General features: G+C 61.0%; 41 protein-coding genes and 3 pseudogenes (2 of these 44 only partly in view). 26 read left to right on the forward strand and 18 right to left on the reverse strand.

The genetic code is table 11. From position 1 onward, the window contains the following. The 11 genes and pseudogenes from tssH to JN756_RS32530 all read left to right on the forward strand — a co-directional run. Positions 1-457 carry the 3' portion of a type VI secretion system ATPase TssH gene (gene tssH, locus JN756_RS31470; RefSeq protein WP_057004026.1) on the forward strand. The gene continues 2,201 nt to the left of window position 1, outside the view, so 457 of the gene's 2,658 nt are visible here — the last part of the coding sequence; its start codon lies off the left edge, out of view; it ends in the stop codon at positions 455-457. A gap of 158 nt (positions 458-615) precedes the next feature. Next, positions 616-2,556: a type VI secretion system Vgr family protein gene (locus tag JN756_RS31475; protein ID WP_250690863.1), complete on the forward strand. Its 1,941-nt coding sequence runs from the start codon at positions 616-618 to the stop codon at positions 2,554-2,556. Positions 2,557-2,571: 15 nt separating this feature from the next. Next, positions 2,572-3,006, forward strand: a complete 435-nt coding sequence (locus tag JN756_RS31480; protein WP_057005223.1) for a DcrB-related protein — start codon at positions 2,572-2,574, stop codon at positions 3,004-3,006. 12 nt (positions 3,007-3,018) lie between these two features. Continuing rightward, the gene (locus tag JN756_RS31485; RefSeq protein ID WP_201021656.1) at positions 3,019-7,446 is read left to right on the forward strand and encodes an RHS repeat-associated core domain-containing protein; all 4,428 of its coding nucleotides are present in this window, start codon (positions 3,019-3,021) and stop codon (positions 7,444-7,446) included. 2 nt (positions 7,447-7,448) lie between these two features. Continuing rightward, positions 7,449-7,727, forward strand: coding sequence for a hypothetical protein (locus tag JN756_RS31490; RefSeq protein ID WP_057005221.1), 279 nt, complete (start codon positions 7,449-7,451; stop codon positions 7,725-7,727). Positions 7,728-7,796: 69 nt separating this feature from the next. Continuing rightward, on the forward strand, positions 7,797-12,167 hold the full coding sequence (locus JN756_RS31495) for an RHS repeat-associated core domain-containing protein (RefSeq protein ID WP_250690864.1): 4,371 nt from the start codon (positions 7,797-7,799) through the stop codon (positions 12,165-12,167). Positions 12,168-12,175: 8 nt separating this feature from the next. Further along, on the forward strand, positions 12,176-13,045 hold the full coding sequence (locus tag JN756_RS31500) for a tetratricopeptide repeat protein (protein WP_108525835.1): 870 nt from the start codon (positions 12,176-12,178) through the stop codon (positions 13,043-13,045). 148 nt (positions 13,046-13,193) lie between these two features. Then, a pseudogene (locus JN756_RS31505) lies at positions 13,194-13,670 on the forward strand (RHS repeat domain-containing protein); the annotation flags it as partial. 351 nt (positions 13,671-14,021) lie between these two features. Further along, positions 14,022-14,468 (forward strand): hypothetical protein, encoded by a 447-nt coding sequence (locus tag JN756_RS31510; RefSeq protein ID WP_177029755.1) that lies wholly within the window; start codon positions 14,022-14,024, stop codon positions 14,466-14,468. Between the two features lie 283 nt (positions 14,469-14,751). After that, a pseudogene (locus JN756_RS32525) lies at positions 14,752-15,016 on the forward strand (RHS repeat-associated core domain-containing protein); the annotation flags it as partial. A gap of 159 nt (positions 15,017-15,175) precedes the next feature. Beyond that, positions 15,176-15,349, forward strand: a pseudogene (locus tag JN756_RS32530) (HNH endonuclease); the annotation flags it as partial. An 18-nt stretch (positions 15,350-15,367) separates the two neighbouring features. Here the strand turns inward: JN756_RS32530 and JN756_RS31520 are convergent. The 4 genes from JN756_RS31520 to JN756_RS31535 form a co-directional block, all read right to left on the reverse strand. Beyond that, entirely contained in the window at positions 15,368-16,444 is a 1,077-nt protein-coding gene (locus JN756_RS31520) for a hypothetical protein (protein ID WP_236255066.1), read from the reverse strand. Between the two features lie 267 nt (positions 16,445-16,711). Next, complete coding sequence (locus JN756_RS31525; RefSeq protein WP_003213368.1) at positions 16,712-16,987, reverse strand: HU family DNA-binding protein; 276 nt, start codon at positions 16,985-16,987, stop codon at positions 16,712-16,714. A 191-nt stretch (positions 16,988-17,178) separates the two neighbouring features. Further along, positions 17,179-18,327: an NAD(P)/FAD-dependent oxidoreductase gene (locus JN756_RS31530; protein ID WP_017849991.1), complete on the reverse strand. Its 1,149-nt coding sequence runs from the start codon at positions 18,325-18,327 to the stop codon at positions 17,179-17,181. 36 nt (positions 18,328-18,363) lie between these two features. Further along, positions 18,364-18,531 (reverse strand): rubredoxin, encoded by a 168-nt coding sequence (locus JN756_RS31535; protein WP_046381624.1) that lies wholly within the window; start codon positions 18,529-18,531, stop codon positions 18,364-18,366. Positions 18,532-18,728: 197 nt separating this feature from the next. Here JN756_RS31535 and JN756_RS31540 point away from each other — a divergent pair, with 197 nt between their 5' ends. Continuing rightward, positions 18,729-19,292, forward strand: coding sequence for a chorismate lyase (locus tag JN756_RS31540; RefSeq protein WP_108525831.1), 564 nt, complete (start codon positions 18,729-18,731; stop codon positions 19,290-19,292). After that, positions 19,292-20,182, forward strand: a complete 891-nt coding sequence (gene ubiA, locus JN756_RS31545; protein ID WP_046485965.1) for a 4-hydroxybenzoate octaprenyltransferase — start codon at positions 19,292-19,294, stop codon at positions 20,180-20,182. The genes JN756_RS31540 and ubiA overlap by 1 nt, the downstream gene beginning before the upstream one ends. Positions 20,183-20,212: 30 nt before the next feature. On the opposite strand, the gene JN756_RS31550 is transcribed toward ubiA, so the two are convergent. Then, entirely contained in the window at positions 20,213-20,593 is a 381-nt protein-coding gene (locus JN756_RS31550) for a COG4315 family predicted lipoprotein (protein WP_046381623.1), read from the reverse strand. Positions 20,594-20,747: 154 nt separating this feature from the next. Here JN756_RS31550 and phoB point away from each other — a divergent pair, with 154 nt between their 5' ends. From phoB to JN756_RS31565, 3 genes are all read left to right on the forward strand, one after another. After that, on the forward strand, positions 20,748-21,437 hold the full coding sequence (gene phoB, locus JN756_RS31555) for a phosphate regulon transcriptional regulator PhoB (protein WP_003176964.1): 690 nt from the start codon (positions 20,748-20,750) through the stop codon (positions 21,435-21,437). A 59-nt stretch (positions 21,438-21,496) separates the two neighbouring features. Then, entirely contained in the window at positions 21,497-22,819 is a 1,323-nt protein-coding gene (phoR, locus tag JN756_RS31560; RefSeq protein WP_017849996.1) for a phosphate regulon sensor histidine kinase PhoR, read from the forward strand. A gap of 204 nt (positions 22,820-23,023) precedes the next feature. Continuing rightward, entirely contained in the window at positions 23,024-24,364 is a 1,341-nt protein-coding gene (locus JN756_RS31565) for a hemolysin family protein (protein WP_046381622.1), read from the forward strand. Positions 24,365-24,367: 3 nt separating this feature from the next. On the opposite strand, the gene JN756_RS31570 is transcribed toward JN756_RS31565, so the two are convergent. The 8 genes from JN756_RS31570 to JN756_RS31605 all read right to left on the reverse strand — a co-directional run bounded on the left by JN756_RS31570 (position 24,368) and on the right by JN756_RS31605 (position 34,907). Beyond that, the gene (locus tag JN756_RS31570; protein WP_079444950.1) at positions 24,368-25,039 is read right to left on the reverse strand and encodes a M23 family metallopeptidase; all 672 of its coding nucleotides are present in this window, start codon (positions 25,037-25,039) and stop codon (positions 24,368-24,370) included. 207 nt (positions 25,040-25,246) lie between these two features. Further along, the gene (locus JN756_RS31575; RefSeq protein ID WP_046381620.1) at positions 25,247-26,152 is read right to left on the reverse strand and encodes a response regulator; all 906 of its coding nucleotides are present in this window, start codon (positions 26,150-26,152) and stop codon (positions 25,247-25,249) included. A 167-nt stretch (positions 26,153-26,319) separates the two neighbouring features. Next, positions 26,320-27,081, reverse strand: a complete 762-nt coding sequence (gene phoU, locus JN756_RS31580) for a phosphate signaling complex protein PhoU (RefSeq protein WP_017850000.1) — start codon at positions 27,079-27,081, stop codon at positions 26,320-26,322. Positions 27,082-27,151: 70 nt separating this feature from the next. Then, positions 27,152-27,985: a phosphate ABC transporter ATP-binding protein PstB gene (gene pstB, locus JN756_RS31585; protein WP_057005216.1), complete on the reverse strand. Its 834-nt coding sequence runs from the start codon at positions 27,983-27,985 to the stop codon at positions 27,152-27,154. Positions 27,986-28,176: 191 nt separating this feature from the next. Beyond that, on the reverse strand, positions 28,177-29,847 hold the full coding sequence (pstA, locus tag JN756_RS31590; protein ID WP_169863640.1) for a phosphate ABC transporter permease PstA: 1,671 nt from the start codon (positions 29,845-29,847) through the stop codon (positions 28,177-28,179). Positions 29,848-29,862: 15 nt separating this feature from the next. Next, positions 29,863-31,896, reverse strand: a complete 2,034-nt coding sequence (locus JN756_RS31595) for an ABC transporter permease subunit (RefSeq protein ID WP_169850591.1) — start codon at positions 31,894-31,896, stop codon at positions 29,863-29,865. A 484-nt stretch (positions 31,897-32,380) separates the two neighbouring features. Further along, positions 32,381-33,367, reverse strand: coding sequence for a phosphate ABC transporter substrate-binding protein PstS (locus JN756_RS31600; RefSeq protein ID WP_108525827.1), 987 nt, complete (start codon positions 33,365-33,367; stop codon positions 32,381-32,383). A 250-nt stretch (positions 33,368-33,617) separates the two neighbouring features. Further along, a complete protein-coding gene (locus JN756_RS31605) occupies positions 33,618-34,907 on the reverse strand; it encodes an MFS transporter (protein ID WP_201021659.1) in 1,290 nt (429 codons plus the stop codon). A gap of 468 nt (positions 34,908-35,375) precedes the next feature. Here JN756_RS31605 and JN756_RS31610 point away from each other — a divergent pair, with 468 nt between their 5' ends. Together JN756_RS31610 and JN756_RS31615 are read left to right on the forward strand one after the other, a co-directional pair. Next, a complete protein-coding gene (locus tag JN756_RS31610; protein ID WP_010566936.1) occupies positions 35,376-35,780 on the forward strand; it encodes an acyl-CoA thioesterase in 405 nt (134 codons plus the stop codon). A 58-nt stretch (positions 35,781-35,838) separates the two neighbouring features. Then, the gene (locus tag JN756_RS31615; RefSeq protein ID WP_104904229.1) at positions 35,839-36,738 is read left to right on the forward strand and encodes a D-hexose-6-phosphate mutarotase; all 900 of its coding nucleotides are present in this window, start codon (positions 35,839-35,841) and stop codon (positions 36,736-36,738) included. A gap of 58 nt (positions 36,739-36,796) precedes the next feature. On the opposite strand, the gene JN756_RS31620 is transcribed toward JN756_RS31615, so the two are convergent. The 5 genes from JN756_RS31620 to JN756_RS31640 all read right to left on the reverse strand — a co-directional run bounded on the left by JN756_RS31620 (position 36,797) and on the right by JN756_RS31640 (position 40,512). Beyond that, positions 36,797-37,333 (reverse strand): DUF3299 domain-containing protein, encoded by a 537-nt coding sequence (locus JN756_RS31620; RefSeq protein ID WP_046381617.1) that lies wholly within the window; start codon positions 37,331-37,333, stop codon positions 36,797-36,799. A 78-nt stretch (positions 37,334-37,411) separates the two neighbouring features. Further along, positions 37,412-37,657: a GlsB/YeaQ/YmgE family stress response membrane protein gene (locus JN756_RS31625; RefSeq protein WP_046381616.1), complete on the reverse strand. Its 246-nt coding sequence runs from the start codon at positions 37,655-37,657 to the stop codon at positions 37,412-37,414. A 106-nt stretch (positions 37,658-37,763) separates the two neighbouring features. Next, entirely contained in the window at positions 37,764-38,849 is a 1,086-nt protein-coding gene (locus JN756_RS31630) for a 5-(carboxyamino)imidazole ribonucleotide synthase (protein WP_046381615.1), read from the reverse strand. 11 nt (positions 38,850-38,860) lie between these two features. Next, on the reverse strand, positions 38,861-39,352 hold the full coding sequence (gene purE / locus JN756_RS31635) for a 5-(carboxyamino)imidazole ribonucleotide mutase (protein WP_017850010.1): 492 nt from the start codon (positions 39,350-39,352) through the stop codon (positions 38,861-38,863). Between the two features lie 251 nt (positions 39,353-39,603). Next, on the reverse strand, positions 39,604-40,512 hold the full coding sequence (locus JN756_RS31640; RefSeq protein WP_017850011.1) for a LysR substrate-binding domain-containing protein: 909 nt from the start codon (positions 40,510-40,512) through the stop codon (positions 39,604-39,606). A gap of 182 nt (positions 40,513-40,694) precedes the next feature. Between JN756_RS31640 and aspA the strand changes: the two genes are divergently transcribed. The 8 genes from aspA to JN756_RS31680 all read left to right on the forward strand — a co-directional run. After that, positions 40,695-42,119 carry an aspartate ammonia-lyase gene (aspA, locus tag JN756_RS31645; RefSeq protein WP_017850012.1) on the forward strand — a complete coding sequence of 475 codons (1,425 nt, stop codon included), beginning with the start codon at positions 40,695-40,697 and terminating at the stop codon, positions 42,117-42,119. A gap of 380 nt (positions 42,120-42,499) precedes the next feature. After that, complete coding sequence (locus JN756_RS31650) at positions 42,500-43,951, forward strand: alanine/glycine:cation symporter family protein (protein ID WP_046381614.1); 1,452 nt, start codon at positions 42,500-42,502, stop codon at positions 43,949-43,951. Between the two features lie 72 nt (positions 43,952-44,023). After that, complete coding sequence (locus tag JN756_RS31655) at positions 44,024-45,001, forward strand: asparaginase (protein WP_128192113.1); 978 nt, start codon at positions 44,024-44,026, stop codon at positions 44,999-45,001. 129 nt (positions 45,002-45,130) lie between these two features. Then, positions 45,131-49,726, forward strand: a complete 4,596-nt coding sequence (locus tag JN756_RS31660) for a dermonecrotic toxin domain-containing protein (protein WP_201021660.1) — start codon at positions 45,131-45,133, stop codon at positions 49,724-49,726. A 59-nt stretch (positions 49,727-49,785) separates the two neighbouring features. After that, complete coding sequence (locus JN756_RS31665) at positions 49,786-50,778, forward strand: AraC family transcriptional regulator (RefSeq protein ID WP_046381611.1); 993 nt, start codon at positions 49,786-49,788, stop codon at positions 50,776-50,778. Positions 50,779-50,911: 133 nt separating this feature from the next. Beyond that, positions 50,912-51,946 carry a histone deacetylase family protein gene (locus JN756_RS31670; RefSeq protein ID WP_201021661.1) on the forward strand — a complete coding sequence of 345 codons (1,035 nt, stop codon included), beginning with the start codon at positions 50,912-50,914 and terminating at the stop codon, positions 51,944-51,946. Further along, positions 51,943-53,034 (forward strand): polyamine ABC transporter substrate-binding protein, encoded by a 1,092-nt coding sequence (locus JN756_RS31675; protein ID WP_017850018.1) that lies wholly within the window; start codon positions 51,943-51,945, stop codon positions 53,032-53,034. The genes JN756_RS31670 and JN756_RS31675 overlap by 4 nt, the downstream gene beginning before the upstream one ends. 111 nt (positions 53,035-53,145) lie before the next feature. Further along, positions 53,146-57,671: the 5' portion of a dermonecrotic toxin domain-containing protein gene (locus JN756_RS31680; RefSeq protein ID WP_201021662.1), read on the forward strand. Its footprint extends 43 nt past the window's final position; 4,526 of the gene's 4,569 nt are visible here — the first part of the coding sequence; it begins with the start codon at positions 53,146-53,148; the stop codon falls past the right edge of the window.

Consider the following 57,671-nt stretch of genomic DNA (forward strand, 5'->3'; position numbering starts at 1 on the left):
CCTGCTGACCACCAACGCCGGCACCGAGTTGATTTCCCAGGTCTGCAAAGACCCGGCGAACATCCCCGCGCCGGAAGACATTGCCAAAGCCCTGCGCCAGCCGCTGCTGGAAATTTTCCCGCCCGCACTGCTCGGCCGACTGGTGACCATCCCGTATTACCCGCTGAGCGACGAGATGCTCAAGGCGATCACCCGCCTGCAACTCGAGCGCATCAAGAAGCGTGTGCAGAACACCCACAAAGTCGCCTTCGATTACGACGACGCAGTGGTCGATTTGATCGTCTCGCGCTGCACCGAGACCGAAAGCGGCGGGCGCATGATCGACACGATCCTCACCAACAGCCTGCTGCCGGACATGAGCCGTGAATTCCTCACGCGCATGCTCGAAGGCAAGGCGCTGGCGGGTGTGCGGATCAGTAGCCGGGATAATGAATTGCACTATCAGTTCAACGATTGACCTGAAGAAACATAATCAAAAATGTGGGAGGGGGCTTGCCCCCGATGGCGGTGAATCAGTCACCGAATGCATCAACTGATACACCGCCATCGGGGGCAAGCCCCCTCCCACATTTGAACTCGGTTTCTTCAGTTATTTAGTCATTTTCGAGACGCCCGATGCTATTCAACCAAACCTCACGCCTGGCCAAGATCACCAGCCCCCTCGGGCCGGACGTGCTGTTGCTCAATCAAATGGGTGGCGGCGAAGAGTTGGGTCGGCTGTTCGCCTATGAGCTGCAACTGACCTCCCTGGACGCCAACATCGACCTCAACCAGTTGCTGGGCAAGCCGATGAGCGTCGGCGTGCAATTGGCGGACGGCGGCGAGCGGCACTTTCACGGCATCGTCGCGCAGTGCAGCCAGAGCATCGACCAGGGCCAGTTCGCCAGCTATCAGGTGACACTGCGCCCGTGGCTGTGGCTGCTGAGCCGCACGTCAGACTGCCGGATTTTCCAGAACCTGAGCATCCCGCAGATCATCAAGCAGGTGTTCCGCGACCTCGGCTTTTCCGACTTTGAAGACGCCCTGAGCCGACCGTATCGCGAGTGGGAATACTGCGTGCAGTACCGCGAGACCAGCTTCGATTTCGTCAGCCGCTTGATGGAACAGGAAGGCATCTACTACTTCTTCCGCCATGAACAGGACCGCCACGTGCTGGTACTGGCCGATGCCTACGGCGCCCACGCCACGGTGCCGGGCTACGTGTCGATTCCGTACTACCCCAAGGACGAGCAGCAACGCGAACGCGACCACCTGTACAACTGGCACCTGGCCCAGCAAGTGCAGCCGGGCTCGCTGGAGCTCAACGACTACGACTTCCAGCGCCCCAGCGCGAGCATCGACGTGCGCTCGGCGATGCCGCGCCCGCACGCCGCCGGCGACTACCCGCTGTACGACTACCCCGGCACCTACGTGCAAAGCGCGGACGGCGAACACTACGCGCGCACCCGCATCGAAGCCCTGCAAACCCTGCATGAACAAATCGAATTCAACGGCAACGCCCGCGGCCTCGGTTCCGGCAATCTGTTCAGCCTCACCGGCTTCAGCCGCCAGGACCAGAACCGCGAATACCTGATCGTCGGCTGCCGCTATTACATCGTTCAGGAAAGCCTGGAAAGCGGCGGCGGTTCAAGCTCGGCGCAGTTCGACAGCAGCCTGACCTGCATCGACGCCCAACAAAGCTTCCGCCCGCTGGCCAACACCTATCGCCCCATCGTCAAAGGCCCGCAGACCGCGCTGGTGGTCGGCCCCAAAGGCGAGGAAATCTGGACCGACCAGTACGGCCGCGTGAAAGTGCATTTCTACTGGGACCGCCACGACCAGTCCAACGAAAACAGCTCGTGCTGGATACGCGTATCGCAATCCTGGGCCGGCAAGAACTGGGGCTCGATGCAGATCCCACGGATCGGCCAGGAGGTGATTGTGAGCTTTCTGGAAGGCGACCCCGACCGGCCGATTATTACTGGGCGGGTGTACAACGCGGAGCAGACGGTGCCCTACGATTTGCCGGAGAACGCGACCCAGAGCGGCATGAAAAGTCGTTCGAGCAAGGGCGGCACGCCAGCCAACTTCAATGAAATCCGCATGGAGGACAAGAAGGGGGTGGAACAGTTGTATATCCATGCCGAGCGCAATCAGGACATCGTCGTCGAGGTGGATGAGAGCCATTCGGTGGGGCATGACCGCAACAAGAGTATTGGGCACAACGAGACGGTGACGATTGGCAACAACCGCCTGCGCATCGTCAAGCAGGAAGACATCCTCTCGGTGGGCCAGAGGAAGACCGACAGCATCAGCCAGAGTTACGTCATCGAAGTGGGCGAAAACCTACGCCTGGTCTGCGGCGAAAGCATCCTGGAGTTGAACGCCAGCGGGCAGATCAACCTCACCGGCGTGCAAATCAGCTTCTACGCCAGCGGCGATGCCGAGTTCAACACCGGCGGCGTGCTGCACCTGAACAATGGCGGCGGCCCCGGCGCGACGCCCGATGGCCAAGGCATAAAAGCCAGCATCGACGCCAACATCAAAGCCGCGTTCCCCGCGCCTAAAAGCTCCTGACGAGACCTGTCTTCCATGACGTACCGAATCAACGAATTCCAGTTCCAACTGCCGGCCGGCGAGCTGCAGGACGCGTCGATCAATATCCTCAAGTTCCCCGAACTGGGCACTTCCCTGATCGTCAGCCGCAGCCTGCTCGCCGAAGGCGAAACCCTGCACAGCAATTTCGACGACCAACTCAAGCGCCTGGAAAAACAGGTGCAGGACTTGCGCTGCCAACCGAGCGTCACCGTGCGCTTGGGCGCCGCCCAAGAGGTGGAAGGTATCGAGCTGCGCAGCCAGTTCAACAAGGGCAATGACAAGGTGTTCCAGTATCAACTGGCGTTGGTGTTGCCAGGGACGCGCAAGATGCTCGCCTTGAGTTACGTCAAGGCAGACACGCTGGGGGATGCCGAGGCGGCGCATTGGGCTTTGATCAAAAACTCGCTGTCCTTCGACATGCCACAGTGACGACGCGCCTCAATGTCTGACGCACTGCTCTGGGCCGCACGGTTGGGGGATGGCTTGTCCCATACCTCAGTGATGGCCGACATCCTTGGCGGTGTGCTCGAGGTCGCGGCTAACGTGGCGATAACGGCGTTGGCCACGGCTGCGGTGGTGGCGGCGACCGGTATCACCGTTGCGACGGGGGGGCTGGGCGCGTGCGTGTTGGGTGCCGTCGTCGGCGTGGTTGTCGGCATCGCCATGAGCAAAACCGGTGCCGACAAAGGCTTGAGCACGATGTGCGAAGGCATCGGCAACGCGCTGTTCCCTCCCGCCGTCATGGCGACGATTGTCAGCGGCTCCACTGACACCCTGATCAACTCAACCCCCGCTGCACGGGCAGCCGGCACGGTGCCATCCCATGTCGCCCCCTCCGGCACCGAAGCCGAAGAACCACCGTCGAAGCCGGAACACAGCGAAGAGCCCAGCTACCTGGATATGGCCAAGGGGTTCTTTTCACAAATGTGGCGCCCTACCGTCGCCACCCCGGCCCCCGGCGCAGTCCCCAAACCGTTGGACCTGGTGACGTGCATGAAGCATCCTCCGATGCCGCCGCAGTTTCTCGCCGAGGGCTCGGAAAAAGTCACGATCAACGGTCAGCCCGCCGTGCGCAGCGGCGACCGTAGCACTTGCGACGCGACGGTGGTGTCGTCGGGGCTGATCTCGCCGAACGTGACCATCGGCGGTGGCTCAGTGGTGGTGCGCGAGATACGCAGCGGCAAAACACCGGGTGTAGGCCTCGCCGTTACCGCCTTGATGATGCTCAAAGGGGGCAAAGGCAAGTTCCTCAGCAACCTGCCTTGTATGCTGCTCGCAGGCGTCAATTCGTTTGTGGTCAGCCAGGCCATGGGCGCCCTGGCCAATGCGACCATGGGCTCGCCTAACCCTGTTCACGCCAGTACCGGAGCCAAGGTACTCGGCGGTTCCGAGGAATTGGATTTTGCCCTGCCTGGCATCATGCCCATCGACTGGCAACGTTTCTACAACAGCCGGGACGAGCGCCAGGATGGCTTGTTCGGTGCCGGCTGGAGCCTGTCCTATGAGGTCAGCGTCCACTTGCTGCGCCACCCGGAAGGCGGCGAACACCTGGTGTACGTCGACGAGCAAGGCCGACGCATCGACATGGGATCGATCCCCTTGGGCGGCGCCGTGTTCAGTGCTGGCGAGGGGCTCAGCGTCAGGCGCCACCTGGGCGGTCAGTTGCTGATCGAAAGTGCCGACGGTCTGTATCGGTTGTTCGACCCGGCGCCACAGAACGCTACCTTGCTGCGCCTTAGTCAATTAGGTGATCGCAACGACAACCGTATCTACCTGGATTATGACAACGACGGTCGCCTGCTGCGGCTTCGGGACACCTTTGACCTGGTCAAGGTTGAACTGGCATACGACGCAACCTGGCAGCGCCGCGTCAGCCAGATCGAGCGGCTTTACCCCGACCAGCGCCGCGAAGTGCTGATGCATTACAGCTACGACAGCCGTGGCGATCTGGCTTGTGTACGTCAATCCGACGGCCAGGTTAAACGTCGATTTGTCTACGATGCCGGGCAGCGTATGGTCGAGCATCAATTGCCCACCGGCTTGCGCTGTTTCTACCAGTGGGCCCTGGTGGAAGACCGTGAGTGGCGTGTGGTCCGGCACTGGACAGACGCCGGGGACACCTACGATTACCACTACGAACTGGACGCTGGCATCACCCGCATCACCGACGGGCTGGAGCGAATCAGCATCCGCCGATGGGATCAACAGCATCAGATCATCGAGTCTATCGATGTGCTCGGACGTACCTGGGCCTTCCAATGGAATGATGAAAGCCAACTGCTGGGCGCCACCGATCCCAACGGCGGGCACTACCAATTCAGCTACGACGAAGCCGGTAACCTGAGCGAGACGCTCGACCCCTTGGGACGCAGCGAATCGACCTTGTGGCTGGAACATTGGGCACTACCGCTGGCAGAAACCGACGCCGCAGGCAATACCTGGCAATACCGTTACGACTCGCGCGGCAATTGCGTCAGCGAAACCGACGCTGCTGGGAACGTCACGGCCTATCGTCATGATGCCCACGGGCAAGTCGTGCAAATCACCGATGCCAGTGGCAAGAGCAAAACCCTGCGCTGGACGCCGCTCGGCCAGTTAAGCGAGCACACCGACTGTTCGGGAATGACCACTCGCTTGAGCTACTGCGAGCGCGGCCTGCTGCTGACCAGCACCGATGCACTGGGCGAGCGCACGGTGTTCAGCTATGACGATCAAGGCCGACTCACCCGCAAGCAATTGCCCGACGGCCGCAGCGAACACTATGAGCACGACGCCTGTGGTCAGGTCATCGGCTATCGCGACCCCGCTGGCAACACTACCTACTTCCAGCATGCCCTGAGTGGCCAGTTACATCAGCGCATTGACGCCCATGGCCGCCGCGTGACGTTGAACCATGATGCTTACGGCCGCCTGCAAAGCCTGACCAACGAGAACGGTGAACGCTACCGGTTCGACTGGGACGCCGGCGACCGGTTGACCCAGGAACACCGCCTGGACGGCGGTCTCAAGCGCTACGCCTACGACCCACTGGACAACGTCACGCAGGTAGAGACGATCGCAGTACACGGCACCGAGACAGCCATCATTCACGACCTGGAACGGGACGCCGCAGGTCGGCTGGTCGCCAAGAACACCCTGGATGGGCGCACCGAATATTGCTATGACGAGCTGGATCAAGTCACATCCATCACGTTCACCGGGCGTGACGGCCAACAGAGTCTGGGATTCGGTTATGACGTCCTCGGCCAACTGGTTCTCGAACACAGTGCCGCCGGCAGTTTGGAACACCGTTACGACGAGCTGGGCAATCTGGTTCAGACCCAGCTTCCTGACGGCCGTTGGCTCAACCGCCTGCGCTACGGCAGCGGGCATCTGCACCAGATCAATCTTGATGGCAGGGTCATCAGTGATTTCGAGCGTGATCGGTTTCACCGGGAAGTCCTGCGCACCCAGGGCCGTATCAGCACCCGCAGCGAGTACGACCGCAGCGGACGACTCCGCGCCCGTCAGCGTCGGCAACAGGACCAGTCGCTGCTGGTACCAGCAACGCAAACACGCTTTGGCTATGACGACAGCGACCAGTTGGTCGAGCGCTTTGTCAGCCACCCGGGCACGACACACCGCCAACTGCTGCACTACGATGCCACCGGTCGCATTCTCGCCAGCCAGGACAACCTTCTGGGTCAACGTGAAGCCTTCGCCTACGACCCGGCCGCCAATTTGCAAGATGGCCTCGGGCATGTGGCCCACAACCGGTTATTGACCTATCAGGACAAGCGTTACCGCTACGACGGTTTCGGCCGCATGGTCGAAAAATACAGCACCCAGCGCGGCACCCAACGCTTCAGCTATGACGCCGAGCAGCGGCTGGTGCAGGTGAACAACAACGACGGCTCCACGGTCAAAATGACCTACGACCCGCTGGGCCGACGGATCGCCAAAACATTGTTTGACCGTAACGGTGTCCAGCAGAGCCAGACGCTATTCACCTGGGACGCGATGCAGTTGTTGCAGGAGCGCTGCAACCAGCGGACCAGCCTCTATATCTATGCCGACGAGGGCTACGAACCCGTCGCACGCGTCGATGGCCTCGGGGCTCTGCAAAAGGTTCGCTACTATCACAACGACCCCAATGGCCTGCCCGAGCAGCTCACGGAAAGCGACGGCCATACGGTATGGAAGGCGCGTTATGAAGTCTGGGGCAATACCGTCGAGGAAACCCGCGAGCCCTATTACATCGAAGAACAGAACCTGCGCTTTCAGGGCCAGTACCTGGATCGAGAAACCGGGCTGCACTACAACACGCTGCGCTTTTACGATCCGCAGATCGGACGCTTCACGACGCCCGACCCTATCGGCCTGGCCGGCGGCCTTAACCTCTACCAGTACGCACCCAACCCCCTGAGCTGGATCGACCCGCTGGGCCTGATGAAGTGCTCAAGCCCACCCAAGGGGCGTAAGGTCAATCGCACGGTGTATCGATTCGAGGAGCCCGGACGCATCGGTACGACCTGGCAGGCACACAAGTGGAATGTGGAGTCCCGACACCGGTACACGGCCAGGGGACTGGGTGGCGTGTATGGCGCCAACTCGCGAAAGACCGCATTGGGCGAAGTCACCCACTGGGATGTCGACCTGTCCACACGGGTACTGGTCAGTAAAAAGGTGCAGCTAAACAACGTGCTGGACTTAACGCGCGCCGACGTGCGCAAACAGTTAGGCGTATCACTCAAAAGCATTACGGGTAACAAATACACCGAAACTCACCAGATCGGCAGCTGGGCAAAAGCCAATGGCTATGATGGGATTCTTGCCCCATCCGCGCGAAACCCGACCGGCAGCAACTTAATATCATTTGCAGGATTCTGATCATGCCACTTGAAGATGAATACCCCGGCGATGCCGACTGGCAAAGCATGGTAGCGCTGTACAAAGAAGACTATCTGGACGAAGACGCGCGCACCCTGGCGCAAGCATTGGCCGGCGACCTCGACGTGGCCGTTGTGCTGCGAGGCAAGCGAGGGCTCAAGGAAGGGCTGTGGTGGATCGAACGCAAAGTTCCCGCTCTCGACAATGTGCGGCCTGTCGACTGCCTTGAAGATCCGCGGCTGATCAAACGCCTGCGAACAGCCTTGATGAGCATGCCGTAACCAGACGAGGGAGCAACTGATTGACTATGGAAGGTCTCAAGAAAATCGCCACGGCCCTGGGCACCGCGTATGTCTGACGCACTCTGGGCCGCTCGCATGGGCGATGCGCTGGCCCACACCTCGATGATGGCCGACATCCTCGGCGGTGTGCTGGAGGTGGCTGCCAATATCGCGATCACTGCCGTGGCGACTGCTGCCGTTGTCGCTGCCACAGGGATTACCGTCGTGACCGGCGGGTTGGGGTGCTTCCTGTTGGGCGCGGTAGTGGGCACGATTGTTGGCCTTGCCATGAGCAAGACCGGTGCAGACAAAGGCCTGACAAACTTATGCGATAGCTTCAGCAATGCCCTTTTCCCGCCCACGGTACAGGCGAATATTCTCACCGGCTCAACCGATACCCTGACCAACAACATCCCTGCCGCCCGGGCCGCCGGGGCGATCAGCTCTCATGTGGCGCCGGCAGGCACCGAACTGGAAGCACCCGAGCCGGAACCCGAGGCCAGTTATCTGGACATGGCCGAGAGTTTCTTCTCGCAGATGTGGCGCCCCACGGTTGCCACTCCGGCGCCAGGCGCCGTGCCAAAGCCGCTGGACCTGGTCGCGTGCATGAAGCATCCACCGATGCCGCCGCAGTTTCTCGCCGAAGGTTCGTCCAAGGTCACGATCAATGGCCAACCAGCGGTGCGCAGCGGCGACCGCAGTACGTGCGACGCCAGCGTGGTGTCTTCCGGGCTGATTTCACCCAACGTGACGATTGGCGGCGGCTCAGTGGTGGTGCGGGAAATCCGCAGCGGCAAGACACCCGGCGTCGGGCTCGCAGTCACGGCGTTGTTGATGCTCAAGGGCGGCAAGGGCAAGTTCTTCAGCAAGCTGCCGTGCATGCTGATCGGCGGCGCGACTTCGATGGCGGTCAGCAGTGCAATGGGCGCGATGGCCAACGCGGCCATGGGCTCGTCCAACCCGGTGCATGCGGCGACCGGCGCGAAAGTGCTGGGCGATGTCGAGGAGCTGGATTTCGTGCTGCCCGGCATCCTGCCAATCGACTGGCAACGCATCTACAACAGCCGCGACGAACGCCCCGGCAGTCTGTTCGGCGCGGGCTGGAGTGTCGCCTATGAGGTGTGCGTCGAGATCCGCCCTCATCCCGACGGCGGCGATACGCTGGTCTACACCGATGAGCAGGGCCGACCGATCGACATGGGCTCGATTGCCCTGGGCGGCGCGGTGTTCAGCGCCGGTGAAGGACTCTCCGTGCGGCGCCACCTCAACGGGCAATTGCTGATCGAAAGTGATGACGGCCTGTACCGGCTGTTCGAACCGACCCCGACCAATGCTGGCTTGCTCCGCCTGACTCAGCTCGGTGACCGCAACGACAACCGTATCCACGTCGACTATGACGCCGCCGGGCGCCTGGTGCGCCTGCACGATACTTTCGATCTGGTGCAAGTCGAACTGGTGCGCGAGCGTGAACGCGTCACTCATATCGAACGCATCTATCCCGATCAACGCCGCGAAGTGCTCGTCAGCTATACCTACGACACGGCGGGAAATCTGGCTGAGGTACGCGATACCACCGGCCAGGTGCAGCGGCGCTTCGCCTACGACGCCGGGCGCCGGATGGTGGAGCATCAGTTGCCCACCGGGTTGCGTTGCTTCTATGAATGGGCGCTGGTCGAAGACCTGGAATGGCGCGTGGTCCGGCACTGGACCGACGAGGGTGACGCCTACCAGTTCGACTATGACTTGAAAGCCGGCCTCACCCGCATTACGGACGGCTTGCAACGCGTCAGCAGCCGCCACTGGAATACCCAGCATCAGATCATTCAACACAGCGACAACCTCGGCCAGACCTGGTTGTTCGAGTGGAACGACGAACGCCAATTGCTCAGTGCCACCGATCCACAGGGTGGGCGCTACGCATACAGTTACGACGAGGCCGGCAACCTGATCGACGATTCCGACCCGCTGGGCCGCAGCGATTCGACGCTGTGGCTGGAACATTGGGCCTTACCGCTGGTGGAAACCGACGCCGCCGGCCACAGCTGGCAGTATCGCTACGACCCGCGCGGCAACTGCATCGCCGAAACCGATCCGCTGGGTCATATCACTCGCTATCGCTACGACGCCCATGGACAGGTCGTGGAAATCGTCGACGCCACGGGTAAACGCAAGAAGCTGCGGTGGAATTCGTTCGGGCAACTGGTCGAGCACATTGACTGCTCGGGTTACCCCACGCGCTTCAGCTATGACGAGCGAGGCTATTTGCAGGTCATCACCGACGCCCTCGGCGAACGCACTCAATTCAGCTATGACGCCAACGGGCGCTTGCTCAGCAGCCAACTGCCGGACGGACGCATTGAGCGCTATCAGCGCGATGTCAGCGGTCAGTTGGTGGGCTATACCGACCCCGCCGGGCACACCACGCTCTACCAGCACAACCGTCGCGGCCAGGTACGCCAGCGCACCGACGCCCATGGCCGGCAGGTGCAATTCGGCTATGACAGCTATGGGCGGCTGCAAGCGCTGGTCAACGAGAACGGCGAAAGCTATCGGTTCGCGTGGGATGCCGGGGATCGGCTGACCCAACAACAAGACCTCGACGGCAGCGCCAAGCGCTACACCTACGACCGGCTGGATAACATCACGGCGGTGACCGCCGCTGCGGCGCCTTATGGCAATGGCTTGGCGATAGTTCCCGAGATGCCAGCGCCCCCCATCATTCATCGACTGGAGCGCGATGCGGTTGGCCGGTTGATTGCCAAGACCACCGACGATGGCCGCACCGACTACAGCTACGATGCGGTGGACCAGCTAACCGCCGTCACCTTCACCGACTTGCAGGGCAATACCCAGGCTCTTGGTTTCGCTTACGACGCCCTTGGCCAGTTGCTTGCCGAACAGAGTTCAGCGGGCAATCTGCACCATCGCTACGACGAACTCGGCAACCTGATCCAAACCCAACTGCCCGACGGCCGCTGGCTCAATCGCCTGTACTACGGCAGCGGCCACCTGCACCAGATCAACCTCGACGGCCAGGTCATCAGCGACTTCGAACGCGACCGCCTGCACCGCGAAGTGCTGCGCACCCAAGGCCAACTCAGCACCCGCAGCGAATACGACCGCAGCGGCCGCCTGCGCGCACGCCAGCGCCGCCACGCCAGCCAGCCCTCGTTGATGCCGGCGGCCACACAAAAACACTTCGAGTACGACCCCGCCGACAACCTGATCGGCAAACTCGACCAGCAACCCGCCGCGCAACATCGCCAACTGCTGCACTACGACGCCACCGGCCGCATCATCGCCAGCCAGGACAACCTGCGCGGCCAGCGCGAAACCTTCGCCTACGACGCGGCCGCCAACCTGCTCGACGGCCCGCAAACCTCTGGCGGCTTGGTGCGCCATAACCGATTGCTGACCTATCAGGACAAGCGTTACCGCTACGACGGCTTTGGCCGAATGATCGAAAAACGCAGCGCCAAACGCGGCGTGCAGCGCTTTGCCTACGACGCCGAAAGCCGGCTGATTGAAGTACGCAATGAAAACGGCAGCGTGCTCAGGATGACCTATGACCCGCTGGGCCGGCGTATTGAAAAAACCGAGCATGGCCGCGACGGCTATCCGCTGGGCGAAACCCGGTTCATGTGGGATGGCCTGCGGTTGTTGCAGGAGCATAAACACAGTCAGACGAGCCTGTATGTCTATGAAGACGAAGGCTACGAACCCTTGGCCCGAGTCGACGGCATCGGCCCGCTGCAGAAAATCCGCTACTACCACAACGATCTGAACGGATTGCCGGAGCAACTGACCGAAGCAGATGGAGAAACGGTGTGGCGCGCGACGTATCGGGTGTGGGGCAACACACTGGAGGAGGTGCGCGAGCCTTATTACATTGAAGAGCAGAATTTGCGGTTTCAGGGGCAGTATCTGGACCGGGAGACGGGGCTGCATTTCAATACGTTTAGGTTTTATGATCCGGATGTGGGGCGGTTTACTACGCCGGATCCGATTGGGTTGGACGGAGAGCTTAATCTCTACCAATACGCATCAAATCCGATTGCATGGATCGATCCATGGGGATGGAAAACTTGCGGCGCTGCAAACGGAAATTCCAGACAAAATAACAAGGTAAATCATGTATACGTCATTCGTAACAAAACGACTGGGCAGGTGTACAAATATGGTATCAGCGGTGGGAAAATTTCCAAAAATGGGAAATCTTACCGAGCGCAGTCGCAGGTACGCAGACTTAACAGGGGGAGTTCTGATAAATACGAGTCCGCCATAATCAGAAAAAATGTAACACGCACCAAGGCTCTTAAAGTTGAACAAGGTAGAGTCAATGGCTACTCAGTAGCCGCTCAGCGAGCAGGTCAAACACCTTCATTTCCAAAAGTCGGGATTAATCCTGTGGGCAACTCACTGCCAAATGCGACGAGATAGAAACTCTAATGAGCAAATATTTATCAACACTCGAAATTATTCCAACTACAGACCGCCTGCAGGCTCACAGCGTTCGAGAGGCCGCCGTACTCTATATTTATCTTCTAACGACCACTTGCAAGCTTTCTACTGGTGGAGTTGCCAAAGTGGTTCTTCAGCAAGCGCCAGAGGAAGCAGAGCTGACACTTACAAATGTTTGCACCTACTCTCATCCTTTCAAGCACTTACAGGACCTGCCGACGGAAGCTACAGACGCCGTTATTCGCCAGTGCTTTATCGACGATATCAATGAGGCGCTCCTATCATTAGCAACTCTCAAAGGTTGGGATACCGACCCAATACATAAACTTCATGCAGCGATTGTCAAACGTGGCTATCAGTTTTCCGGTACTTCAGGCCGCTCACTGAAAAACCCAGCTAAAACGCTCACGGCGTCAGCCGCCTGGCGCACGGATCGATACATTAATATCGGCGTCTTGGTGCAAGGCCCCAAAAACACACCAACCGAGTTTTTTACTGCCACACGAATTGGCATATCGCTGGGACTTTTCGAATCACTGCTAGGCGCTGTTGAATGGGTGGACGATCAAACCATTCGCCTTTTCCAAGCAAACAAGCGCGACTATTGGGAAATTGATACGATCTCTAAAGAGGTGAAATTCCACTTCCCCAGAGCTGAGTCCGGTGATGCCCATGGAGAGTTTGATCTGGGTAAAATGTACGTTGATGGATGGATAGTCGAACAGAATTTTGAACAAGCCCGGCAGTGGTTGGAGCGCTCTGCTGCTCAAGGTTTCTCTCGAGCAGTCAAACTTTTGCAGCGCATGAATGACGGCGACACAAACCTCGCGGATCCGGTGATGAACAGCAAAAAATGATTCCGGGGTATATTCCTCTTGCATCCCGATTACTGGCTGCTCCTCATACACTCTGCGACCTGACAGAGCAATATTGTTACGACTAACCGCGCGTGTACCTGCGCTCACGCCACCGTTGCCTACACCGGCACAAAAGCAGTTCGAGCATGCCGCCGCCAACCTGCTCGACGGCCCGCAACCCGGCGCCGGGCTGGTGGTGCATAACAAACTGCTGACCTACCAGGACAAGCGTTACCGCTACGACGCCTTTGGCCGCATGATCGAAAAACGCAGCGCCAAACGCGGCGTGCAGCGCTTTGCCTACGACGCCGAAAGCCGGCTGATTGAAGTACGCAATGAAAACGGCAGCGTGCTCAGGATGACCTATGACCCGCTGGGCCGGCGCATTGAAAAAACCGAGCATGGCCGCGACGGCTATCCGCTGGGCGAGACCCGGTTCATGTGGGATGGCCTGCGGTTGTTGCAGGAGCATATGGACCGGGAGACGGGGCTGCATTTCAATACGTTTAGGTTTTATGATCCGGATGTGGGGCGGTTTACTACGCCGGATCCGATTGGGTTGACGGGGGGAATCAACCTCTACAAATACGCACAAAATCCCATCTCTTGGATTGACCCATGGGGACTTCTTAATCTCAACACCAACGGCGCTGCAGGTAATTTCGGTGTGTACGAAATTCGAATAGACGGTGAGCTGTACAAGTACGGCAAGGCCGATATGAACCGTGTAACAGAATCCAGCGGCAACCCGACCAGACTTCACCAACAAGTAGAAAAATTAGAACGGCTGAATCCTGGTAAAACGATTAAGGGTACCGTTCTAGAAAGCGGCATAAGCACGACCCAGGCGGCCAAGACCATCGAAACTGCCAAATTGGATGCACATTACAAAAAACTGGCGGACTGATTCCTGAAGGAAACAAAAAGAGCTATAAAGGCCCTAAATCGCTATGTGGCAAATAAGAGAGGATAAATAATGCGCAACCCATACCCTATCGCCATAAGCGGACTTTTCCCAGATCCCGCTGCTGCTTTTTATGTATCGCACCATGTTAGCCGAATTATTCGAGAACAACTCGAACGCCAGATAATAAACACCGAAGTGTTCGATAAAAAATATGGTGACAATTATTGGCTGAGCCTGAGGGACTCAAGCGTGTCTGGGCTACTGGACCTAAATGTTACAGGCCCTGAGGTATCTAAGAGAAATAAAGCAGTGAGCTACTCCTTGAGAATGCCCAGCCAACCTATCAACAAAGACCCTACAGGCTATGAAAAATACCTTGAGTACCACGAAAAAGGTGTAAAAGAGGTCTTTGATGCATTAAAAATCCAGATGTCGGAGCCAATCGATAGCATTTATAACGCTATACGTAAGGAAGTGCGAAAATTGCCTCCGGACAAACTTAAGAATCCGGAATAAACATCGACGAACTTCAACTATATCACATGAGGCAAACTTATTTAAAATCACAGATCAAATAAATACCCCGTTTAATAAACCCAGGACTAACAGCAAGGTTCTATATTGATATATGGCAGGAACCCATCCTATTGGCTCAATTAAAATCGCACGTCGCCAGATCTACGATGAGACTTTTGAATTGGAGGCGCAGCAGCGGAAATTTTCCGTTTGTTGCCAAAGACAGCCACGGCAAACCACATATATTTGAAGTGAAGCGCGGTGCTGGGAAGTTGACCCCAGACACAGGGCCTGGCAGGTAACATATCAGATATTGGGTAACACGCTAGATAGAGGTGCGCGAGCCTTATTACATTGAAGAGCAGAATTTGCGGTTTCAGGGGCAGTATCTGGACCGGGAGACGGGGCTGCATTTCAATACGTTTAGGTTTTATGATCCGGATGTGGGGTGGTTTACTACGCCGGATCCGATTGGGTTGGAAGGTGGCCTCAATCTTTACCAATACGCGCCAAACCCAATTGGATGGGCCGATCCATGGGGCTGGGCGTATGCAGGGGTGGACTTTACTGGCAGCAGTGACCTGTATCCGATAAAAGGCTCACACAGAAATATCGTGACGATCAAGATGCAAGGCTCTAAATCGCGCGACTTTACTCAAGCCTACAAAGAACCAGGTATTCCTAGAAGCGCCAAGAAACACTATACCTGGCACCAGGTTGATGACTTCGACGCAAAATCCGGCGATACAACAATGCAGCTTGTCAGAAAGTCTGCCTATGAGGCTACGTACCCACATGGCGGTTCAGTTGCACAGTATGAAAAACACTTCAAAGTTAAAGGGCGGACTTGCCTAAACAAATCCGCCACTCTCCACTCTTGAATCAAGAGTTTATCAAAACTACGTTACATCCGATTCTACAAGCGTTATCAATCTTTTAATCATTCTGTTCATGTGCTTGTGGCGCAGTTCAATCGCATCCATACGAGACTTGTCAGTCGGTGCATCCGACGACTTCGGCGCTTCATACGGCTTATAAACAAGGTCGTATCGTGTACCCAGGTCTTGCAACTGGGCTTCTATGCCATCCATGGTTTTTTCTTGATTGGTCAAGCGCCCGGCTGTGTCTTTTGGTGCATCCGATTTTTTACTAACCGCATTAGCCTCAGATCCTTCGTTAATGGAAAGGATCTGGTTGACCATCAACTCTGTTTTTATTTCACTGTCTTCGAGGCGAGCGTCTATTTTTTGCTTTTCTGTTGCAGCCGGGTCTACGGTCGTGGTCGTGCCGTCCGCGTTCTTTTTTGCCGCGCCTGGCATTGCAGCTTGCGCTTCGATTCTATCGATGATGGCTTTGGAAGCCAAATGTTCTCCCACATTCAAGGGGATATTCACCAGTAAATTTACCCCCCCACTGATAAGTGAGTTGCGCGCGCTGGACGCCAGTTCAGAAGAGAGCGGCGGGAACCCATTTTTATCGTGTAGATCGTTAATATTTTGCGTGGTCTTTAAAGAATCCTTAATACCAGGTGACGCGGCTTTGGGGTTTGGCAGAGGATGGGAGCCTCCTTGTTTATTTGACCGAGGATTGGAGCCCCCTGATCCATTTGCCTGAGGATTCGGACCTCCTTGCCCATTTGGCAGAGGATTCGAACCTGGATTCGATCCTGGATTCGAACCTGGATTCGATCCTGGATTCGATCCACTTCCGGAACCTCCATGTCCACTTGACCCTCCCCCCCTGCGTCCTCCGCCAGCCTTAGTAGCGCCACTTAACTCAGAAGCACCTATTTTCTCATTACTCGCCGTGGGATATTCAATACCCCCTCCGTTACCCGCATTCGAACCATATACAATCTTCGAGGAGTCAGCCGTTTGCTGCCCATTACCCGACGTCAACGGAACTGAGTTTCCTGGCACAGTTGGCTGAGGTGATGGAGTAATTGGAGGAATATAAGTTAGATCAGTGAGTTTCATTGAGACACCTCTTTAAAATAGTCTTGAGCGCGTCCCTGCAATCTCGACTAATAGGTGGCGCCTCGTACCCATTAAGTTCCAGTGCGTAAGTAATCGTCCTTTACAAACAATAAAAAACTCTGCCCCGCTAATATTAATAACTGTATAAGCCGTGAGCCCCCTCCTTGCGCCTCGATTGCTTTTCCACACGCACAAAAAATGGGCACCCGACCCAGTCGGCGTGCCCACTTTTTCTACCTCCCCGCCCCCTTCGAGACGATACCGCTATTACGGGTTGACGCTGTCTTTGAGCGACTTGCCCGGCTTGAACGCAACGGTATTGCTGGCCTTGATTTTCACAGGCTCACCGGTTTGCGGGTTTTTGCCGGTGCGGGCGCCGCGGTGGCGTTGCAGGAAGGTGCCGAAGCCAACCAGGGTGACGCTGTCCTTGCGGTGCAGGGCGCCGGTGATTTCTTCGAGAACGGCGTTGAGGACGCGATTCGCCTGTTCTTTGGTGAGGTCCGCTTTTTCAGCGATGGCGGCTGCGAGTTCTGGTTTACGCATAAGTGAAGCCTCTTTGACGGTTTTTTGTTGTTATGTCCGTGCTGCTCTCTAATGGAGCAGCGCCCAAGGCGCCGCAGGCTCTACTCTGCGGCAGACGGGAGTGAGGATGGCATGCCCTCGGACGCCGCGCCAGTCTCGTGGCGACCTTTCTAGGGTGAAAAATAGGGTTATTCCGACAGAACGACCGGTATTTACGCCAGCAGCGGCGGAAGTTCTTTGTTCAACGCCAGTTTTTCCATCACGGCGCTGCCGGTCAGCGCGTAGCCCAGCAGGCGGCCGCTGGCATCGCGGCACAGGGCCTTGATGTCGGCGCCCTGCCCTTCGACGCTCCATACGCCTTCGGTGCCCCGTGGCGGTGGCGAAACCACCAGCGGGCAGACCGGGGTTTTCACGGTGACCGGCATCGGCCCGTAGCTGACGGCCGTGGCGTTGCCCGCCAGCGTCTGGGCCAAGGCGCGGGCGCAGCTCATCAGCGGCATGACGTACAGCAGGTTCAGGCCATCGACCTCGGCGCAGTCGCCCAGGGCATAGATGTTGGCGTGGGAGGTCTTGAGGTGGCGGTCGACCACGATCCCACGGTTGACCTGCAAGCCGGCAGCCGCGGCCAGGTCGACACGCGGGCGCAGGCCGATGGCCGAGACCACCAGGTCGCACTGGATCACTTCACCGTCCGACAGGTGCGCTTCCAGACCTTCGGCGCTGCGTTGCAGGCGGTTGAGCACCGGGCCCAGGTGGAAGCGCGCCCCAAGGCCTTCCAGCCCGGCTTGTACCGCTGCGGCCGCCGCTGGGTGCAGCAGGGTCGGCATGACTTGCTCGCACGGTGCCACCAGGTCGATTTCGTAGCCGCCGAGGATCAGGTCGTTGGCGAATTCGCAGCCGATCAGGCCGGCGCCAAGCAGCAGCACGCGGCGTTTACCGACGGCTGCCGCGCGAAAGCGGGCGTAGTCTTCAAGATCGTTGATCGGGAAAATCAGCTCCGCGGCGTCGCCTTCGACCGGCACGCGCACGGTTTCCGCGCCCCAGGCCAGGACCAGGTCGCGGTAAGTCACCGCTTCTTCGCCGATCCACAAGCGCTTGTGGCCCGGGTCAATACCGGTGATACGGGTATGAGTGCGTACCTCGGCCTTGAGTTGCTCGGCCATGGCACCGGGTTCAGCCATGCTCAGGCCATCGGCTTCCTTGTTCTTGGCAAAGCCGGTGGAGAGCATGGGCTTGGAGTAGGAGCGCCCATCATCCGCGGTGATCAGCAACAACGGGGTATCGCTGTCGAGCTTGCGAAACTCGCGGGCCACGTTGTAACCGGCGAGCCCTGTGCCGATGATCACGACAGGTGCGTTCATTCCTTTCTCCTTGTAGTACGTTTCTTAAATTCGCGATTACGCGATTTCAATCATTTCGAAATCCACTTTGCCCACGCCGCAGTCCGGGCACAGCCAGTCTTCCGGAACGTCCTCCCACAGGGTACCCGGAGCGATTCCGTCGTCCGGCCAGCCGTCTTTCTCGTCATAGATCAGGCCGCAGACTATGCATTGCCACTTCTTCATTTACTTGCTTCCTCAGGGTCCAGGCAGGTTGGCCGACGGTCGATAGATCCCGCGTTGCCGTGCGGCTCAGCGCGTTTTGTACTGATCGGGGCCTGCAGATGCAAGTACGATCGACACAAGGCACCGGTTCAGCCCGGCAAAAGAGCCGGACGCCATGGTAAGCTCGCCGCCTCTTTTGCTGCCAATATTGACGCACCGTGCCGCACTCAATCGCCCTTCCCGATGCTTGCCAATGGCTGACCCAGAGCCTTCTGAGCCCCCTGCCCGCGCCGTTGACCCTTGACTGGCTGTTCGACGAGGGCTCGCTGACGCGGCGCCTGACGGGGCTGTCCAGCGACAGTTTCAGCGTGACGCCGCTGTGCGAAGGCTGGCAGCCGTTGCGCGACGATGAGTGCGCGGCGCTTGACCTGCCCCAGGCCAGCATCGGTTGGGTGCGCGAGGTGTATTTGCGCGGGCATGACCAGCCGTGGGTGTTTGCCCGCAGCGTGGCGTCGCGCAGTGCGTTGCAAGGCGACGGGTTGCATATGGACGAGCTGGGGAGCCGCTCCCTGGGCGAGCTGCTGTTCTGCGACCGCGCCTTCACGCGCCGGGCGATCGAGGTCTGCCATTACCCGCGCCCATGGCTGCCCCCCGCGGATCAGCTCGACGGGCTGTGGGCGCGCCGCTCGCGGTTCGATCGCGGGGCGCTGAGCGTGCTGGTCGCCGAAATCTTCCTGCCGAGCCTGTGGCACGCGGTGCATGACCACCCGGAGAACCGCTGATGTATCAACGCCTGCTCAAATCCTTGAACCGTCTGAACCCCAGGGCCTGGGATTTCATTCAGTTGACGCGCATGGACAAACCCATCGGCATCTACCTGCTGCTGTGGCCGACGCTGTGGGCGCTGTGGATCGCCGGCAAGGGCTCGCCGTCCTTGATCAATATCCTGATTTTCGTGCTCGGCGTGGTGCTCACTCGCGCCGGCGGTTGCGTGATCAACGACTGGGCCGACCGCAAGGTCGACGGCCACGTGAAGCGCACCGAGCAACGCCCACTGGTCAGCGGCAAGATCAGCTCGAAAGAGGCGCTGGTGTTTTTCGCGCTGCTGATGGGCATCAGCTTCCTGCTGGTGCTGCTGACCAACGCGACGACCATCCTGCTGTCCCTCGGCGGCCTGGCGCTGGCGGCGAGCTATCCGTTCATGAAGCGCTACACCTATTACCCGCAAGTGGTGCTGGGCGCGGCGTTTTCCTGGGGCATGCCGATGGCGTTCACCGCCGAAACCGGCAACCTGCCTGCCGCCGCGTGGCTGCTGTACATCGCCAATGTGCTGTGGACGGTGGGCTACGACACCTATTACGCCATGACCGACCGCGACGACGATTTGAAGATCGGCGTGAAATCCACCGCCATCCTGTTTGGCGACGCCGACCGGGCGATCATTCTGACCCTGCAAGGCCTGGCGCTGGCGTGCCTGTTGCTGGCCGGCGCGCGGTTCGAGCTGGGCGGCTGGTTCCACCTGGGGTTGCTGGCGGCGGCGGGCTGTTTTGCCTGGGAATTCTGGTACACCCGGGACAGGGACCGGATGAAGTGCTTCAAGGCGTTTTTGCACAACCACTGGGCCGGGTTGGCGATCTTTGTCGGGATTGTCGCGGATTACGGGTTTCGATGAGGGGCCAGGCCCCTCATCGCGAGGGCCCAACTAAGGCTTGGCGACTTTCCAGGCCCCGTCCATCTTGCCTTCACCGGTCATGTCGCCGGCCTTCTTGTCCATGACGAAGGTGTAGAGCGGCTTGCCGCTGTAGGCCCACTGACTCTTCTGGTCGTCACGGGTGATCACGGTCCATTTGCCCATGGGCTTGTCGGTGGACGCCGCCGTCAATGGCGGCCAGTTGGCGGCGCACTTATCGTTGCACATGGATTTGCCATTGGCGTCCTTGGCGAAGGTATAGAGCGTCATGCCGTTGTGATCGACCAGTATCCCGTCTTTGGTCGTCGCGGGGTCCGCCGCGAATGCCAGGGTCGGCAGCGTCAACGCCGCCGTGACCAGCAGGGCCTTCCAGGAAAAAGTACTGTAAGTCATCGGAACCTTCCTTTTGTGGTTGTCAGGATTCGGACCCAAAGCGTAGTCCACGCAGGCGGGAATTGCGCGAGCAGCTAAATTACTGTCACACGACTGCAATAATTCCGTTATCTAATGCGGCGCAAGACAGTTAAATGACAAGAGGATTTTAGGCATGGTTGGCAGGAGCATTCTGATCGTCGACGACGAAGCGCCCATTCGCGAGATGATCGCCGTCGCGTTGGAAATGGCCGGCTATGACTGCCTGGAAGCGGAGAACTCGCAGCAGGCCCATGCCATTATCGTCGACCGCAAACCGGACCTGATTCTGCTCGACTGGATGCTGCCCGGCACCTCCGGCATCGAACTGGCGCGGCGCCTCAAGCGTGACGAGCTGACCGGCGACATCCCGATCATCATGCTCACGGCCAAGGGCGAAGAAGACAACAAGATCCAGGGCCTGGAAGTCGGCGCCGATGACTACATCACCAAGCCGTTTTCCCCACGGGAACTGGTCGCACGCCTGAAAGCCGTACTGCGCCGCGCCGGCCCGACCGATGGCGAAGCACCGATCGAAGTCGGCGGCCTGTTGCTGGACCCGATCAGCCACCGCGTGACCATCGATGGCAAGCCCGCCGAGATGGGCCCGACCGAATACCGTCTGCTGCAGTTCTTCATGACCCACCAGGAACGCGCCTACACCCGCGGCCAGTTGCTGGACCAAGTGTGGGGCGGCAATGTGTACGTGGAAGAGCGCACCGTGGACGTGCATATCCGTCGCCTGCGCAAAGCCCTGGGCGATGCCTACGAGAATCTGGTACAAACCGTGCGCGGCACCGGCTATCGGTTTTCCACCAAGGGCTGAGCCAGCCGGTTTCTGAACGCAAGAGCCTGACTTAACAGCTGACAAGGACGCATGTTCAAGTGAACCAAAACTGGCATGGCACGCTGATCCGCCACCTGCTGCTGTTGATCACCGGCTGCTTGCTGGTAGGCCTGATCAGCGGCCAATACGGCTGGAGCCTGGCCGTCGGCATTGGTCTGTATCTGGGCTGGACCCTCAAGCAATTGCTGCGCCTGCATGAATGGCTGCGCCAACACAAACCCGATGAAGCACCACCCGACGGCTACGGCCTGTGGGGCGAGGTGTTCGACAGCATCTATCACCTGCAACGCCGCGACCAACGGGTACGCGGGCGCCTGCAAGCGGTGATCGACCGGGTGCAGGAGTCCACCGCCGCGCTGAAAGACGCAGTGATCATGCTCGACAGCGACGGCAACCTCGAATGGTGGAACCGCGCCGCCGAGACCCTGCTGGGCCTCAAGACGCCCCAGGACAGCGGCCAACCGGTGACCAACCTGGTCCGCCACCCGCGCTTCAAGGAATACTTCGAGCAGGAAAACTACGAAGAAGCCCTGGAAATTCCCTCGCCCACCAACGACCGCGTACGCATCCAGCTGTACCTGACGCGCTACGGCAACAACGAACACTTGATGCTGGTGCGCGACGTAACCCGCATCCACCAGTTGGAACAGATGCGCAAGGACTTCGTTGCCAACGTCTCCCACGAGCTGCGCACCCCGTTGACGGTGATCTGCGGCTACCTGGAGACGCTGCTGGACAACGTCGACGAGATCAACCCGCGCTGGAGCCGCGCCCTGCAGCAGATGCAGCAGCAAGGCTCGCGCATGCAAACCCTGCTCAATGACCTGCTGTTGCTGGCCAAGCTGGAGGCGACCGATTACCCGTCGGATAACCACCCGGTGGCAGTGCAAAGCCTGTTGCAGACCATCAAGAACGACGCCCAGGCCCTCTCCGGCCAACGCGGGCAACAGATCACCCTGGAAGCCGACCCGTCGGTACTGCTCAAAGGCAGCGAAGGCGAATTGCGCAGCGCGTTTTCCAACCTGGTGTTCAACGCCGTGAAGTACACACCGGACAAGGGCAATATCCGCATCCGCTGGTGGGCCGACGCCCAGGGCGCGCACCTGAGCGTGCAAGACTCCGGCATCGGCATCGACGCCAAGCACCTGCCGCGCCTGACCGAGCGCTTCTACCGCGTCGACTCCAGCCGCAACTCCAACACCGGCGGCACCGGGCTGGGCCTGGCGATCGTCAAGCACGTGCTGCTGCGCCACCGCGCACGCCTGGAAATCAGCAGTGTGCTCGGCCACGGCAGCACCTTTACCTGCCATTTTCCGCCGCCCCAGGTAACCCGTTCGCGGATGGTCGTGAATGATGAATAGCCCGGACACAATACAACGCTAAATGTGGGAGCAAGCCCCCTCCCACATTTGGAATTGCATTGTTCCAAAGCAGGTATTCCTGGCTCCACCAGGCAGCAACCACTAGGCAAGCGCCGCGCCAGCCGCTACATTGGCCGACTTGTGTCCGCCTTTCAGGCGCTCCTGTCACCCCTATTGAACATACGGAACCCGCAAAACCCCATCATGGACCCTTCCCCAGGTATCACCCTCGCCACACTCTTCGCCGATTTCGGCATGATTCTTTTTGCACTGATCCTGGTACTGCTCAACGCGTTCTTCGTTGCGGCGGAGTTTGCCATGGTCAAACTGCGCTCCACGCGGGTCGAGGCCATCGCCCACACCAACGGTTGGCGCGGGCAGATCCTGCGCACCGTCCACCGCCAGCTCGACGCCTACCTGTCGGCCTGCCAGCTGGGTATCACCCTCGCCTCCCTGGGCCTGGGCTGGGTCGGCGAGCCGGCGTTTGCGCATATCCTCGAGCCGCTGCTGGGCGCCGCTGGCGTCGAGTCGCCGGAAGTGATCAAAGGCGTGTCGTTCTTTTCCGCCTTCTTCCTGATTTCCTACCTGCACATCGTGGTCGGTGAACTGGCGCCCAAGTCCTGGGCCATTCGCAAGCCGGAACTGCTGTCGCTGTGGACGGCCGTGCCGCTGTACCTGTTCTACTGGGCCATGTACCCGGCAATCTACCTGCTCAACGCCAGCGCCAATGCCATCCTGCGGATCGCTGGGCAAGGCGAACCCGGCCCGCACCATGAGCACCAGTACAGCCGCGAAGAACTCAAGCTGATCCTGCACTCCAGCCGTGGCCAGGACCCCAGCGACCAAGGCATGCGCGTCTTGGCCTCAGCCGTGGAAATGGGCGAACTGGAAGTGGTCGACTGGGCCAACTCGCGGGAAGACCTGGTGACCCTGGACTTCAACGCTCCGCTCAAGGAAATCCTCGCGCTGTTCCGTCGCCACAAATTCAGCCGTTACCCGGTGTATGACGCGCAGCGCAACGAGTTTGTCGGCCTGCTGCACATCAAGGACCTGCTGCTGGAACTGGCGAACCTGGACCATCTCCCCGAGTCGTTCAACCTGGCCGAACTGACCCGCCCACTGGAGCGCGTGTCGCGGCACATGCCGCTGTCGCAGTTGCTGGAGCAGTTCCGCAAAGGCGGCGCGCACTTCGCCCTGGTGGAAGAGGCCGACGGCAAGGTCATCGGCTACCTGACCATGGAAGACGTGCTCGAAGTGCTGGTGGGCGATATCCAGGACGAACACCGCAAGGCCGAGCGCGGCATCCTCGCCTACCAGCCGGGCAAACTGCTGGTACGCGGCGATACGCCGCTGTTCAAGGTGGAACGCCTGCTTGGCGTCGACCTCGACCACATCGAAGCGGAAACCCTGGCCGGGCTGGTCTACGACACCCTCAAGCGGGTGCCGGAAGAGGAAGAAGTTCTCGAGGTTGAAGGCCTGCGGATCATCATCAAGAAGATGAAAGGGCCGAAAATCGTGCTGGCCAAGGTCCTGCTGCTGGACTGACCGTCAATTGCCCAAGGCAAAATTGGGCAATACCCCCACGGGCTGGTTGAACTCATACGGGATCGATACCAGCCCCGCCTCGGTCCGCTGCTGCACCACAAAGTGCAGGTGCGGCCCGCTGCTGTTGCCGGTGTTGCCCGACAACCCCAGCGCACTGCCCACCGCCACCCGCTGCCCCGGCCTGACGCTGACCGAACCTTGCTTGAGGTGCAGGTACACGCCCTGGGTGCCGTCATCGTGCAGCACCCGCACGAAATTCCCTGACGCATCGTTGCCGCGCCCGGCCTGGTCATTCTCGATCTTCACCACCCTGCCGCTGCGCGCCGCAATGATCGGCGTGCCTTCGGGCATGGCAATGTCCATGGCGTAGCGGCTTTTGGCGTCGGTATGGCTGAAGCTGCCGTTGGGGCCTTGGCTCAGGCGAAACGGCCCGCCGCGCCAGGGCAAGGGGTAGCGGTAGGCCTGCTGGGGATAACCGGGCCTTGGCCGGTCGAGCACCGGCCGTTGCACGCGCACGGCCTCCCGCTCCCGGATCACAAACGCCTGGGCACCGGGGGTTTGCCGGTCGCTGAAAAACACCTCGCCATTGGCGTCGGTGGATTTGTAGAGGGTCATGGCCGGGGTCGACGTGGCAACCGTGGCCAATACGCAGAGCAGCAGTAGGCGAATGAGCATGACGCGAACCTGCCGGGGGGACTGAATGGCAGGCTAGCAAGGCTTGATGACAAGACCGTGTGAGATTTACCCGATACTGAAAACAACGAACTTCACATGTAGGAGCGGGCTTGCTCGCGATTGCGGTAGTTCAGCCAACGAAGATGTTGAATGAAAGACCATCGGGAGCACGCCCCCTTCCACAGGGGACAGGTGGCGTTCTGTGAATCAGGCACCCGGCACAAAATGCTTCTGCGCCGTACCCCGCGCGATCAGCCGCGAGATGTAGTCCAGTTTCTGCGCATCCTGGTCGATAAAGCGGAAAGTCAGTTGCAGCCAGTCGCTGTCGGGCTTGGGCTCGAAGGCGACGACGGCGTGCAGGTAGCCGTTGAGGCGCGCGACTTCGGCGTTGTCGCCTTGCTCAAGGTCGAGCACCGCGCTTTCCAGTACCTGAGGCAGGACCTCACCGCGACGGACCACCAGCAACGCTTCCTTGATGCTCAGGCCCTTGATCACGCATTGCTGGGTGCCGCTGGACAGGCGCAACTGACCCTGCCCGCGACCACTGGCGGGCGCAGCGGCGGCAGCCGCCTTCACGGGCGGGCTGTTGAGCAGGCCTTTGCTCGGTGCAGCCGCCGCGACAGGAGCGACCTTGACCGCTTCGGGCTTGCCACCGGTCAGGGCGCTCAGGGAGTCGTTGCCGAACGCTGAGTTCATCTTGGTCGGTGCGCTGGCGACCAGGGCGTCGAGGCGCCCGACCTTGTGCAGAGCGTGCTTGACCTTGGTCAACAGCTGTTCGTTGGTGAACGGTTTGCTGACGTAGCCGGAAACCCCGGCCTGGATCGCCTGCACCACGTTCTCTTTGTCGCCGCGGCTGGTCACCATCACGAACGGCATGGCTTTGAGCTGCGGTTGCTCGCGGCACCAGGTCAACAGCTCCAGGCCGGACATCTCGGGCATTTCCCAGTCGCACAACACCAGATCGAAGGTTTCGCGCATCAGGATGGCCTGGGCCTTTTTGCCGTTCACCGCATCTTCAATCTTGATCCCGGGGAAGTAATTGCGCAGGCACTTCTTCACCAGGTCGCGAATAAACGAGGCGTCATCCACCACCAATACACTGACTTTACTCATCGACCCTTTATCCTATAAAAACGCGGCACGCAGAACGCCTGACTGATGGCATTTTGCCAAAACTCTGTAGTTGTGTTGGGACTTTCTTTCACCCCACGCACAAAAAAATCAGCGCCCACAAACGAAAACGCCCGACCAAAGGCCGGGCGTTAATATCTCGGGCAACCTTACTTATCGTCAGATTCGCCCGGAACATTAGGGATTTGATCGGTAGATCCTTCAACTTCGGCTTTCATGCGCTTGAGGCCCATGTGCCGCACGTCGGTGCCACGCACCAGATAGATCACCAACTCCGAGATATTGCGCGCGTGGTCGCCGATCCGCTCCAGCGAACGCAGCACCCAGATAATGCTCAAGACCCGCGTGATAGAGCGCGGGTCTTCCATCATGTAGGTGGCCAGCTCGCGCAGGGCGGTCTTGTACTCACGGTCGATGATCTTGTCGTACTGGGCCACCGACAACGCCAGTTCGGCGTCGAAACGGGCAAACGCGTCCAGGGCATCGCGCACCATGTTGCGCACCTGGTCACCGATATGCCGCACTTCCACATAACCGCGCGGCGCTTCGCCTTCTTCGCACAGTTGGATGGCGCGGCGGGCGATCTTGGTGGATTCATCGCCGATACGCTCAAGGTCGATCACCGACTTGGAAATACTGATGATCAAGCGCAGGTCGGAAGCCGCCGGCTGGCGACGGGCGAGAATGCGCAGGCATTCTTCGTCGATATTGCGTTCCATCTGGTTGATCTGGTCATCGATCTCGCGCACTTGCTGGGCCAGGCCCGAGTCGGCCTCGATCAGCGCGGTGACCGCATCGTTGACTTGCTTCTCCACCAGCCCGCCCATCGCCAGGAGGTGGCTGCGCACTTCCTCAAGCTCGGCGTTGAACTGCGCGGAGATGTGGTGGGTAAGGCCTTCTTTGCTAATCATGTTGGCGTCCTTGGAGCGTCCGGAAAGGTGCGGAGAACCGCAGCGTCAATGCAATCTGAACCACAGCTTCCTAGCCGTAGCGACCGGTGATGTAGTCTTCGGTCTGTTTCTTCGCCGGATTGGTGAACAGGGTATCGGTATCGCCGAACTCCACCAGCTTGCCCATGTACATGAACGCGGTGTAGTCGGAAACCCGCGCCGCCTGTTGCATGTTGTGAGTCACGATAACGATGGTGAACTTGGACTTGAGCTCGTAGATCAGTTCTTCGACTTTCAACGTCGAGATCGGGTCGAGTGCCGAGCAAGGTTCATCGAGCAGCAGCACTTCCGGTTCCACGGCGATGGTACGCGCGATCACCAGGCGTTGTTGCTGGCCGCCGGACAGGCCGAGTGCGGAGTCGTGCAGGCGGTCCTTGACCTCGTCCCACAGCGCGGCGCCTTTAAGCGCCCATTCGACCGCTTCGTCGAGGATGCGCTTCTTGTTGATGCCCTGGATGCGCAAGCCGTAGACCACGTTTTCGTAGATGGTCTTGGGGAACGGGTTGGGCTTCTGGAACACCATGCCCACCCGGCGACGCAGCTCGGCCACGTCTTCACCCTTGCGGTAGATGTTGCTGCCGTAGAGGTTGATCGCACCGTCCACGCGGCAACCGTCGACCAGGTCGTTCATGCGGTTGAAGGTGCGCAGCAGCGTGGACTTGCCGCAGCCCGACGGGCCGATGAAGGCGGTCACGCGCTGCTTGGGGATGTTCATGCTGACGTCGAACAGCGCCTGTTTTTCGCCGTAGTACAGGCTCAGGCCCGGCACTTCGATGGCCACGGTTTCCTGGGCCAGGCTCAGGCTCTGCTTGTCACGACCCAGGGCAGACATGTTGATGCCATGGGAATGGGTTTCTTGTTGCATGGGATGCTCCCTGTGCTACCAATTCGTGTTGTTGAACCGCCGGGGGCGGTTTACTCAAATTCTGCGTATATCGTGGTCTAGTGTGGGAGGGGGCTTGCCCCCGATAGCAGTGTGTCAGCCAGCATATGTGTTTCTGATACGCCGCTATCGGGGGCAAGCCCCCTCCCACATTGAGTCCGCGTTTACTTCAATTAACTGTCCAGCGCCTTGTACTTCTCGCGCAGGTGGTTACGGATCCACACCGCCGACAAGTTGAGCGTGGCGATCACCAGCACCAGCAACAGCGCGGTGGCATATACCAGCGGCCTTGCGGCCTCGACGTTGGGGCTCTGGAAGCCGACGTCATAAATATGGAAGCCCAGGTGCATGATCTTCTGGTCAAGGTGCAAGTAAGGGTAGTTGCCGTCCAGCGGCAGCGACGGGGCCAGCTTGACCACGCCCACCAGCATCAGCGGCGCTACTTCACCGGCGGCACGCGCCACGGCGAGGATCATGCCGGTCATCATCGCCGGGCTGGCCATCGGCAGCACGATCTTCCACAGCGTTTCCGCCTTGGTCGCGCCGAGTGCCAGCGAGCCTTCGCGCACAGTGCGAGGAATCCGCGCCAGGCCTTCCTCGGTAGCCACGATCACCACCGGCACCGCCAGCAGCGCCAGGGTCAGCGACGCCCACAACAGGCCCGGCGTACCGAAGGTCGGGGCCGGCAGGGCTTCGGCGAAGAACAGGCGGTCAACCGAGCCACCCAATACATACACGAAGAAGCCCAGGCCGAACACGCCGTAAACGATGGCCGGTACGCCCGCCAGGTTGTTCACGGCGATGCGGATGATCCGCGTCAGGGCGTTCTGCTTGGCGTATTCACGCAGGTACACCGCCGCCAGCACGCCGAACGGGGTCACGATCATCGCCATGATCAGGGTCATCATCACGGTGCCGAAGATGGCCGGGAAGATCCCGCCTTCGGTGTTGGCTTCCCGTGGGTCGTCGCTGAGGAACTCCCAGACCTTGCTGAAGTAGAAGCCGACCTTGGTCATCGTGCCCATGGCGTTCGGCTGATAGGCGTGGACCACTTTGCCGATGCCGATTTCGACTTCCTTGCCGTTCGCATCGCGGGCAGTCAAGGCGTCGCGGTTGAATTGGGCGTGCAGGTCGGCCAGGCGCGCTTCGATGTCCTGGTAACGGGCATTCAGTTCGGCGCGGCCCGAGTCCATGTCGGCCTGGGCGGCGGCGTCGAGCTTGCCTTCCAGTTCCAGCTTGCGACCGTGCAGACGGATACGTTCAAGACCGGCGTTGATCGCGCCGATATCGGACTTCTCAAGGGTCTTGAGCTGGGCCGCCAGCTTGTTCACGCGGTCGACCCGAGCCTGCAGCTCCGGCCACGCGGCCTGGCCTTCGGCGATGACCTTGCCATCCTGCTTGACGTTGACCAGGGTGCCGTAGAAGTTGCCCCACTCACGGCGCTCGATGGTCATCAATTCCAGCGGTTTGGTCTGGTTCTTCAGCCATTCGCCGACGATCCATGTGAAGTCGTTGCCGTTCAGATCGCGGTTACCGACTTTGATCAACTCGCGGGTCATGAATTCCGGGCCCACGTCGGGCACGGGCAGGCCAGCGCTTTTCAGGCGCTCGCGCGGCACTTCTTCTTTCTGTACCACTTCGCCGATGACGATATGGTTTTCTTGGCCCGGGACATCGTAGTTGGCCTGGATCAGGTCAGCCGGCCAGAAGTGGCCCAAACCACGCACCGCAATCACAGCCAGCAAACCAAGGGTCATGATGACCGCGATGGACACCGCGCCACCGCTGATCCAGACGCCGGGGGCGCCGCTCTTGAACCATCCATTCAGGGAGTTCTGTTTCACAGACTTCTACCTTTCTTAAAGCGACGAGTATTTCTTGCGCAGACGCTGACGAATCAGCTCGGCGAGGGTGTTCATGATGAAGGTGAACAACAGCAGCACCAACGCCGAGAGGAACAGCACGCGGTAGTGACTGCCGCCCACTTCCGACTCGGGCATTTCCACCGCGACGTTGGCCGCCAGGGTGCGCAGGCCTTCGAACAGGTTCATCTCCATCACCGGGGTGTTACCGGTGGCCATCAGCACGATCATGGTCTCGCCCACGGCGCGGCCCATGCCGATCATCAGCGCCGAGAAAATCCCCGGGCTGGCGGTCAGGATGACCACGCGGGTCATGGTCTGCCACGGCGTGGCGCCCAGGGCCAAAGAGCCCAGGGTCAGGCCGCGCGGCACGCTGAACACGGCGTCTTCGGCGATGGAGTAGATGTTCGGGATCACCGCGAACCCCATCGCCAGGCCGACGACCAGGGCGTTGCGCTGGTCATAGGTGATGCCCAGGTCATGGGAGATCCACATCCGCATGTCGCCGCCGAAGAACCAGGTTTCCAGGTACGGGCTCATGTACAGCGAGAGCCAGCCCACAAACAGGATCACCGGGATCAGGATCGCGCTTTCCCAGCCATCGGGAACCCGCAGGCGAATGGACTCAGGCAGGCGGCTGAAGATAAAACCGGCCACCAGGATGCCAATCGGCACCAGCATCAACAGGCTGAAAATCCCCGGCAGATGCCCTTCGACATACGGCGCGAGGAACAGGCCGGCGAAGAAGCCGAGGATCACCGTCGGCATCGCTTCCATCAGCTCGATCACCGGCTTGACCTTGCGGCGCAGGCCCGGCGCCATGAAGTACGCGGTGTAGATCGCTGCGGCAACAGCCAGCGGCGCGGCCAGCAACATGGCGTAGAACGCGGCCTTCAGCGTACCGAAGGTCAGCGGCGCGAGGCTCATCTTGGGTTCGAAATCGGTGTTGGCGGCGGTCGATTGCCAGACGTATTTAGGCTCGTCGTAGTTTTCGTACCAGACCTTGCTCCACAGCGCGCTCCACGACACTTCCGGGTGCGGGTTGTCCAGCAGCAACGGTTGCAGCTTGCCGCCGGCTTCGACGATCACACGGTTGGCCCGTGGCGACAGGCCGAACACGCCCTGGCCATCGACCACCGGGTCCACCAGCAGGGTGCGGTGGGCGGTGCTGTGGAACACGCCGAACTTGCCGGAAGCGTCGAGGGCGGTGAAGCCTTTGCGACGCTCCTCGGCGGTGATTTCAACGATGGGCGCAGTGCCCATCTCGAAGGTGCGGATCTGCTTCAGGCGCTGTTCGCCATCCGGGTCACGGGCCATGAACCACTGGGCCAGGCCGCCCTTGGAGTTACCGACGATCAGCGAGATACCACCCACCAGTTGGGTGCTGGCGGTGATTTCGGCGTCGCCGTCTTCCAGCAGTTTATAGCGACCGTTGAGGCTCTTGTCGCGCAGGCTGAACACATCGGCCAGGGCACGGCCGTTGATCACGTACAGCCATTGCTGGCGTGGGTCGATGAAGATCGCCTTCACCGGCTCGGTCATCTGCGGCAGCTCGATACGCTTCTGCTCGCTGGTGACTTCGCCGGTCATCATGTTTTCTTCACGGCTCAGGGACAGCACGTTCAAGTGCGAACCGGCCGAACCGGCCACCACCAACGAGGTGTCGGTGACGTTCAGCGCGACATGTTCCAGCGGGCGACCGGCGTCATCCAGCACGATCGGCGTTTCGCCGTAAGGGTATTCGATGGCCGGGCTGATGGTCTTCTTGCCGTCCGGGTAGGACACCTTGTAGGTGTGGCGGAACACCAGGGACTGGCCATTGGACAAACCGAGGATCACCAGCGGGCTGCCCGGCTGGTCTTTACCAATCGACACGACGCTGACGCCGGCCGCCAGCGGCAGGTCGATGCGCTTGAGTTCGGCGCCGGTGCTCACGTCGAAGAACAGCGCCTGGCCTTTGTCGGAAACCCGCATGGCGACTTGGTTCTGTTCTTCCAGCGAGATCATCAACGGCTTGCCCGCGTCTTGTATCCACGCCGGTGTCAGCGCGGCTTCCTTGGTCAACGAGGCGCCCTGGAACAAGGGCGCGACCACGTAGGCCAGGAAGAAGAAGATCAGAGTGATAGCGCCGAGGACGGCGAGGCCGCCGATCAGCACGTACCAACGGGTCAGGCGATCCTTGAGCGCGCGAATGCGGCGCTTGCGTTGCAACTCAGGCGTATTGAAGTCAATACGCTTGGGGGGAGAAGTCGTCGTCATAGTGGAATTGGCCAGATCATTCATGCGCACACCCTAGCGGTCCTGTATGACAGAAAGATGACAATGCAGTGACGCAAGAAATCCGCCGCATGGCAGAGCCGGCAGCGGACTAAAAATTAGGAGTTTCTGTAGGAGCGAGCTTGCTCGCGAAGAGCGTTAACGATAACGCGCTGCTTCTGAATAAACGCAGTGCTCTATCATCTTTCGCGAGCAAGCCCGCTCCTACAGAACGGCCGGTTTTACCCGGCCCAGCAACTTAGTTGCCTTCTTTCAGACCCAGGTCAGCCAGTGCCTTGGCGGCAACTTTGGCTGGCAGTGGGATGTAGCCGTCCTTGACCACAACTTCCTGGCCCTGCTTGGACAGAACCAGCTTCACGAACTCGGCTTCCAGCGGCGCCAGCGGCTTGTTCGGGGCTTTGTTGACGTAAACGTAGAGGAAACGCGACAGCGGGTATTTGCCGTTCAGGGCGTTTTCTTCGCTGTCTTCGATGAAGTCAGTGCTGCCTTTCTTGGCCAGGGCCACGGTCTTCACGCTGGCGGTCTTGTAGCCGATGCCCGAGTAACCGATGCCGTTCAGCGAGGAGCTGATCGACTGCACGACCGAAGCCGAGCCTGGTTGTTCGTTCACGTTAGGCTTGTAGTCGCCTTTGCACAGGGCTTCTTCTTTGAAGTAGCCGTAGGTGCCGGATACCGAGTTACGACCGAACAGTTGCACTGGCTTGTTGGCCAGGTCGCCGGTCACACCCAGGTCGCCCCAGGTTTTGACGTCGGCTTTGGCACCGCACAGGCGAGTCGAGGAGAAGATCGCGTCGACTTGTTCCATGGTCAGGTGCTTGATCGGGTTGTCCTTGTGCACGAACACAGCCAGGGCATCCACGGCAACCGGGATAGCGGTTGGCTTGTAGCCGTACTTCTGCTCGAAGGCCGCCAGTTCGGTGTCCTTCATCTTGCGGCTCATCGGGCCCAGGTTGGAGGTGCCTTCAGTCAGCGCAGGTGGCGCAGTGGCAGAACCAGCAGCTTGAATCTGGATGTTGACGTTCGGGTATTCCTTTTTGTAACCCTCGGCCCACAGGGTCATCAGGTTAGCCAGGGTATCGGAACCGACGCTGGACAAGTTGCCCGACACACCAGTGGTCTTCACGTAAGCCGGAATAGCCGGGTCAACACCAGCGGCCACCGCGTGGGCAGTCGCAACGCCAGCAGCGACAAAAGTCATTGCCGCCATCAAACGCTTCAGTTTCATGCCTTACTCCTAGCAGATAGGGATAGTTGGATCGGGGCCAAGTATTGATAGGCCGTGTGAACACTCTATGTCTGGAATATGACAATTAGATGAAAGGCCAGTATTGGGGGAAAAAGCGGCCAGAAGCGGCAAGTGCCGAAAAAACGGGGGTGGCGAGGACGTCGAGGCGGTTGAAACGATGATTCGGAAACACTCTGTAATTTATGATCGCTCCTACGCAACTGCGTAGGAACGATCTTCAGATAGCTGATTACCTGCCGCGCTTCCACAGATACCCACCCACCCCCATCCCCATCACGCACAGGACGGCAACGTAGTAGGCCGGGCCCATCGGGCTTTCTTTCATCAGCAGCGACACCGCCAACGGCGTCAGCCCGCCGAACACGGCGTAGGCCACGTTGTAGGAGAACGACAACCCGCTGAAGCGCACCACCGGTGGGAAGGCTTTCACCATCACGTAGGGCACCACGCCGATGGTGCCGACAAACAGGCCGGTCAGGGCGTACAGCGGGAACAGCCAGTCAGGGTGGTCCAGCAGGCTGTGATACAGCGTCCAGGAGGTCGCCAGCAACAGTGCGCAACCGACCACCAGTATGCGGCCGGCACCGAAGCGGTCGGCCAGGGCGCCGGAGGCAATGCAGCCCAGGCTCAGGGTCACGATGGCCAGGCTGTTGGCTTGCAGCGCAACGGTCGGGCTGAAGTGGTAGAGGGTCTGCAGCACGGTCGGGGTCATCAGGATGACGACTACCACGCCGGCCGACAGCAGCCAGGTCAGCAGCATCGACAGCACGATGGCGCCACGGTGGTCGCGCAGCACCGTGCGCAGCGGCAGTTCGGCGGCCAGAGCCTTGCGTTGCTGCATCTCGGCGAAGATCGGCGTTTCATGCAGCCAGCGGCGCAAGTACACCGACAGCAGGCCGAACACACCGCCGAGCAGGAACGGGATACGCCAGGCGTAATCGGAGACCTGCTCCGGGCTGTAGAGCGTGTTGATGGCGGTGGCCACCAGCGAACCCAACAGGATGCCGGCGGTGAGGCCGCTGGTCAGGGTGCCGCAGGCGTAGCCGATGTGGCGTGGCGGCACGTGTTCGGAGACGAACACCCAGGCGCCCGGGACTTCGCCGCCGATCGCCGCGCCCTGGATCACGCGCATCAACAGCAACAGGATCGGCGCCCACAGGCCGATCTGCGCGTAGGTCGGCAGCAGGCCCATGATCAGGGTCGGCACGGCCATCATGAAGATGCTCAGGGTGAACATTTTCTTGCGCCCCAGCAGGTCACCGAAGTGCGCCATGATGATGCCGCCCAGGGGCCGCGCCAGGTAACCGGCGGCGAAGATGCCGAAGGTCTGCATCATGCGCAGCCACTCGGGCATGTCGGCGGGGAAGAACAGTTTTCCGACCACGGTGGCGAAAAACACGAAGATGATGAAGTCGTAGAACTCCAGCGCCCCGCCCAAGGCAGACAGCGACAGGGTTTTGTAGTCGTTGCGGGTCAGCGGGCGCGACGGTTGCGCACTGCTTGCGGGCACGGAGGACATGGCAAGGCTTCTCTTATAGTAATCAGCGTAATAAAGACGGCACGCCCTGGACTTGCGGCGGTCTGGCAAGATAGCAAATCGCCGGAAAAAGCACAGCGTCGAACGGTTGATAGCGCAGCGCGGTGAACTATTCACGGCGTAGGGAGTCGGTCAACCAGGGCAGGAGAACAGTTGCCGGAAAAAGCTCCGTTACAGCGTCTATTTACCGACCAAATGAGCGCCGAGAGGTCGTCGCGACGCCAGCGTCTCGATATACTCGGCCCTTGCAAGCGCCAGACCCGCAGTCTTGAGGGGCTGCTGTGCCAAAACGCCGTTGGGTGCCATCCAGCCGGTTTGGCAGAGTTTCCCTTTAGTACGCCTTACGAGAAACACAGCTCGCGTCGTGCGTTGGTGCTGAAATGTTTTTCTACAAGACGGCTATCCATTTGAAACACCCATGAAGCGTCACGGCTCAGAGGCACCCTCGGCATGATCGAACTCGAACAAGAAGATCCCATCCCACAAGGCGATCTCGCCCTGCAAATCACCGCGCTTCCGCGTGAAACCAACGGTTTCGGCGATATCTTCGGCGGCTGGCTGGTCTCGCAGATGGACCTGGCCGGTACGGCCATGGCCAGCAAGGTCGCAGGCGGGCGTGTCGCCACCGTGGCCATTGATCGCATGGCGTTCCTGGTGCCGGTGGCCGTGGGCGCGCAATTGTCCTTCTATACCCAGGCCCTGGAAATCGGCCGCAGCTCGATCCAGATGATGGTCGAAGTGTGGAGCGACGACCCGCTGTCCAGCGAATGGCGCAAGGTCACCGAGGCGGTGTTCGTGTTCGTCGCCATCGATGGCAGCGGCCGTACCCGTTCGGTACCGTCGCGAGCGCGTTAAACCTCGCCGGGTTTTGACGGTCAATTGCCCAATTGCCTGCTATTAAGAGTGCTTTGTTATGCCGACGCCCCACGTTGAATCCGTGAAAATCGACGAGCTGGACTGCTGGCGCATCCGCCACAACGGCGCCGAGCTGATGGTGGCCCAACAGGGCGCGCACCTCTTCAGTTACCAACGCGCAGGCGAACAGCCGCTGATCTGGCCGAACAAGGCAGCCGTCTTCAAGGCTGGCAAAGGCATCCGCACCGGCGTACCGGTGTGCTGGCCGTGGTTCGGCGTGTTCGATCGAAACCCGCACAGCGTGCAGGCCATGCGCCAGAGCGACCAGCCCGCGGGCGCCCACGGTTTCGTGCGTACTGCACTCTGGGAATTGGCCGCCACCGAACTCGAAGGTGACACCCTGCGCGTCGACCTGGTGCTCCCCGTGCCCGCGGGCGGCTTCCCCGGCTGGCCGCATCAGGTCGACCTGAAGCTGAGCCTGCGCCTGGACGATCACCTGCACATCGGCCTGACCAGTCATAACCGTGGCACCGACACCGTGACCCTCAGCCAGGCGTTGCACACCTACTTCGCCGTGAGCGATGTGCGCAACGTGCAGGTCGAGGGCCTGGACGGGCTTGCGTATATCGATACCGCCGACGGCTGGGCCACCCGGCAACAGGCTGGGCCGCTGCACTTCGGCGCCGAGACCGACCGCATCTACCTCGACACCCCCGCGCAGTTGCACATCGTCGATAACGACTGGCAGCGGCGCGTCCGGCTCAGCAGCGAAGGCTCCCACTCGACCGTGATCTGGAACCCCTGGACCGAACGTGCCAAGGCCTTCGACGACATGGCCGACGACGGCTGGCAGGGCATGCTGTGCATCGAGACGGCGAACGTGCTGGATGATGTGGTGGCGTTGGCGCCGGGCGAAAGCCACACCTTGGGCGTGAGCATCACCAGTAGCGCTTTGTAAACCCAATCAAAATGTGGGAGGGGGTGTTGCTCCCTCCCACATTGGTCGGTGTTGTGGTTTAGAGATCCGACTCCTTCACCGCCCGCACCTTCCCCGCATCCAGCGCATACGCCGCATCGGCCAGATCGTTATTGACCGTCTCCACCTTCAACGTGCCCGTGACCCACAGCGGCGTGTAGATATCATCCAGCTTCAACCCCTTGGGGTAACGCACCAGCACCAATTGGTTCGGCGGCGGTGGCGGCACGTGGATGCACGCGCCTGGGTACGGCACCAGGAAAAACAGGGTGCTGCGGCCCTTGGCGTCGGTTTCCAAGGGCACCGGGTAACCGCCGATGCGGATGTTCTTGCCGTTCATGGCGGCCACGGTCTTGGTGGAATACATCACCGCCGGCAACCCTTTGCTCTGCTTCAAGCCACCTTTGTCGGTAAAGGTGCCCTGGGCTTCGGGAGAGTTGTGGTCGATTTCCGGCATTTGTTCGAGGGCTTTCTGGTCCGACAGCGGCATCAGGTCGAGCCAGTCGGTTTCCGGCAGTTCGCCAGCATGAGCCAGGCCTGGGCCCAGCAGGAGAAACATCAAGAGGAGACGGCGCATGGAGGAGCTCGACAAGGTAAACAGTGCCGGCATTCTAGCCCTCTGCGCCTGCGCAGCGCAGAGGACTTTGTCGCTCGATTAGTTCTTTTTGATCAGGCCGTAGATCACCAGCAGCACAATGGCACCCACCAATGCGCCGATGAAACCCGCGCCCTGGCCTGCCTGGTAGATACCCAGTGCCTGACCGCCGTAGGTGGCGGCAAGGGAGCCGGCGATACCCAGCAGGATGGTCATGATCCAGCCCATGCTGTCGTCGCCGGGCTTGAGGAAACGCGCCAGCAGGCCGACGATCAGGCCGATAAAGATGGTTCCGATGATACCCATGGCATTTCCCTCTGATTGAATGTGAGTCATGAAAAAGCCTAGCCAGGCTTTATCATCCTGCAATCAGAGAGACGGCGGCCACCAATGGTTCCCGCCGCCCCCGGGATTATTGCTCGGCGATCAACGCTTCGACCTTGAGGATCTGCGCTTGCAGCGTCGCGCGGTCCTGGCAACGCAGGTTGGCGTGGCCGACCTTGCGCCCGGTCTTGAAAGCCTTGCCGTAGTGATGCAGGTGGCAGTCGTCGATGGCGATGACTTTTTCAACCGGCGGGACCACGCCGATGAAGTTGAGCATGGCGCTCTCGCCCACCTTGGCTGTGGAGCCCAGCGGCAAGCCCGCCACCGCGCGCAGGTGGTTCTCGAACTGGCTGCACTCGGCGCCTTCGGTGGTCCAGTGCCCGGAGTTGTGCACACGCGGGGCGATTTCGTTGGCCTTCAGGCCACCGTCGACTTCAAAGAACTCGAACGCCATCACGCCGACATATTCCAGCTGCTTGAGCACACGGCTGGAATAGTCTTCGGCCAGGGCCTGCAACGGATGGTCGGTGCTGGCCACGGACAGTTTGAGAATGCCGTTGTCGTGGGTGTTGTGGACCAACGGGTAGAAGCGGGTCTCGCCATCGCGGGCACGCACGGCGATCAGCGAAACTTCGCCGGTGAACGGCACGAAGCCTTCCAACAGGCAGGCCACGCTGCCCAGTTCGGCGAAGGTGCCGACCACATCGGCGGCGGTGCGCAGGACTTTCTGGCCCTTGCCGTCGTAACCCAGGGTACGGGTTTTCAGCACGGCCGGCAGGCCGATGCTGGCGACGGCGGCGTCCAGGTCCGCCTGGGACTGGATATCGGCGAAGGCCGGGGTCGGAATGCCCAGGTCCTTGAACATGCTCTTCTCGAACCAGCGGTCACGGGCGATGCGCAAGGCTTCGGCGCTCGGGTAGACCGGCACGAACTGCGAGAGGAAGGCCACGGTTTCGGCCGGGACGCTTTCGAACTCGAAGGTCACCAGGTCGACTTCTTCGGCCAGTTGGCGCAGATGGTCCGGGTCGCTGTAGTCAGCGCGCAGGTGTTCACCCAACGCGGCCGCACAGGCATCCGGCGCCGGGTCCAGGAAAGCGAAGTTCATCCCCAGCGGCGTTCCCGCCAGGGCCAGCATGCGACCCAGTTGGCCGCCACCGATTACACCGATTTTCATCGTCAACAACCTCAGGCGATACGTGGGTCTGGATTGTCCAGCACGCTGTCTGTCTGCTCAGCACGGAATTTTTTCAGCATCGCGTGGAACTGCGGGTGCTTGGCGCCCAGGATGCTGGCGGACAGCAAGGCGGCGTTGATCGCGCCGGCCTTGCCGATCGCCAGGGTCGCCACCGGGATACCGGCCGGCATCTGCACGATGGACAACAGCGAATCCACGCCCGAGAGCATCGACGACTGCACCGGCACGCCGAGTACCGGCAGGTGGGTCTTGGCCGCACACATGCCTGGCAGGTGCGCTGCACCGCCGGCACCGGCGATGATCACCTCGATGCCACGGGATTCTGCTTCATCGGCATACTGGAACAGCAAATCCGGGGTGCGGTGGGCAGAGACCACTTTCACTTCATACGGAATGCCGAGTTTTTCCAGCATATCGGCGGTGTGGCTAAGGGTGGACCAATCGGACTTGGAGCCCATGATCACGCCAACCAATGCACTCATCGTCGTGCCTCTTCTCTCTGGGCGCCCGCAGGCGCGTCAAAAAACAACAAGCCACGCGGGAAATCCGGCGTGGCTTGGTGTACGAAATTTGGCCGGTTGGACCGGCCGAAGGCCGCGCAGTATACCGTAATAACGCAGATAAACAGCCCCTGGAATGACCATCTGTCTAGCGGCGCAAACCGGCGGTTTTATTGACTTAAGAGTCAGCGAAAACCCCACAAAACCCCTCCCACAGTTAAGCGGTGCTGGACTCACGTATTCTGCGCGGCTCCACCTTCCAGCTTGCGCCACAACAACCGCACGTTTGCCTTACGCACCAAGGCACAGCGGTACAAACGAATCTCCAACGGCACATGCCACTGCGGACCGCCGCAGACCACCAGCTCACCCCGGGCCAACTCGGCACGCACGCTCAGTTGCGGCACCCAGGCGATGCCCAGGCCTTCCAGGGCCATGCTTTTGAGGCTGTCGGCCATCGCGGTTTCGTAAACCGTGGTGAAGCGCAGGGCACGTTGGCGCAACAGCAGGTTCACCGAACGCCCCAGAAATGCCCCGGCGCTGTAGGCCAGCAGCGGCACACTGCCTTCACCTTCCAGGTCGAACAGTGGCTTGCCCTCGGCATCGGCGGCGCACACCGGGAGCATTTCGGTATTGCCCAGGTGCAGTGACGGGAAGATCTCCGGGTCCATCTGCATTGCCGCGTCGGGGTCGTAGAACGCCAGCATCAAATCGCAGCCGCCTTCGCGCAGGGCATGCACGGCATCACCGACGTTGGTGGCGACCAGCCGGGTGGCAATGTTCAGGCCTTCGTTGCGCAACTGCGCGATCCAGCGCGGGAAGAAGCCCAGCGCCAGGGAGTGGGCCGCCGCCACTTGCATGACTTCGCCCTGCCCGCCTTCCAGATGGTGCAAATGGCGCAGTACTTCACCGAGCTGCTCGACCACCGTGCGCGCGGTCACCAGAAACAACTGCCCCGCCGCCGTCAATTCCACCGGCGTGCGCGAGCGGTTGACCAGGGTCAGGCCCAGCGCGGCTTCGAGGCTGCGGATACGTCGACTGAACGCCGGCTGGGTGACAAAGCGCCGCTCAGCAGCCTGGGAAAAGCTGCGCGTCGCCGCCAGGGCGCTGAAGTCTTCCAGCCATTTGCTCTCAAGGTTCATCAGTTCCTCCCACGGGTATGCACCATTTTGGCACACACGCCCGCCATGATAGCCGGGTCACACGCCTATTATGCCGTTTGTGCATAGGCCAGTGTTTAACAGCATTGGCCCAAAAACTTCCACAAGCCTAGCATTCACAGCGTTCCGGCCAGTTCCGGGTCCATATCGAGATGATTTCCGTCATGTCCTCCGCTGCATCATTCCGCACAGAAAAAGACCTGCTTGGCGTACTCGAAGTACCTGCTCAAGCGTATTACGGCATCCAGACCCTGCGAGCGGTGAATAACTTCCGCCTCTCGGGCGTTCCGATTTCGCATTACCCGAAATTGGTGGTCGGCCTGGCAATGGTCAAGCAAGCCGCCGCTGACGCCAACCGCGAGTTGGGCCAGCTCAGCGAAGCCAAGCACGCTGCGATCAGCGAAGCCTGTGCCCGCCTGATCCGCGGCGACTTCCACGAAGAATTCGTGGTGGACATGATTCAAGGTGGCGCTGGCACTTCAACCAACATGAATGCCAACGAAGTCATCGCCAACATCGCGTTGGAGGCCATGGGCCACAACAAGGGCGAGTACCAGTACCTGCACCCGAACAACGACGTGAACATGGCGCAGTCGACCAACGACGCCTACCCGACCGCGATCCGCCTGGGTCTGCTGTTGGGCCATGACGCGCTGCTGGCCAGCCTCGACAGCCTGATCCAAGCGTTCGCCGCCAAGGGTGTCGAGTTCAACCATGTACTGAAAATGGGCCGCACCCAGTTGCAAGACGCCGTGCCGATGACCCTCGGCCAGGAATTCCGCGCCTTTGCCACCACCCTCAACGAAGACCTGGCCCGCCTGAAAACCCTGGCGCCGGAGCTGTTGACCGAAGTGAACCTGGGCGGCACCGCCATCGGCACCGGCATCAACGCCGACCCGCGCTACCAGGCCCTGGCCGTACAACGCCTGGCCACCATCAGCGGCCAGCCACTGGTGCCGGCGGCGGATTTGATCGAAGCCACCTCCGACATGGGCGCCTTCGTATTGTTCTCCGGCATGCTCAAGCGTACCGCGGTGAAGCTGTCGAAGATCTGCAACGACCTGCGCCTGCTGTCCAGCGGCCCACGTACCGGCATCAACGAGATCAACCTGCCGGCCCGCCAGCCTGGCAGCTCGATCATGCCTGGCAAGGTCAACCCGGTGATCCCGGAAGCCGTCAACCAAGTGGCCTTCCAAGTGATCGGCAACGACCTGGCCCTGACCATGGCAGCCGAAGGCGGCCAACTGCAGTTGAACGTGATGGAACCGTTGATCGCCTTCAAGATCTTCGACTCGATCCGCCTGCTGCAACGGGCCATGGACATGCTGCGCGAGCACTGCATCGTCGGCATCACCGCCAACGAAGCCCGCTGCCGCGAGTTGGTGGAGCACTCCATCGGCCTGGTCACCGCGCTGAACCCGTACATCGGCTATGAAAACGCCACCCGCATCGCGCGTATCGCCCTCGAAAGCGGCCGCGGCGTGCTGGAACTGGTGCGCGAAGAAGGCTTGCTCGACGACGCCATGCTCGACGACATCCTGCGCCCCGAAAACATGATTGCTCCACGTTTGGTCCCGCTGAAGGCCTAAGCGTTTGTTGCACCGCTCACCAGGTTGAGGGACTAGACACCTCTCACCTTTTGAGGGCCTGAAGGCTCGTTCTTCAGGCCCTTTTTTTTGCCTCAAGGTTGTGAAATGACGCCCATAAAAATTCCAATATCGCCCCTGCCCGCCACGCCCTGGCTGAAACCTTTAATCAGCCCAGGCAGACGGATCACGTTCGCCTAGGTATAGTGCCGCCCCTCTTCGCGCCAGCGGCCATCGGTAACGAGGCCCGGACACACGCGAAAACGCATGAATAACAACACCCGCAAAAGGATCGGGTCGAACCGTCGCGCACTGCCTGGTGCCAAGTGACAGCGTCGAACCGTCCTGCGTTTGCCATTAGAAAAATCAGCGAGGAACACTCCATGCTCGAAGTCATCAACGACTTCCTCTCAGGGAAAGTACTGATCGTGCTCATTGTCGGGCTCGGCGGTTATTTCACGATCCGCTCGCGTTTCGTTCAGTTGCGTCACTTTTTCCACATGTTTTCGGTGTTTCGCGACAGCCTGAAAAACAGCTCCGACCAACTCAGTTCGTTCCAGGCGCTGATGCTCAGCCTGGCCGGCCGCGTCGGTGCCGGTAACATCGCCGGTGTCGGCATTGCCGTGACCCTGGGCGGCCCCGGTGCCGTGTTCTGGATGTGGGTCACCGCGTTGGTGGGCATGTCCTCGAGCTTTATCGAGTGCTCCCTCGGCCAGTTGTACAAGCGCACCGACGCCGAAGGCACCTTCCGTGGCGGCCCGGCTTATTACATCCAGCACGGCCTGCACAAACGCTGGCTGGGCATGGTGATGGCGTTCCTGCTGCTGGTGACCTTCGGCTTTGCGTTCAACGGCCTGCAAGCGCATGCCGTGACGCACTCGCTGAACAACGCCTTCGGCCTCGACACCACCTACACCGGCCTGGCCCTGGCGGCATTGCTGGGCCTGGTGTTCATCGGCGGGATCAAGCGGATCGCCTCGATCGCCGACCTGCTGGTGCCGGTCAAGACCCTGGTCTACATCGCCGTGACCCTCTACGTGATCGTGCTGCAATTCGACCACGTGCCGGCCATGCTCGCGACCATCGTCAAGAGCGCGTTCGGCCTCGACCAGGCCTTCGGCGGCCTGGTGGGCAGTGCGATCATCATGGGTGTGAAGCGCGGCGTATTCGCCAACGAAGCCGGTTTGGGCAGTGCGCCTAACGTGGCGGCGGTCGCGTCGGTGGAACATCCGATCGCCCAAGGCGTGGTGCAAGCGTTCAGCGTGTTCCTCGATACTTTCGTGATCTGCACCTGCACCGCCTTGCTGATCCTGCTCTCCGGTTTCTACACCCCGGGCTTTGAAGGCGACGGCATTGCCCTGACCCAGAACTCCCTGGCAGCCGTGGTCGGCGACTGGGGCCGGATGTTCATCTCGGTGGCCCTGGCGTTGTTCGTGTTCACCTCGATCATGTACAACTACTACCTCGGCGAGAGCAACCTGCGCTTCCTGGTCGGCAACAACCGCAAGGTGCTGATGGGCTACCGCGCGTTGGTGCTGGTGCTGATTTTCTGGGGTTCGATCGAGAACCTGAGCACCGTGTTCGCCTTCGCCGACATCACCATGACGATGCTCGCGTTCGTCAACCTGTTCGCCCTGGCGTTCCTGTTCAAGATCGCCATGCGTATCCTGAATGACTACGACAACCAGCGCGCGGCGGGGATCAAGACCCCGGTGTTCGACTCCAGCCAGTTCCCCGACCTGGACCTGGACCACAAGGCCTGGCCGGCCAACCCGGTGAAACCGGAGCCTGCCGCTAAAGCGCCTGCTGAATCGATCGCACTGTCGCAACGCTAAGCGCAGATGACACGCCGCCTGGCCTTGGGCATGCTCTGGGCTTGGCGGCGTTTTTCGTTCAGGAGATTTTCGATGCAAGCAGCTAACAACGTCATGGTGCTCTACACCGGCGGCACCATCGGCATGCAAGCCAGTGCCAACGGCCTGACCCCCGCATCCGGTTTCGAAGCCCGCATGCGCGAACAACTCGCCAGCCAGCCGGTGCCTACATGGCGCTTCCGGGAAATGTCGCCGCTGATCGACAGCGCCAACATGACCCCGGCCTACTGGCAGCGCCTGCGCACTGCCGTGGTCGAAGCCGTGGACGACGGTTGCGACGCGGTGCTGATCCTGCACGGCACCGACACCTTGGCCTACAGCGCAGCCGCCATGAGCTTCCAACTGTTGGGCCTGCCGGCGCCGGTGCTGTTCACCGGCTCCATGCTCCCGGCCGGCGTACCCGACAGCGATGCCTGGGAAAACGTCAGCGGTGCGCTGCTGGCCCTGGGCCAAGGCCTGGCGCCGGGTGTGCAGTTGTACTTCCACGGCACGCTGATGGCGCCGACACGCTGCGCGAAAGTCCGCAGCTTCGGGCGTCACCCGTTCGCCGCGTTGCAACGCCAGGGCGGCGTGGCCCGCGCCGCGTCGATTCCTGCAGCGCTGGACTACCGTCAGCCCAAGGCCCTGGCCAATGTCGGCGTGCTGCCGTTGGTGCCGGGTATCGGCGCGCCCCAACTGGACGGTTTGATCGGCAGCGGCCTGCAGGCGCTGATCCTGGAATGCTTCGGCAGCGGCACCGGGCCCAGCGATAACCCCGAGTTCCTCGCCAGCCTCCAGCGCGCGCAGGCGCAAGGCGTGGTCGTGGTCGCGATCACCCAATGCCATGAGGGCGGCGTGGAACTGGACGTGTACGAAGCCGGCAGCCGTTTGCGTGCAGTGGGCGTGCTGTCCGGTGGCGGCATGACCCGCGAAGCGGCGTTCGGCAAACTCAACGCGCTGCTCGGCGCCGGGCTCGACACCCAGACCATCCGGCACCTGGTGGAACTCGATCTGTGCGGTGAACTGGCCTGAATCGTACAGCCGAACCCGCGTAAAAACCCTCGGCCAACTATATAGTTAGCCTCCTCCCTGCCTTGCCGCTTTCTAGCATGCCGAAGCTGTTCTTCCGGCAGCGTCCATGAAATGGCAAGGCAGGAACCCATGAGCCAACAAACCTCCACCCTTCGTTACAACCCCTCCGATACGCTGGTCACCCAACTCTGCGTCGGCCCCGCCTTCCGGGAAGCCGCCAGCGCGCTGTTACGCCGCTCGTTGCAAGAACTCTACCCGGACCTGGGCATCGACCCGGACATCGCCATGGTCGGCACGCCGACATGGGGCATTGTCGACGATGAAATCGTCGCCGGCCCCACCGCGCACCAAACCCTCACCGACATCCTCACCAATCAGGCCATCTCAGGTGAACCCGCGCTCTACATCGAAGGCGCGCACTACCTTATCCAGCCGAAAAACCAGCAACCCACCGCGCACCTGCCGGTACGCATCACGCAGATCGCCACCCTGATCAACCTGCTGGCGCCAGTGATGCTCACCGCCTACCAGGAACAACAAGTGGCGTTCTGGAACTCCAGCAACGGCACCTCCGGCCCCCACTGGCAAGCCTTGTCCAGCACGCTGCGCTCGGTGTGGAACGTGACCCGCGTCGACGGCTGGGACGAACAGGACTGCGCCATGGCCCGCACGCTGTACGCCGCGCCGGAACTGACACGCCGCCAGAGCGACGATGCATTCGCCTGCCGCGCCTACCTGGTGGACGTCGATCAGATCGACGGCGCGACCGTCACCCACCTGGGCCTGCTGTCGATTGCCGTGCTGATCGGCAACCACGACGGCGAGACGCTTATCCTCACGTACTCCCTGTTCAACGGCTACGAGAAATTCGCCACGCTGGAGCAACTGGGCCAGAGCTTGCCCGGCTACGTAGGTCGCCATGCACCCACTGACATCCAATGGCGACTGTTCGAACCCACCGGGCATTTTTTCGATCACCAGGCTTGCACGCTGATTGCCCAACAGCTTGCGTTCATCGGGCAGCTCGACACTCAGCAACTGCGGCGCACCGCCCCCAGCGAATCCTCACTCAACCTGCCACCGGCCACCCAAGAGCTGGTCGGCGAAAAGCAACCCGACCTCAAACCCTACCTCGACGCACTCCCGTCCTGGCTGACGTCCGCCTCCACCAGCGACCTGAGTCTCTACGCACGCTACCTGAAAGACCTCGCCGCGCTGCACAGCCTCAACGCGGGCAAGTCCTACGACGATGACATCCCGCACATCCAGACCTACGCGCTCGACAGACTGCGCGCCGAAATGCTCAAGGACCACACCGACGCGGCGAACCTGCGCCTGGAGAACATCGAGATTCAGGTACGCAGCCCGATTGTGTGGGGCAGTTTCACCCTGCCGGGCAAGGTCGACACCACCACCTTCAGCCTGGCCGACCTGGCCCTGCAAAACCTGATCGGCCTGCCCCTCGGCGACAAAAGCGTGCGCTTGCGCAACAGCAGCACCGTGCCGGCGTGGCTGACCATGGCATACATCGAAACGCTGATCCGCAAGGTGGACGTCGGCCAACACTACCCGGCCCTGGCCAAAAGCAAGTTGCTCGACAACCCGCTCGAATCCAGCCGCCGACGCGCCCTGTACAGCAGCCATTTGCGCATCCAACTGCCGCTGCAAGCCTTGCAATACAAGATGAGCCGACACGCCGGGATCGACGAACTGGGGTATCGCTACGTCGCTGCCGTGCTGGCGCCAGAGGCAGCGGACCGTCAGGTCGACGGGCAAGCCATCGTTCTTCGTCCCCTGGCCTTCCTGCCGAAAAACCGCAGCGCCGACACGCAAGACGTGGTGAGCAACATGTTTGTGATTGGCCCCCAGGACGCGAACGCCGGGCCCTGCCTGTTGTATCGCCCGATGGCGGAATTACAACTGCTGCAATATCCGTCACCGGCCGACCTGCTGTATGCGATCCGCCAATCACGCCACCTGCGCGACTCGGTCCTGGCCTGGCTGCCGGACAACGTGCGCGACGACTACGCACGCTACGCATTCCCCGGCGAACTGCCGTCGCCCTGGGCAGTCGTGACGTTGCTGGTGGACCCGGTCAAACTCGTGATGATGAGCGGGCCCATGGACCTGGGCATGCAAGCGCTCAGCGGCGAGCTGCCCGACGAACTGTTCAAGGCCAATGCCAACGCGCTGATCACGCTGGCCGACCGTCAGTCGGCGTCGAATGCCGAAAGTCGCTGGGCCTCGCTCAAGCAGGCGGGCTGGCTGATATTCAACGCAGCCCTGCCGTTCCTGGGCCGCACCGTGAACACCGCCGCCTGGATCTGGCAGATCCTGGATCAGGTGCAAGCGGTCGTCGACGCGCAACAGCAGAAGGACAAACCGGCCGAATGGTCCGCCCTGGCCGGGCTGTTGCTCAACCTGGGCATGGTGTTGACCCTGCACATCGCCAGCCGCGAAGCGCCGTCAGCCCCCGCCTTGAGCAAGGACGAGCCGGCACCGAAACCTGCCGCCCGGCCCGAGGTGATCGCCAAGCCCGTGACAGTCAAACAATTGGCCAACCTTTCGGCAGTTGAGCTGCCAGGCAATCACCCGCATGCACTGCACACCCTGGCCGCGATCAACCGCAGCCCCAGCGACCTGGGCAGCCTGCTGGACAGTTTCAAGGTCGAAAAGCCGAAGGTGCGCAACAAAGCCTCATCGCGCATCGGCCCCCATCGCCACCTCTACCCGCTGCTCGATAAATGGTACGCACAGGTCGGCGAACGCTGGTTCGAAGTGACGGTGGATGAGAATGACGAAGTGCAGATCACCGATCCCCAACAACCCGCGCGCAACGGTCCCTTTCTGATCGGCAATCTCAAGGGCGAGTGGTTCATCGACACCCGGCTGCGCCTGCGTGGCGGCGGTTCAAGAAGCCGGGAGCGCAAAGCCCGGGCGCAAGCCGAACGCCAGGCCAGCCAACTGCGCAGGCAGATCACCGCCTTCGAGCAACAGAAAAAGACCGCCCAGGACACCCTGGAAAAGACTTATCAGGCACTGGTCGACGCACCGCCCACCTCGGCCCAGGCCGCGCAAAGGGCTTACCTCGATCAACTGGAGGCCCAACGCACAGACTACGAGACCGCCCTGAAAAACCTGAAAGAGTTGAATGTACTTGCCCCAACGCCGGACTACCTGCACAGCGCCGTGGGGTATCTCAAGGCTCAGTTGAGCCTGAGCTGGGCCGGGCTCAACGAAGTGCTCAAAGCCTTTACACCCAAACTCCGTACAATCCTCGACCACATCGCGAAGCAGGCCGCCGACGCACGCGCGCGCAACATCCCCGACGCACTGCAAATGAACGCAATACTGCACGGCATGATCGAGCGCCTGGACTACTTCGAAACGCGGTTCAACGAACTGCGTGACCTGCCCGGCGAAGGCCTGCGCCTGATCAAGAACACCAAAAGCCTGCTGCCTGCCTACAGCAGCGGCGACCTCAAGGCGTTGCAAGTCACCTTGGCCCGCAACCTGTGCCTGCGCGAAACCACCACCCTCAGCGCACCACTGGCATGGGCGGCCATCGACCATATTGTCGACGCCTGCGACATCGCCATCCAGGCCCTGCGCGACACCCTGCGCGAGCGCAGTGACAAGCGCATCGACGAACAGATCGAAACCCTGAGCAGCCTGATCGAACAGTTCACGGTGCTGGGCGAGCGCCTGCAGGACTTTCCCACGGAATTCCCCAGCGTCTCCCTGACGGAACCGTTGACCCGCCTGCGCGAGCAACTCGGCGAGTACACCAAACGCGCCAGCACCCATCTTGCGCAAATGGCCGACCGACGCACCTCACTGAGAGCCACCCCCAGCCCGCCGCTCGTCCCGCCACACCCGCAGAAAAAATTCATCCGCACCCGTTACCACGGCATGGTCGTCGGTGAGCCGCAATTGTCCGCCACAGGCCTGGACACCGGGCTGGTGGATGTTCGCTCGCCCCTGTCCAACACCGTGGTGGCCACGTTTCACGAGAAACCGGACGGCTTTTGGGTGCAACGGGCCAGGAGCGAACAAACGGTGAACACGCCCATCGACCTGCAAACCAGCGTGGACGCCGGCCAGAACCTGCTCGACGGCCTACCGGACTTCAAACAACGGATCACCGGCCTGGCCAGCCAAGCCCAACGCACGCCCATCGGCATCGAATACTTGTACCATCAACACGCCCAGCGCCTGGAGCAAGCCACGCGCAGTATCGAGCAAGCCCTGAGCCAGAAGAACCTCGCGCAAGGCGACGTGGCCCTGGCCAGCACCGTCAAAAAGACCCTCAGCGACGCCACCACAACCCTCTATCAACAATCCGTAGACAATGTGCTGAGGATGACCCAACAGCACCCGCCGACACCCTCCGGCGTGCAATGGCTGAAGGCCCGCAACGCGATAAGCATCAAAAAAACCATCAGCCGCCGACGCATCAAATCCGCCCGGCCGGATTACCTGGACGAATACACCATCACCGACCGCAGCACCCATAAGGTGCTGTGGTATGCACACTTCCACTACTCGACCGACTGGACCACGCCCAGGGCGTTTATCAACGCGCGCCTCAAGACACCGCAGGAACACAGCCTGGGCGCGGCAGCCGACACCACCAAAGGCCTGAGCAGCGCACAACGCGTGGCATTCCACCGCAGCGAGATCAACGAGAGTCAGGCCAGTACGCTGTTTTTCAACCTCGCCTGACACACGGCCGACGGCACACAACTTGCTCTTTCACCGTACCTGACACGTTGGAGCCGTCGATGCTGCACGCTCATCTCACCACCCTCAACGCGGTGTCGCTGGTGCTCGACACCTTCAAGGCCCAAGGGCTGCCCAGCGAGGCCTTGCTCGCGGGCAGCGGCATCTGCGCGGCGGACTTGAGCCGCGCCGACACGCGCATTACCACCAATCAGGAAATGCGCGTATGCGCCAATGCCGTGGCCCTGCGCCGGGATGTCGGCCTGGTGCTGGGCCGCCAGATGCATGTGTCGGCCTACGGCATGCTCGGTTACGCGCTGCTGACGAGTGCCACCTTCGGTGACGCTTTGCGCCTGGCGCTGCGCTATCCGGCGCTGCTGGGAACACTTTTCAAGCTGAGCCTGGAGGCGGACGGCGAGCGCATCTGGTTTACCGCCGCTGACTATCGCGAAACTCCGGCCATGCAGATGTTCAACGTCGAACTGTGCCTGGCCTCGCTGAAGGTGATCTGCGACGACCTGCTCGGCCAGCCGCTGACCCTGCTTGGCGCGCGCTTTGAATACAGCGCGCCGGATTATCGCGCGCGCTACAGCGAGTGTTTCGCCTGCCCGCTGCAGTTCGACGCCGGCACCAACGCCTTCGCCTTCGACAAGCGCTGGCTGGACCAGCCCCTGCCCCTGGCCGACGCCGTCACGCACCAGGCCATGGCCGAGCGATGCCGCAAACAGAACCTGGAGTTCACCGGCCGCCAGGCGTGGCTGGGCAGAATCCGCCAGTTGCTCACCAGCCAACTCGGCGCCGCGCCGGGGATCGAAGGCCTGGCCGCACAGATGAACTGCTCGCCGCGCACCCTGCGCCGCCACTTGCACGACCTGGGGTGCAGTTATCAGGAACTGCTCGACGAACTGCGCTTCGAGCGCGCCAAGCAATGGCTGGCGGCGGATGAACTGCCGATCTACCGCATCGCCGAGCAACTGGGTTTCAGCGAAACCGCCAGCTTCCGGCATGCCTTTGTGCGCTGGAGCGGCGTGGCGCCGAGCCAATTTCGTGCATGACGCCCCATTGATGGGCGAATTGCGGACACATAATTTGGCCCGATTTATCCCCTTTTGGCCGCTCCTGCCGTTCTCATAAAGCGCCCCGCCCGCAAGACTGCAGGCACCGATACCGCCTGCGGAGAACAACAAAATGCTGACGATCTACTCGGACGATCACCACCTGCACCACGGCCGTTGTGAACTGATGGACGGGCAACTGATGCCCTGCTTCGAAATGCCCTCGCGCGCCGACCACGTACTGCAACGGGTCAAAGCCCGTGAGCTGGGCCCGGTCCTTGCCCCGCAGGACTTTGGCCTGGCGCCGCTGCAACGTGTCCATAGCCGCGACTACCTGGACTTCTTCAAAGGTGCCTGGCAACGCTGGACCGCATTCGGCGAGGACGGCGACCTGTTGCCCTACACCTGGCCCGCGCGCACCTTGCGCCGCGTGCTGCCCACCAGCCTGCACGGCCAGCTCGGTTACTACAGCTTCGACGGCGGCGCACCGATTACCGCCGGCACCTGGCAAGCGGCCTACAGCGCCGCCCAGGTCGCGTTGACCGCACAGCAAGCGATCCAGCGCGGCGCCCACTGTGCGTTCGCGCTGTGTCGCCCGCCGGGGCACCACGCCGCCAGCGACTTGATGGGCGGTTATTGCTACCTCAACAACGCCGCCATCGCCGCCCAGGCGTTTCTCGACCAGGGCCATCGCAAGGTGGCGATCCTCGACGTGGACTACCACCACGGCAATGGCACTCAATCGATCTTCTACGCACGCAACGACGTGCTCTTTACCTCGATCCATGGGCATCCGGAGGCGGAGTTCCCGTTTTTCCTGGGCTACGCCGATGAGCAGGGAGAAGGCGCCGGGGAAGGCTTCAACTTCAACTACCCGTTGCCGGCCGGTTCCGGGTGGGCGCGCTGGAGCGCGGCGCTTGACGAGGCGTGCAGGGAAATCGAGCGCTATGACGCCGACATCATCGTCGTGTCGCTGGGTGTGGACACGTTCAAGGACGACCCGATCTCGCAGTTCAAGCTCGACAGCCCGGACTACCTGGCCATGGGCGCACGCATCGCGCGCCTGGGCAAACCCACGCTGTTTGTGATGGAAGGCGGCTACGCCGTGGCAGAAATCGGCATCAACGCCGTCAACGTTCTAGAAGGTTTTGAGGGGTCCCTCCAATGAACATGCTCAAGTCGCTCGTCCTCTGCGCCGCCGTTCTCGGTGGCGCGGCCCATGCCGAAGAGAAAACCCTGCGGGTCTACAACTGGTTCGACTACATCACGCCCAAGGCGCTGGAAGACTTCAAGGCGCAGAACCCCGACGTCAAACTGGTGTACGACATCTTCGACACCAACGAAGCCCTGGAAGCCAAGCTGCTCACCGGCAACTCCGGGTATGACGTGGTGGTGCCGTCCAACGTGTTCCTCGCCAAGCAGATCGAAGCCGGAGTATTCCAACCCCTGGACCGCAGCCGACTGCCGAACTGGAACCACCTCGATCCCAAGCTGATGAAGCTGCTCGAGGCCAACGACCCCGGCAATAAGTTCGCCGTGCCCTACATGTACGGCACCATCCTGATCGGTTTCAACCCCGACAAGGTCAAGGCCGCGCTGGGTGCCGATGCGCCGGTGGACAGCTGGGACCTGATCTTCAAGGAAGAAAACATCAGCAAGCTCAAGCAGTGTGGCGTCGCGCTGCTCGATTCGCCGTCCGAGATCCTGCCGCTGGCCCTGCAGCACCTGGGCCTGGACCCCAACAGCAGCAACCCCAAGGACTATGAAAAAGCCGAAGCGCTGCTGATGAAAGTCCGCCCGTACATCACCTACTTCCACTCCTCCAAGTACATGGCCGATATCGCCAACGGTGACATCTGCGTGGCCGTCGGTTATTCCGGCAGCTTCTCCCAGGCCGCCAACCGCGCCAAGGAAGCCAAGAACGGCGTGATCGTGGACATGCGCCTGCCCAAGGAAGGCGCGCCGATCTGGTTCGACATGCTCGCCCTGCCCAAAGGCGCGAAAAACCCGCAGGACGCCTACACCTTCATCAACTACCTGCTGCAACCGCAGGTGATCGCGCCGATCAGCGACTTCGTCGGTTACCCCAACCCGAACAAAGACGCGACGGAACTGGTTGACCCAGCGATCCGCCACAACCCCAACCTGTACCCCACCGAGGCGGCGATGGCCACGCTGTATACCCTCAAACCCCTGGGCCGCGACGCCGAGCGCGCCCGGACGCGGGCGTGGACCAAGATCAAGTCGGGGACATAGGGGCCGTCCGCTATCTAACTACCACCTCCGGACGGGCACGCGCCCTAACGTGGTCGAGGTCCTGGGTTGCCGTCGGCAACCCGCCTCACCTCGCCCGTCAGGAGCCCGCCCTTGCCCTCATCGCCTCCCAGTGCCAACGACCTGTTGACTCAACTGACCACCGGCCCCTCCTTGCGCGAAGTCGCGGCCGCCACCCTGCGCTCGAGCTTGCGCGAGCTGTACCCGGATCTCGACATCGACCCCGATCTGACCCTTCTGGTGACACCGCACTGGCAGATCACCGCCGAGGCGATCCTGCCCGGAGCCCCGCGATTTCAAACACTGACCGGCGCGTTGTGCCGCAGCGCAACATCCGACGCACCTGTCACCTGGCTCGACAGCGAGCACTACCTGATCTATCAATCCGCCACCGGGCCGAACGTGCATCTGCCGGTCAAGGTGGACTCCGTCGGCCGCCTGATCAATGAGCTGGCACCGTTGCTGTGCGTCGCGTACCAAGAACAGCAACTCGCGTTCTGGAATGCCAGCAACCACCCGAACGGCCCACGCTGGCGCACCTTTGCCAACGCCTTGCGCGCGATCTGGAATGTCGACAGCGTGGAGGGTTGGGACGAGGATGAATGCAACGTTGCCAGGGCGGTTTTTCACACGCCGGATTACGCCCAGCGCTTGCCCCAGGACAAATACGCGACCAAGGCTTATCTGATCGACGTCGACCTGGAATACGCCACACAGGTCAAACACCTCAACCTGTCGGCATTGGCGGTACTGGTCGGGCGCCTCGGCGAGCGCGACATCATCCTCAGCTATTCGATCGCCGACGGTTACGCCGCCTTCAAGAGCCTGCAAGCGCTTGGCGACGCCCTGAGCATTCAAGTGGCCACTCCACAGGCGACCAAGCTCCACTGGCGACTCTTCCAACCCTCAGGGGACTTTTTCGAGCAGCAGGCCTGTGCGTTTATTTCCCTGCAGATTCAGGCAATCGGCGCAATCGCGTTCAACAGCGGTGAGCTGATCCCGACCATGGCGCACGACAAGCCAGGCAGCGAAATCGCCCCCCGCGCCCCGCTGAATCAAGACAGAATCGGCTGGGTACATCGCGCCTTGCCCGACTGGATACTCACCGCGTCCTCGTCGGATCAGGCCACCTACGGGCGCTACATGATGGACCTCGCGGCCCTGCACCTGCGGCACGCGGGTAAAGCCTTTGATGACGGGATCAAGCACATCGGCGATTTTGCCCTGGATGCGATCCACACCCTGATGGTCAAGGACCACCCCGGCGTGGCCCGCACGACGCTGGACAGCGTGCGGATCAGCGTCACCAGCGTGCAAGCCTGGGGCACCCTGATCGTGCCGGGAAACACCCAGACCCAAACCTTTACCCTGGCCGAGTTGGCCCTGGAAAACCTGATAGCCCTGCCCTTGGGCAACAAAACCGTCGATTATGAAAACGGCAGCGCGGTGCCCGCCTGGATGACGGCGGCCTACCTGGAGCACTTGATTACCCAGGCGAACGTCGGCATGCGCTACCCGGCCCTGGTCAAACGCACGCTGCTTGACGACGCTGCCGAGTCCCTGCGAAGGCAACGTCTCTACACCGCTCAATTACGCCTGCAACTGCCGCTATTGGCGTTGCAGTACAAAGTACGAGGTGTCCACGACCTGAGCGAACAGGGCTATCGCTATGTCTGCGCGGCGATGCATCCAGACAGCGCAGCCCGTGTGGTCGACGGCGCGGCGGTGGTCATCCGCCGCTTGTCCCTGCTCCCCAAACGCCGTCTGGGCTCGGCCGTCGACGTCGTCGGCAACATGTTCGTCATTGGCCCTCAAGACCCGAAAAAAGGTCCTTGCCTGCTCTATCGCCCGCTGTCCAACCAACCGTTGATGCAGTTCCCGTCACCGACCAACCTGCTGTACGCGATCAAACAAGACACGCCATTGCGCCAATCGGTCCTGGCTTGGCTGCCCGACAAGGTGCGAACGGCTTACGCGCAATTTGTGTTTCCCGGCAGCCTGCCCTCGCCGTGGGTATTTACCAGTGTGCTGAGCGACCCGCTGAATGCACTGGTGATGACCGGCCCCGTCGAACTGGGGCGGGAAGTGCTGCCAAACGACGACTTCGCCACACTGTTCCGAGCCAACGCCGACGCGCTGGTCACCCTGGCCGACCGCCAATCGGTGTCCAATGCCGAGGCGCGCTGGGAGAGTTTCAAGCACGCCGGGTGGCTGATGTTCAATACCGTGCTGCCGTTCATGGGCCGCGCCGCGGGCGCCGCGACCTGGATCTGGCAATTGATGGATGACCTGCAACAAATGGTCGACACCAATGAGGTCGGTGACCGTTCCGCCGGGCTCTCGGCGCTGGTGGATATCTTGCTGACGCTCGGCATGGTGTTAACGACGCATGTCGCCACGGCGCATCGGCCCGAGTCGTCCATCGGGAAGCCCACCAAGCCGCGCGCATTGCCGCCGCCGGAGGTCAAGGTAGAGGTCGTCCAAAAGCCGGATATCGCGACGGCAGAGCTGCCCGTCGACCACGAACACACCCTGCACATCAGTGGTGCCCTGAACCGCAGCGCGCAGAACCTGGGCACGTTTCTCGACAGCTTTGCGCAGGCCAAGCCCGATCAATTGGGTACGCAACAGACCGTGGAAGGCCCTCATCAGCATCTCTATGCCAAAGCCTCACACTGGTACGCCCCGGTGGGTACACGATGGTTTGAAGTGACGGTCGACGAAAACGACACCGTGTTGATCATCGATCCGCGCCAACCAGGCCGGCGCGGCCCGCCGCTGATCGCCAATCGCCTGGGGCAATGGTTCGTCGACACGCGCTTGCGCCTACGCGCAGGCGGCCTGCGCAGCCGGCGCAAAAAAGGCGAAGCCCTCAGGCCGCCGAAAATCACCGATTTACGCCGGCAACTGGCAACCTTCGACAGCGAGCAGGCCCAGCGCCAGCACGGTCTTGAAGCCTTGCAAGGCGCCATCGACCGCACGGCGGGTGACGCCAAAGCCGCGGCCAGAACCACCTTTCTCGAACAGGTGGATACGCGTCTCAAAGAATTCGACGTACCGATTTCCCAGCTCAAATCCCTGAATATTCTCGACACGGTGCCCAACTATCAGGACGCCATGGTCGGCTACCTGGAACATCAGCTGTTTCTGGCGCGCTCCGCCATCAGCGAACAACAGATCCCGTTTCGCGAACGACTGGAAGCCATACAGGGCCACCTCGACATCGAGGGCGTTGAAGAAGAAGCCTTGCCCACCGTTCACTACCGCAACATGTATACCGCGACACACGCCATGGCGGAGCGCCTGGGCTACCTTCAGGCACGCTTCAAGGAGGCTCGTGCCCTGGGTGCGCGCGGGGTCAGGCTGATCCAGCAGCATGAGCCGCACCTGCCCGCTTATGCCCTTGATGATCTCAAGGCGTTCAAGATTACCCTGGGCCACTTCCTGTGCGTGGCCGAAGGCGCATCGGCCACACGCGCCGACGCCAGGGAAGCCTTGCGCCGTATCGTCGATGTGGCGGAGCTGGCGGTCCAAAGTTTCAGAGAGGCCGCACAACCGCGCAACCTGGTGCCGCCGGAGCAGTTGATCGAAACCCTGGACAGCCTGATGGATCAGTTTTCCAGGGTTGACCAGAACCTGGTGGATCTGCCGGCCGAGTTTCCCAATGACCTCAACAAGCCCGACCTGGAAAACCTGCGCAAGCAAGTGGACGAGTTCGCTCGGCTCGCAGAGAAACAACTGACAACCCTGCTTCGCGAACGCAGAGCCATGGAGCCCACCGCGGGCCCGTCGCGCACCGTCCCAAGGGCGAAGAAAAAATACATCAAGACGCGCTTCAAGGGGATGGTGGTCGGCGAAGAGCGTGAGAGCCCCGACGAAGACGGCAAGACGCTGGTCGACGTAAAGGAACCCCTGACCGGCAAAGTGATTGCAACCTTCCATGAGAAGGAGCCGGGGGTTTGGGTCGAACGCGAGCTGACGCCCAAGCCCGCTTCCCGCAGCCAGGCGCGTAACCTGGCAAACAGCATCAGCGACGGTCAGGCGCTGGTCGATGGGGTCGAAGCCTTTATCGCCAACAAGGAAGCCTGGGCGAAGGAAACCCGGCAACTGCCGGTGGAAATCGAAGAGCGCTTCCACCAGCACGCCAAAAAACTGCAACGGGCCAACCAGGATATCGAAGAGGCGTTGACCTCCAGCAACCAGACCGAAAGCGCCTCGCCGTCAGCTGCGTTGACTAACCGCCGCCTTGATGAGGCGATCACCCAGCTTTACCGGGAAGGCAAACGGATCAAGCTCGAGGTGCTCAAGCGCCGACCACCGGAGGCGGCGCACGTCGAATTGCTGTTGCGCGAGGGCGCCGTCACGGTAGACCCGCCTGTCGGCGCCCGCACCCGACTCAGGGGGCGCGACAAGGGTTTCCTGCAGGAGTATGCGGTGGTGGACGTCAACACGAACCGTCCGTTGTGGTACGCACACTTTCACTACCCCACCCTCACCGGGCCGGAAGAAGCCTACACCGCCGCCCACCTGAAAAACCGCCAACAGCGCCTGATGGGCGGCCGGTTCGAACCCTTGAGCGACATCGCCGTGTACCGCAGTGAAATCGGTCTGCATCTGGC

Source organism: Pseudomonas sp. Y39-6 (assembly GCF_023651955.1).
Taxonomy (GTDB): domain Bacteria; phylum Pseudomonadota; class Gammaproteobacteria; order Pseudomonadales; family Pseudomonadaceae; genus Aquipseudomonas; species Aquipseudomonas veronii.

Excerpts from the sequence above, each read along its gene's own strand:
- JN756_RS31570 (WP_079444950.1), bottom strand. The coding sequence starts at position 25,039 with ATGCTCATTCGCCTACTGCTGCTCTGCGTATTGGCCACGGTTGCCACG.
- JN756_RS31630 (WP_046381615.1), bottom strand. The coding sequence starts at position 38,849 with ATGAAAATCGGTGTAATCGGTGGCGGCCAACTGGGTCGCATGCTGGCC.
- JN756_RS31610 (WP_010566936.1), top strand. The coding sequence starts at position 35,376 with ATGATCGAACTCGAACAAGAAGATCCCATCCCACAAGGCGATCTCGCC.
- JN756_RS31550 (WP_046381623.1), bottom strand. The coding sequence starts at position 20,593 with ATGACTTACAGTACTTTTTCCTGGAAGGCCCTGCTGGTCACGGCGGCG.
- phoB (WP_003176964.1), top strand. The coding sequence starts at position 20,748 with ATGGTTGGCAGGAGCATTCTGATCGTCGACGACGAAGCGCCCATTCGC.
- ubiA (WP_046485965.1), top strand. The coding sequence starts at position 19,292 with ATGTATCAACGCCTGCTCAAATCCTTGAACCGTCTGAACCCCAGGGCC.
- JN756_RS31475 (WP_250690863.1), top strand. The coding sequence starts at position 616 with ATGCTATTCAACCAAACCTCACGCCTGGCCAAGATCACCAGCCCCCTC.
- JN756_RS31640 (WP_017850011.1), bottom strand. The coding sequence starts at position 40,512 with ATGAACCTTGAGAGCAAATGGCTGGAAGACTTCAGCGCCCTGGCGGCG.
- JN756_RS31675 (WP_017850018.1), top strand. The coding sequence starts at position 51,943 with ATGAACATGCTCAAGTCGCTCGTCCTCTGCGCCGCCGTTCTCGGTGGC.
- JN756_RS31565 (WP_046381622.1), top strand. The coding sequence starts at position 23,024 with ATGGACCCTTCCCCAGGTATCACCCTCGCCACACTCTTCGCCGATTTC.
- JN756_RS31485 (WP_201021656.1), top strand. The coding sequence starts at position 3,019 with ATGTCTGACGCACTGCTCTGGGCCGCACGGTTGGGGGATGGCTTGTCC.
- JN756_RS31665 (WP_046381611.1), top strand. The coding sequence starts at position 49,786 with ATGCTGCACGCTCATCTCACCACCCTCAACGCGGTGTCGCTGGTGCTC.
- JN756_RS31490 (WP_057005221.1), top strand. The coding sequence starts at position 7,449 with ATGCCACTTGAAGATGAATACCCCGGCGATGCCGACTGGCAAAGCATG.
- JN756_RS31670 (WP_201021661.1), top strand. The coding sequence starts at position 50,912 with ATGCTGACGATCTACTCGGACGATCACCACCTGCACCACGGCCGTTGT.
- JN756_RS31655 (WP_128192113.1), top strand. The coding sequence starts at position 44,024 with ATGCAAGCAGCTAACAACGTCATGGTGCTCTACACCGGCGGCACCATC.
- JN756_RS31625 (WP_046381616.1), bottom strand. The coding sequence starts at position 37,657 with ATGGGTATCATCGGAACCATCTTTATCGGCCTGATCGTCGGCCTGCTG.
- JN756_RS31480 (WP_057005223.1), top strand. The coding sequence starts at position 2,572 with ATGACGTACCGAATCAACGAATTCCAGTTCCAACTGCCGGCCGGCGAG.
- JN756_RS31495 (WP_250690864.1), top strand. The coding sequence starts at position 7,797 with ATGTCTGACGCACTCTGGGCCGCTCGCATGGGCGATGCGCTGGCCCAC.
- phoU (WP_017850000.1), bottom strand. The coding sequence starts at position 27,081 with ATGATTAGCAAAGAAGGCCTTACCCACCACATCTCCGCGCAGTTCAAC.
- JN756_RS31500 (WP_108525835.1), top strand. The coding sequence starts at position 12,176 with ATGAGCAAATATTTATCAACACTCGAAATTATTCCAACTACAGACCGC.
- JN756_RS31650 (WP_046381614.1), top strand. The coding sequence starts at position 42,500 with ATGCTCGAAGTCATCAACGACTTCCTCTCAGGGAAAGTACTGATCGTG.
- JN756_RS31530 (WP_017849991.1), bottom strand. The coding sequence starts at position 18,327 with ATGAACGCACCTGTCGTGATCATCGGCACAGGGCTCGCCGGTTACAAC.
- pstB (WP_057005216.1), bottom strand. The coding sequence starts at position 27,985 with ATGCAACAAGAAACCCATTCCCATGGCATCAACATGTCTGCCCTGGGT.
- JN756_RS31600 (WP_108525827.1), bottom strand. The coding sequence starts at position 33,367 with ATGAAACTGAAGCGTTTGATGGCGGCAATGACTTTTGTCGCTGCTGGC.
- JN756_RS31615 (WP_104904229.1), top strand. The coding sequence starts at position 35,839 with ATGCCGACGCCCCACGTTGAATCCGTGAAAATCGACGAGCTGGACTGC.
- JN756_RS31605 (WP_201021659.1), bottom strand. The coding sequence starts at position 34,907 with ATGTCCTCCGTGCCCGCAAGCAGTGCGCAACCGTCGCGCCCGCTGACC.
- purE (WP_017850010.1), bottom strand. The coding sequence starts at position 39,352 with ATGAGTGCATTGGTTGGCGTGATCATGGGCTCCAAGTCCGATTGGTCC.
- JN756_RS31510 (WP_177029755.1), top strand. The coding sequence starts at position 14,022 with ATGCGCAACCCATACCCTATCGCCATAAGCGGACTTTTCCCAGATCCC.
- JN756_RS31620 (WP_046381617.1), bottom strand. The coding sequence starts at position 37,333 with ATGCGCCGTCTCCTCTTGATGTTTCTCCTGCTGGGCCCAGGCCTGGCT.
- JN756_RS31575 (WP_046381620.1), bottom strand. The coding sequence starts at position 26,152 with ATGAGTAAAGTCAGTGTATTGGTGGTGGATGACGCCTCGTTTATTCGC.
- JN756_RS31535 (WP_046381624.1), bottom strand. The coding sequence starts at position 18,531 with ATGAAGAAGTGGCAATGCATAGTCTGCGGCCTGATCTATGACGAGAAA.
- JN756_RS31525 (WP_003213368.1), bottom strand. The coding sequence starts at position 16,987 with ATGCGTAAACCAGAACTCGCAGCCGCCATCGCTGAAAAAGCGGACCTC.
- JN756_RS31660 (WP_201021660.1), top strand. The coding sequence starts at position 45,131 with ATGAGCCAACAAACCTCCACCCTTCGTTACAACCCCTCCGATACGCTG.
- aspA (WP_017850012.1), top strand. The coding sequence starts at position 40,695 with ATGTCCTCCGCTGCATCATTCCGCACAGAAAAAGACCTGCTTGGCGTA.
- JN756_RS31520 (WP_236255066.1), bottom strand. The coding sequence starts at position 16,444 with ATGAAACTCACTGATCTAACTTATATTCCTCCAATTACTCCATCACCT.